46 protein-coding genes and 1 pseudogene (2 of these 47 only partly in view) are annotated in these 57,671 nt (G+C 61.8%); 24 read left to right on the plus strand and 23 right to left on the minus strand.

All coding sequences use genetic code 11. The annotated features are described in order from the left end of the window. Positions 1-269 carry the final stretch of a calcium:proton antiporter gene (locus tag ACTJLB_RS22770; protein WP_440784530.1) on the plus strand. Its footprint begins 814 nt before the window's first position, so 269 of the gene's 1,083 nt are visible here — the last part of the coding sequence; the start codon falls outside the window, past its left edge; its stop codon occupies positions 267-269. 46 nt (positions 270-315) lie between these two features. On the opposite strand, the gene ACTJLB_RS22775 is transcribed toward ACTJLB_RS22770, so the two are convergent. Further along, entirely contained in the window at positions 316-1,209 is an 894-nt protein-coding gene (locus tag ACTJLB_RS22775) for a LysR substrate-binding domain-containing protein (protein ID WP_204523490.1), read from the minus strand. A 528-nt stretch (positions 1,210-1,737) separates the two neighbouring features. On the opposite strand from ACTJLB_RS22775, the gene ACTJLB_RS22780 reads away from it, so the two are divergent. The 7 genes from ACTJLB_RS22780 to ACTJLB_RS22810 all read left to right on the plus strand — a co-directional run bounded on the left by ACTJLB_RS22780 (position 1,738) and on the right by ACTJLB_RS22810 (position 8,173). Continuing rightward, a complete protein-coding gene (locus tag ACTJLB_RS22780; protein ID WP_204523489.1) occupies positions 1,738-2,832 on the plus strand; it encodes an extracellular solute-binding protein in 1,095 nt (364 codons plus the stop codon). A 77-nt stretch (positions 2,833-2,909) separates the two neighbouring features. Beyond that, positions 2,910-3,833 (plus strand): ABC transporter permease, encoded by a 924-nt coding sequence (locus ACTJLB_RS22785; RefSeq protein ID WP_020070422.1) that lies wholly within the window; start codon positions 2,910-2,912, stop codon positions 3,831-3,833. Continuing rightward, a complete protein-coding gene (locus ACTJLB_RS22790) occupies positions 3,830-4,720 on the plus strand; it encodes an ABC transporter permease (RefSeq protein WP_020070421.1) in 891 nt (296 codons plus the stop codon). Before ACTJLB_RS22785 ends, ACTJLB_RS22790 begins: the two co-directional genes overlap by 4 nt. Positions 4,721-4,760: 40 nt before the next feature. Next, a complete protein-coding gene (locus ACTJLB_RS22795) occupies positions 4,761-5,837 on the plus strand; it encodes an ABC transporter ATP-binding protein (protein ID WP_440784531.1) in 1,077 nt (358 codons plus the stop codon). Between the two features lie 53 nt (positions 5,838-5,890). Then, complete coding sequence (locus ACTJLB_RS22800; RefSeq protein ID WP_020070419.1) at positions 5,891-6,727, plus strand: transporter substrate-binding domain-containing protein; 837 nt, start codon at positions 5,891-5,893, stop codon at positions 6,725-6,727. Between the two features lie 40 nt (positions 6,728-6,767). Continuing rightward, positions 6,768-7,514, plus strand: a complete 747-nt coding sequence (locus ACTJLB_RS22805) for an amino acid ABC transporter permease (RefSeq protein WP_020070418.1) — start codon at positions 6,768-6,770, stop codon at positions 7,512-7,514. Positions 7,515-7,516: 2 nt separating this feature from the next. After that, a complete protein-coding gene (locus ACTJLB_RS22810; protein WP_027779333.1) occupies positions 7,517-8,173 on the plus strand; it encodes an amino acid ABC transporter permease in 657 nt (218 codons plus the stop codon). Between the two features lie 94 nt (positions 8,174-8,267). On the opposite strand, the gene ACTJLB_RS22815 is transcribed toward ACTJLB_RS22810, so the two are convergent. From ACTJLB_RS22815 to ACTJLB_RS22825, 3 genes are read right to left on the minus strand one after another with little or no spacing between them, the layout of a single operon-like run. Further along, a complete protein-coding gene (locus ACTJLB_RS22815) occupies positions 8,268-9,563 on the minus strand; it encodes a cytochrome c (RefSeq protein ID WP_440784532.1) in 1,296 nt (431 codons plus the stop codon). 12 nt (positions 9,564-9,575) lie between these two features. Further along, positions 9,576-11,825 carry a molybdopterin cofactor-binding domain-containing protein gene (locus tag ACTJLB_RS22820; RefSeq protein WP_440784533.1) on the minus strand — a complete coding sequence of 750 codons (2,250 nt, stop codon included), beginning with the start codon at positions 11,823-11,825 and terminating at the stop codon, positions 9,576-9,578. A gap of 1 nt (position 11,826) precedes the next feature. Beyond that, positions 11,827-12,282, minus strand: a complete 456-nt coding sequence (locus ACTJLB_RS22825) for a (2Fe-2S)-binding protein (protein ID WP_020070414.1) — start codon at positions 12,280-12,282, stop codon at positions 11,827-11,829. 330 nt (positions 12,283-12,612) lie between these two features. Here ACTJLB_RS22825 and ACTJLB_RS22830 point away from each other — a divergent pair, with 330 nt between their 5' ends. Next, on the plus strand, positions 12,613-13,011 hold the full coding sequence (locus ACTJLB_RS22830) for a hypothetical protein (RefSeq protein ID WP_020070413.1): 399 nt from the start codon (positions 12,613-12,615) through the stop codon (positions 13,009-13,011). A 428-nt stretch (positions 13,012-13,439) separates the two neighbouring features. Next, a complete protein-coding gene (locus tag ACTJLB_RS22835) occupies positions 13,440-14,267 on the plus strand; it encodes an alpha/beta fold hydrolase (protein ID WP_440784534.1) in 828 nt (275 codons plus the stop codon). A gap of 20 nt (positions 14,268-14,287) precedes the next feature. Here the strand turns inward: ACTJLB_RS22835 and ACTJLB_RS22840 are convergent, their stop codons facing one another. Together ACTJLB_RS22840 and ACTJLB_RS22845 are read right to left on the minus strand one after the other, a co-directional pair. Further along, entirely contained in the window at positions 14,288-15,220 is a 933-nt protein-coding gene (locus ACTJLB_RS22840) for a peptidoglycan DD-metalloendopeptidase family protein (protein WP_440784535.1), read from the minus strand. 454 nt (positions 15,221-15,674) lie between these two features. Next, positions 15,675-16,091: a hypothetical protein gene (locus ACTJLB_RS22845; protein ID WP_020070410.1), complete on the minus strand. Its 417-nt coding sequence runs from the start codon at positions 16,089-16,091 to the stop codon at positions 15,675-15,677. Between the two features lie 157 nt (positions 16,092-16,248). Here ACTJLB_RS22845 and ACTJLB_RS22850 point away from each other — a divergent pair, with 157 nt between their 5' ends. Then, a complete protein-coding gene (locus ACTJLB_RS22850) occupies positions 16,249-16,692 on the plus strand; it encodes a hypothetical protein (RefSeq protein ID WP_227471270.1) in 444 nt (147 codons plus the stop codon). Positions 16,693-16,811: 119 nt separating this feature from the next. Here ACTJLB_RS22850 and ACTJLB_RS22855 read toward each other — a convergent pair whose 3' ends face one another. Beyond that, entirely contained in the window at positions 16,812-17,972 is a 1,161-nt protein-coding gene (locus ACTJLB_RS22855) for a porin (protein WP_440784536.1), read from the minus strand. Between the two features lie 474 nt (positions 17,973-18,446). Here ACTJLB_RS22855 and ACTJLB_RS22860 point away from each other — a divergent pair, with 474 nt between their 5' ends. After that, entirely contained in the window at positions 18,447-19,556 is a 1,110-nt protein-coding gene (locus ACTJLB_RS22860; RefSeq protein ID WP_440784537.1) for an OpgC domain-containing protein, read from the plus strand. A gap of 179 nt (positions 19,557-19,735) precedes the next feature. Beyond that, positions 19,736-20,608: an alpha/beta hydrolase gene (locus ACTJLB_RS22865; protein WP_440784538.1), complete on the plus strand. Its 873-nt coding sequence runs from the start codon at positions 19,736-19,738 to the stop codon at positions 20,606-20,608. 50 nt (positions 20,609-20,658) lie between these two features. Here ACTJLB_RS22865 and ACTJLB_RS22870 read toward each other — a convergent pair whose 3' ends face one another. Then, positions 20,659-21,759, minus strand: coding sequence for an AI-2E family transporter (locus ACTJLB_RS22870; protein ID WP_440784539.1), 1,101 nt, complete (start codon positions 21,757-21,759; stop codon positions 20,659-20,661). 360 nt (positions 21,760-22,119) lie between these two features. On the opposite strand from ACTJLB_RS22870, the gene ACTJLB_RS22875 reads away from it, so the two are divergent. Both ACTJLB_RS22875 and ACTJLB_RS22880 read left to right on the plus strand, forming a co-directional pair. Beyond that, positions 22,120-22,407 (plus strand): DUF3331 domain-containing protein, encoded by a 288-nt coding sequence (locus ACTJLB_RS22875; protein ID WP_027779345.1) that lies wholly within the window; start codon positions 22,120-22,122, stop codon positions 22,405-22,407. A 214-nt stretch (positions 22,408-22,621) separates the two neighbouring features. Then, the gene (locus ACTJLB_RS22880) at positions 22,622-25,207 is read left to right on the plus strand and encodes an adenosylcobalamin-dependent ribonucleoside-diphosphate reductase (protein ID WP_440784540.1); all 2,586 of its coding nucleotides are present in this window, start codon (positions 22,622-22,624) and stop codon (positions 25,205-25,207) included. Positions 25,208-25,299: 92 nt separating this feature from the next. On the opposite strand, the gene ACTJLB_RS22885 is transcribed toward ACTJLB_RS22880, so the two are convergent. Next, entirely contained in the window at positions 25,300-26,196 is an 897-nt protein-coding gene (locus tag ACTJLB_RS22885) for an alpha/beta fold hydrolase (protein WP_440784541.1), read from the minus strand. 376 nt (positions 26,197-26,572) lie between these two features. On the opposite strand from ACTJLB_RS22885, the gene ACTJLB_RS22890 reads away from it, so the two are divergent. Then, the gene (locus ACTJLB_RS22890; protein ID WP_440784542.1) at positions 26,573-27,970 is read left to right on the plus strand and encodes a PQQ-dependent sugar dehydrogenase; all 1,398 of its coding nucleotides are present in this window, start codon (positions 26,573-26,575) and stop codon (positions 27,968-27,970) included. Positions 27,971-27,988: 18 nt separating this feature from the next. On the opposite strand, the gene ACTJLB_RS22895 is transcribed toward ACTJLB_RS22890, so the two are convergent. From ACTJLB_RS22895 to ACTJLB_RS22905, 3 genes are all read right to left on the minus strand, one after another. Further along, positions 27,989-29,824 (minus strand): histidine kinase, encoded by a 1,836-nt coding sequence (locus tag ACTJLB_RS22895; RefSeq protein WP_440784543.1) that lies wholly within the window; start codon positions 29,822-29,824, stop codon positions 27,989-27,991. Then, complete coding sequence (locus ACTJLB_RS22900) at positions 29,824-30,933, minus strand: ABC transporter substrate-binding protein (RefSeq protein WP_440784544.1); 1,110 nt, start codon at positions 30,931-30,933, stop codon at positions 29,824-29,826. The genes ACTJLB_RS22895 and ACTJLB_RS22900 overlap by 1 nt, the downstream gene beginning before the upstream one ends. Before the next feature lie 133 nt (positions 30,934-31,066). Then, on the minus strand, positions 31,067-31,999 hold the full coding sequence (locus ACTJLB_RS22905) for a 2-hydroxyacid dehydrogenase (RefSeq protein WP_440784545.1): 933 nt from the start codon (positions 31,997-31,999) through the stop codon (positions 31,067-31,069). A gap of 182 nt (positions 32,000-32,181) precedes the next feature. On the opposite strand from ACTJLB_RS22905, the gene ACTJLB_RS22910 reads away from it, so the two are divergent. Continuing rightward, entirely contained in the window at positions 32,182-33,660 is a 1,479-nt protein-coding gene (locus ACTJLB_RS22910; RefSeq protein WP_440784546.1) for a diguanylate cyclase domain-containing protein, read from the plus strand. Positions 33,661-33,747: 87 nt separating this feature from the next. Further along, positions 33,748-34,090 (plus strand): annotated as a pseudogene (locus ACTJLB_RS22915) (zinc ribbon domain-containing protein YjdM). A 10-nt stretch (positions 34,091-34,100) separates the two neighbouring features. Here the strand turns inward: ACTJLB_RS22915 and ACTJLB_RS22920 are convergent. Then, entirely contained in the window at positions 34,101-35,090 is a 990-nt protein-coding gene (locus tag ACTJLB_RS22920) for an AraC family transcriptional regulator (protein ID WP_440784547.1), read from the minus strand. Positions 35,091-35,433: 343 nt separating this feature from the next. Here ACTJLB_RS22920 and ACTJLB_RS22925 point away from each other — a divergent pair, with 343 nt between their 5' ends. Both ACTJLB_RS22925 and ACTJLB_RS22930 read left to right on the plus strand, forming a co-directional pair. After that, complete coding sequence (locus ACTJLB_RS22925) at positions 35,434-36,486, plus strand: NAD(P)-dependent alcohol dehydrogenase (protein WP_440784548.1); 1,053 nt, start codon at positions 35,434-35,436, stop codon at positions 36,484-36,486. 776 nt (positions 36,487-37,262) lie between these two features. After that, complete coding sequence (locus ACTJLB_RS22930; RefSeq protein WP_087754457.1) at positions 37,263-38,219, plus strand: LysR family transcriptional regulator; 957 nt, start codon at positions 37,263-37,265, stop codon at positions 38,217-38,219. 44 nt (positions 38,220-38,263) lie between these two features. Here ACTJLB_RS22930 and ACTJLB_RS22935 read toward each other — a convergent pair whose 3' ends face one another. Then, on the minus strand, positions 38,264-39,400 hold the full coding sequence (locus ACTJLB_RS22935) for a nucleoside hydrolase (RefSeq protein WP_440784549.1): 1,137 nt from the start codon (positions 39,398-39,400) through the stop codon (positions 38,264-38,266). 151 nt (positions 39,401-39,551) lie between these two features. After that, positions 39,552-40,526: a hypothetical protein gene (locus tag ACTJLB_RS22940; RefSeq protein WP_440784550.1), complete on the minus strand. Its 975-nt coding sequence runs from the start codon at positions 40,524-40,526 to the stop codon at positions 39,552-39,554. A gap of 125 nt (positions 40,527-40,651) precedes the next feature. Here ACTJLB_RS22940 and ACTJLB_RS22945 point away from each other — a divergent pair, with 125 nt between their 5' ends. From ACTJLB_RS22945 to ACTJLB_RS22960, 4 genes are all read left to right on the plus strand, one after another. Beyond that, complete coding sequence (locus tag ACTJLB_RS22945) at positions 40,652-41,497, plus strand: M15 family metallopeptidase (RefSeq protein ID WP_027805001.1); 846 nt, start codon at positions 40,652-40,654, stop codon at positions 41,495-41,497. A gap of 273 nt (positions 41,498-41,770) precedes the next feature. Continuing rightward, positions 41,771-45,640 (plus strand): type VI secretion system membrane subunit TssM, encoded by a 3,870-nt coding sequence (tssM, locus tag ACTJLB_RS22950; RefSeq protein ID WP_440784551.1) that lies wholly within the window; start codon positions 41,771-41,773, stop codon positions 45,638-45,640. Beyond that, positions 45,637-46,629 (plus strand): type VI secretion system-associated protein TagF, encoded by a 993-nt coding sequence (tagF, locus tag ACTJLB_RS22955; protein ID WP_392395234.1) that lies wholly within the window; start codon positions 45,637-45,639, stop codon positions 46,627-46,629. Before tssM ends, tagF begins: the two co-directional genes overlap by 4 nt. A 4-nt stretch (positions 46,630-46,633) precedes the next feature. Further along, a complete protein-coding gene (locus ACTJLB_RS22960) occupies positions 46,634-47,599 on the plus strand; it encodes an OmpA family protein (protein WP_020070387.1) in 966 nt (321 codons plus the stop codon). A 95-nt stretch (positions 47,600-47,694) separates the two neighbouring features. Here the strand turns inward: ACTJLB_RS22960 and tssA are convergent, their stop codons facing one another. The 8 genes from tssA to tssB form a co-directional block, all read right to left on the minus strand. Further along, positions 47,695-48,813, minus strand: a complete 1,119-nt coding sequence (gene tssA, locus ACTJLB_RS22965; protein ID WP_088175981.1) for a type VI secretion system protein TssA — start codon at positions 48,811-48,813, stop codon at positions 47,695-47,697. Between the two features lie 36 nt (positions 48,814-48,849). Next, positions 48,850-51,525, minus strand: coding sequence for a type VI secretion system ATPase TssH (gene tssH / locus ACTJLB_RS22970; protein WP_440784552.1), 2,676 nt, complete (start codon positions 51,523-51,525; stop codon positions 48,850-48,852). Between the two features lie 33 nt (positions 51,526-51,558). After that, positions 51,559-52,653, minus strand: a complete 1,095-nt coding sequence (tssG, locus tag ACTJLB_RS22975; protein ID WP_440784553.1) for a type VI secretion system baseplate subunit TssG — start codon at positions 52,651-52,653, stop codon at positions 51,559-51,561. Further along, positions 52,617-54,455, minus strand: a complete 1,839-nt coding sequence (gene tssF / locus ACTJLB_RS22980; RefSeq protein WP_087754465.1) for a type VI secretion system baseplate subunit TssF — start codon at positions 54,453-54,455, stop codon at positions 52,617-52,619. The genes tssG and tssF overlap by 37 nt, the downstream gene beginning before the upstream one ends. 111 nt (positions 54,456-54,566) lie before the next feature. After that, on the minus strand, positions 54,567-55,046 hold the full coding sequence (tssE, locus tag ACTJLB_RS22985) for a type VI secretion system baseplate subunit TssE (protein WP_020070382.1): 480 nt from the start codon (positions 55,044-55,046) through the stop codon (positions 54,567-54,569). Between the two features lie 83 nt (positions 55,047-55,129). Beyond that, entirely contained in the window at positions 55,130-55,633 is a 504-nt protein-coding gene (locus ACTJLB_RS22990; protein WP_020070381.1) for an Hcp family type VI secretion system effector, read from the minus strand. Between the two features lie 72 nt (positions 55,634-55,705). Next, entirely contained in the window at positions 55,706-57,196 is a 1,491-nt protein-coding gene (tssC, locus tag ACTJLB_RS22995; RefSeq protein ID WP_020070380.1) for a type VI secretion system contractile sheath large subunit, read from the minus strand. 14 nt (positions 57,197-57,210) lie between these two features. Continuing rightward, positions 57,211-57,671: the 3' portion of a type VI secretion system contractile sheath small subunit gene (tssB, locus tag ACTJLB_RS23000; protein ID WP_440784554.1), read on the minus strand. It continues 88 nt past the right edge of the window; the window shows 461 of its 549 coding nt (coding positions 89-549); its start codon lies off the right edge, out of view; its stop codon occupies positions 57,211-57,213.

The raw sequence follows: 57,671 nt of genomic DNA on the forward strand, positions 1-57,671 counted from the left end.
CGCGCGCCGACCGCTTGCAGAACAGCCTGAATCTGGCGCTCGGCTCCGCGCTCGCGAGTATCGGCTTGACCATTCCAACCGTGGCTGCCGTGTTCCTGACGACGGGGCAACCTCTCGTGCTCGGCCTCGACGGCAAGGAGACCGTGCTGCTCGTGCTTACGCTGATTGTCGGCACGCTGACGCTGAGCACAGGACGCACGACGATCCTTCAGGGCGCGGTGCACCTGTCGCTCTTCGCCGCATATCTGTTCCTGTCGTTCGCGCCGTAGCTTTGCGCTCTGCCGCCCCGCCTTCAAACGCGCGGAACATCGACACCTATTCTTCCCAATGCGCGGCGATCCAGTCGCGAAAGAGATTCAGCTTCTGCTGATGCGCAACCGAATCGGGATACACAAAGTAGTAGCGCCAACCCGTTTTGAGGACCATATCGAAAGGCCGCACGAGACGCCTCGCGGCCACGTCCTCGTCGATTAGCGCGAGGTCGCTGATCGCCACGCCGAAGCCCTGCAACGCGGCGTTGGTTGCCATGTCCAGAGTGTCGAAGCTCGGTCCGTGCTCGGCGTCGATCTCGCGCGCGTCTGCCGTGTCTGCTTCGGCGATCTTGGCAAGCCACATTTTCCAGTCACGATGATCTCGCGTCGGATGCAACAGCGTATGCCGCGCGAGATCCCCGACGGCCGCGAGCGGCTTGTCCTTCAACAGATCGGGCGCGCACACGGGCGTGAGACGCTCCTCGAATAGCGGCACCGCCTGCACGTCCGCACCGGGCGACGAGCCATAAATGATCGCGGCATCGAACGGTTCGAGCTGGAAGTCGACGTCGTGCTGCCATGTCGTGGTGATCTGCACATGCAGGTCCGGATATTCGGCCTGGAAGCGCATGATTTTCGGCAGCATCCAGCGCATGACGCAAGTGGGCACCTTCAGCGCGAGGTCCGTGCGTTGGCGCGTCAAGCGCAGCGAAATCTCCTCGATTCGCGCGAAGCTTTCCTTCACCGCCGGCAGCAGCAACTCGCCCTCCGCGGTCAACGTCAGCCCTTTCGCGTGGCGCTTGAAGAGCGGAAACTTGTAGTAGTCCTCCAGCGCGATGATCTGCCGGCTCACCGCGCCTTGCGTGAGGCACAGATGATCGGCGGCGCGCGTGAAGCTGCGGTGACGCGCAACGGTTTCGAAAATCTGCAGCGCGTTGAGCGGCGGAAGGCGTCGCATGAAGTATCAGGTATCCGGATCAGAAAAAATCATTGCGGCGGTGTGAAGGACCGAGGTCGTCATTCGTCGCCTGCCCACAGGATACGCGATCGCGCGTCGCCGCACGAGTCGTGGCAACGCGTAGCGGCATGCGTTGCGCTCATGCGTCGGTCGAAAAATGCGCCGAATGTGCGCGGCGCGCACTGCAGCGGGGCACGAGGCCACCACGAGCGCACCAGAACCGAGCTTTGCTCATACCTACGGGCAAGCGCAGAGTGCGGAAAAGCATGGACGTTAACCCGAATACGCCGGTGGCTCAACCTTCGGGCGGATCGCGTGACGCGCTTTCCGCACTTCGCGATACGTGCCCGGCATGAGATTACGTCATGCCCTCCATGCGCATATTTCGTTTGTTGACGGATTTTGGCAAACCTAGAGTGCATCCACAGTCCGCAGCCGCCAACGCCAACGAACGGTGCCGTGCGGTGCGGCGGTAGCGGTCACAGCGATTATCACCAGGCAACAGGCGTTCAACACAGGGAGACCGCCATGCAAGAGATCAAACGGGGCAGAAGGCAGGCCATCAAGACGATTGGCGCAGCGCTCGCGGCGTCCACGTTGCCGATGCCGTTCGTCAGTCTGCGCGCGCAGCAGCAGAACTTCAGCGGCAAGACGTTGCGCCTCCTGACGTGGTCCGACGACACGGGCGCGGCCGCGCTGCGCAACATCGCCGCGACGTTCACCGCGAAGACCGGCGCGAAGGTGATCGCCGACCGCGCGGACGGCACCTCGGGCATGGTCGCGAAGGTCAAGGCCGCGGGCGAGCGCCCGACCTACGACGTCATCACGCTCGCGGGCGTGGGCGCAGCCGGTCTCGGCGACGCTGGCTTGCTGATGAAGCCCGATCTCGACAAGCTGCCCAACCTGAAAGAAGTGGCGCCGCAGTACCGCACTGGCGCGAACGGCTTTGGCATTGGCTACCTGCTGTGGTCCGACGGTCTGATCTACAACACGTCGACGGTGAAAACCGCGCCGTCGTCGTATGAAGCGCTGTGGGACCCCAAATACGCCGGCCGCCTGTTCCTGCCGCCGCCGGAATGGGCCGAAGCGGTCGATCTGGCGATCATCGCCGCGAAGATGAACGGCGGCTCGCAGCAGAACATCGAGCCCGGTTTCAAGAAGCTGATGCAACTGAAAGACCACGTCATGACGCTCGGTGAAAATCCGAATCAGGTGGCCGATCTCTTTCGCACCGGCTCGCTCGACATTGGCGGCATCTATTCGCCGGCGTTTTTCCCCGATCAGATTCGCAAGCCGGAATACAAGATGGGCGTGACGTACGGCATGAAAGAAGGCTTCGCCACGCAATTGATGTTCACGGTGATCCCGAAATCGCATCCCGGCGACATCGATCTCATCCACGCCTTCATCAATCATTCGCTCGATGCCGGCGTGCAAGGCCGCATGGCCGCCGACGTGCTCAACGGCCCGGTCAATTCGAAAGCGGTGATTCCCGCCGAGAGCCGCGCGTTCGTGCCAAGCGCGCAGCAGATCGCCGAGAAAGCCGTGCTGCATGACGACAAGGCGCTCGCCGCCGTGCAGCCCGCGTGGATCAAGCGCTACACCGAAATCTTTTCGGCATGACGACGATGCCAGCGCGCTTCTCGCGGCGTGCTTCAGCGGCCTCCTCCGATGCTACGGCTCACGAGGCGGCGCCTGGCATGGGCGCCGCGTCCCGCGCCGCACTCATCGCAGGACCCGACGCCACAGGACCCGACGCGCCTGCGGCCAGCGTCGCGCAGAAGGCGAGGCCATGGCTGCTGCTCGCGCCGATCCTGCTGTTTCTCGCGGTGCTCGGCGCGGCGGCGCTCGTCGTGTTGCGCATGAGCTTCGGCACGCAAGGCAACGAATGGCATGGCTTCACGCTGCAGAACTACGCTGATCTGCTGGACGGCTACTTCATGCGGTCGTTGTGGCTCACATTGAAGCTCGCGTTCCAGAGCATGATCTGCGCGGTGCTGCTGGCCATTCCGGTCGCGCTCGCGATGGCGCGCACGACGTCGCGTCTCGCGCGGCGGCTGTTGCTGGCCGGCGTGCTGCTGCCGCTGCTCGTCAATCTGCTGCTGCAAGGCTATGGCTGGCTGATCATCCTCGGGCCGGCCGGTTTGCTCAATCACGCGCTGCTCGGCAGCGGTCTCATGCATCGTCCGTTGATGTGGCTGTACCGTGAAAACGGCGTGCTGCTCGGCCTCATCCAGACGGCGTTTCCACTTGCGGTGCTGCCGCTTTCGAGTGCCATGCGCGCCGTCTCCAGTTCATTCGAGGAAGCCGCGGCGACGCTCGGCGCAACGCGCTGGCAAACGCTGCGGCATGTCCTGTTGCCGCTCGCCATGCCCGGTCTGGTGTCGGGCGCGCTACTCGTGTTCGCCTACAACGCCAGCGCGTTCGCCGTGCCGCTTTTGCTCGGCGGCCGCCGCGTGCCGATGCTCGCGGTACTGGTTCACGATCAGGTCGCGCCTTTGCTGAACTGGCCGGCCGCGTCGGCATCCGGTGTCGTATTGATGATCGCGACGCTCGCCGTGATGGCGCTTTCACAACGACTCGTGCGCCGCACCCAACGTCTCGCCGAGGAGCCCCACGCATGAGCACGCCCGTCCCGAGTGCGCGCTTGCATCGCGCGTCGCCGCCGCCCCGCTGGCCGCGTCTGTCCAACGCTCTGCCCGGTCAGCTCGGCAAGGCCACGGCCTTGCTCGCGGCGATCGTGCTGTTCGTCGCCGCGCTGCCCATTCTCACCATGATCACGATGTCGTTCAGCGCGGCCGACACGCTGGAATTCCCGCCGCACGCGTACGGTCTGCACTGGTATCGCGCCGCATGGCAAAGCTTCGTGTCGCCGGACGCAACCAGTTCGCTTTCGATGGGCGCCGCGTTGAGCACGAGCCTGATCGTCGCGCTGTCGACCATGCTGATCGCGACGCTCGTCTCCGTGCCCGCGGCTTACGCGCTGAGCCGCTATCGCTTTCGCGGCAAACCGGCGGTCGAGCAACTGGTCGCGCTGCCGCTCGTCTATCCGCTCGTGATGCTGGGCCTGTCGCTGTTGCTTGTCTTCAACGTGCTGCCGGTCGAACTCGGCGTCTTCCGCCTGATCGTCGCGCACGTGATTCTGGCTCTGCCCTTCACGGTGAAAAACTGCGCGGCGTCGGTCGCCTCGATTGGTCCCGAGTTCGAAGAAGCGGCCTGCGTGATGGGCGCGAGCCCGGCCCGCGCGCTCGTCGACGTGATCCTGCCGCTGATGCGGCCGGGCATTCTCGCCGGCATGCTGTTCGCGTTCATCGTGTCGTTCAACGAATTCACCGTGACGTTCTTCCTGTACACCATCGACACGATGACCTTGCCGGTGTGGCTCTACAGCCGCACGGTGTCGTCGCTCGATCCGACCGTGTTCTGCTTCGCGGTGTTTATCGTCGCGATCGATTTCGCGCTGATCTGGCTGCTCGAAAAGCTGATCGGCGACGAAGGGGTTGCGCTGTGACCGCTCGTGTTTTTCCGACGCCTTCTTGCTGGAGCATTCGATGACTCATCTGACCTTGCAGGCCGTGACCCGGCGCTTCGGCGCGGCCTATGCTGTCGACAGCGTCGATCTGAGCGTGCCGGACGGCAAGCTCGTGTGCTTTCTCGGCCCGTCGGGCTGCGGCAAAACCACCCTGCTGCGGATGATCGCCGGCCTCGAAACGCCGACCTCGGGCAGCATCGAATTCGCGGGCCGCGACATCACGCGCGTGCCTGCCAACCAGCGCGACTTCGGCATGGTGTTCCAGTCGCTTGCGCTCTTTCCGCACATGAGCGTCGCGCAAAACGTCGCCTATCCGCTGAAGCTGCGTAAGACGCCGAAGCCCGAACAGGCGCGCCGGATCGCCGAACTGCTCGAACTGATCCAGTTGCCGCATATGGCGAACCGGCCGGTCACCCAGCTTTCCGGCGGCCAGCGGCAACGGGTGGCGATTGCGCGTGCAATCGCGTCGCAGCCGAAACTGCTGCTTCTGGACGAACCGCTTTCCGCGCTCGACGCCAAACTGCGCGAAGCGATGCAAGTTGAAATCCGCCTGCTGCAACAGCGCCTCGGCATCACCACGATCATGGTCACGCACGACCAGCGCGAAGCAATGACCATGGCCGATGAAATCGTCGTAATGGAAAAAGGCCGCATCGCTCAGGTCGGCAAGCCGCTCGACATCTATCGCGATCCGGTCAGCGAGTTCGTGGCCGACTTTATCGGGCTCGGTAATATCCTGCCGGTCACTTACGACGGCGCGGGTGCGGTCAGTCTTCCAGGCGGCGTGCGCATTGCGGTGTCGCAGGCGGCTCGCGTTCCGGAGTCCACGAGCGACATCCGTTTGCTGATCCGTCCCGAGGACGTCTGCGTGAAATCCGCGACCGGCGCCGCCGCAGGGCAGAACCGGCTGGCCGGTACGGTCACGTTTATCCGCGACGTAGGCGCCTCGCTTGAGGCGACGATCGATTGCGCCGGCTTTACGCTGACTGCCGCAACTACGCCGCGCGAAACACCGGGCCTTGCGCTCGGCATGCCGGTGCTGGCCGAACTGCCGCCGCACGCGTGCAAGCTGATCGCCGCGCGCGCGGTGCAGTGATATCAATCGTATTCCAACACGACAGTTGCAACACACTCGACAGAGGACAGACCATGAATCAGCTCATTAAGCAACTCAAGCCCGTTCGCTCGACAGCGCGCCGCGCATTCGCCACGCTGGCCGCAGCGCTGGCGTTCACCGGCGCTGGCGCGCTCAGCGCGTTTTCGCCGGCCGCTCATGCCGATGCGCTCGACAGCATTGCCAAATCGGGCACCGTGCGCATTGGCGTGTTCATGGACTATCCGCCGTTCGGCTCGATCGGGCCGGACATGAAGCCGATGGGCTATGACATCGACGTCGCGAATCTGATCGGCCGCGCACTCAACGCGAAGGTCGAACTGGTGCAGGTGACGGGCGACAACCGCATGGCATACCTCGCGGACCGTAAAGCCGACATGCTGCTGTCGGTCGGCCAGACGCCCGAGCGCGAGAAGGTGATCGACTTCTCGCAGCCGTACGCGCCGTATTACCTGGCCGTATTCGGCCCGAAAGCATTGCCGGTGAAAAACGCCGCCGATCTGGCAGGCAAGTCCATTTCGGTCGCGCGCGGCACGCTGGAAGACCTGAGCGTGACGAAAATCGCGCCGCCCAGCGCGAACATCAAACGTTTCGACGATCCTAACGGAGCAATTTCGGCGTTTCTTTCTGGTCAGGTACAGTTGATGGTCGTCGGCAACGACGTCGGCGCCACGATTCTCGCGCGTCATCCCGCGAACGATCCCGAGCAGAAGTTCTCGCTTTTCAGCTCGCCGGATCACGTCGGTTTGAACAAGAACGAGCCGCGTCTGAAACAGAAAGTCGACGAAACCATAGCCAAGGCCCGCAAGGACGGCACCATGAACGCGATTTCGCAGAAATGGCTGCGCACGCCGTTGCCGGCCGATCTCTGATTTTCCTGTACGGAGTTTGACTCACGATGAGCGCCACGCCATGACCTATGCGTTCGATTTCAGCGGCTTCGGCCTCTATGCGGGGATGCTCGCGCGCGGTGTTGCCGTCACATTGGGACTCACGGCGATCTCGACCTTGCTCGGCGCCGTGGTCGGCATCGCGGGCGCGAGCGTCGCGGTGGCCGGACCAAAATGGGCGCGCTGGGTCGTGGCGAGCTATGTGGAACTGATCCGCAATACGCCGTTCATCGTGCAGTTGTTCTTCGTGTTCTTCGGCTTGCCCAGCCTCGGTATTCATATCGACGAAATACAGGCGGCGATTCTGGCGATGACCGTCAACCTGGGTGCCTACGCAATCGAAATCGTGCGCGCGGGCATCGACTCCATTTCGCGCGGCCAGGTTCAGGCCGCGCAAGCGCTCGGTCTGCATGGACGGCAAGTGTTTCGCTACATCGTGCTGCCGCAGGCGCTCGCCAATGTGTTTCCCGCGCTCCTGAGCCAGGTGCTGATCGTGATGCTCGGCTCGGCGGTGGTGTCGCAAATCTCCGTTCCCGATCTCACGTACGCAGCCAACTTCATTCAGTCGCGCAATTTCCGGTCGTTCGAGAGCTACCTGATCATCACGGCGACTTACCTGCTGCTGTCCATCGTGCTGCGGCAAATCCTCAACCGGTTCGGACGCGGCCTGTTTGCGGGCCGCACCGCGCGCGGCGCCGACAGTGCGCCTCGCAGCTGGCGCGCCCGCCTGATGTGGCGCGGCGCCCGCACCCTGCCCGCGGAGCGTTGATCATGGTCGAATTCACCCTGTGGGACATCGCTCGCAATCTGCTGCTCGCGGCGCGCTGGACAGTGCTGCTTTCGTTGATCGCGTTTGTCGGCGGCGGCATCGTTGGCCTGATCCTGCTCGCCATGCGTGTGTCGCCGCTCGCGTGGCTGCGCCGCATCGTCGTGTTGTATGTGGAGGTGTTTCAGGGCACGCCGCTTCTGATGCAACTCTTTCTCGCGTTTTTTGGTCTGCCGCTTCTCGGCGTGGACGTGTCGCCATGGGTCGCCGCCACGGTCACGCTCACGCTCTACACGAGCGCGTATCTGGTCGACATCTGGCGAGGCTGTGTGGAAGCCGTGCCGCGCGGTCAGTGGGCCGCCGGCGCGAGTCTCGGCATGACGTTCAGCCAGCAGTTGCGTTATATCGTCTGGCCGCAGGCGCTCAAAATCGCCGTTGCGCCGACGGTCGGCTTTCTCGTGCAGGTGGTCAAGAGCACTGCGCTGGCGTCGATTATCGGCTTCACTGAATTGACGAAGACCGGCACGATGATCACGAACGCAGCGTTCCGCCCGTTTCCGATCTACGGGATGGTCGCCATGATCTACTTCGCCATGTGCTTTCCGCTGACCTGGTACGCACGCGTGCTGGAGAAACGGCAAAAGGTCGGACAGCATCGCTAGACCGCGCGAGCCGGTTGCGTCGCAGAATGGAAAAAAGCGTCAACCGCCGCAAGACGGTTGACGCTTTTTCATGCGCTCACGCTTTACGCTACAGTTAGCGCGCCGCTTGAGTCGACTTGCGCAGCTTCGTCACGTCGGCGGCCGTGACTCCGGGCGCGCCGTTGTTCCAGCCGGCACGCACGAACGTGAGCACGTCGGCGATCTGCTGGTCGTTGAGCACCGGCGCGTACTTCGGCATCGGATACGGCGCGGGAATACCGCCGATCACGAGGTCCTCGGTGCCGTTGAGCGTCACGTTGATGAGCGACGACGCGTCCTTTTCCAGCACGTTCGGATTACCGGCCAACGGCGCAAGCATCGGCGCAAAACCGCGTCCGTCGACGCCGTGACAATGCATGCAATACGCGGTGTAGACGCGCGCGCCGGCATCGTTCGCGGGACGGTTGAGCGACACCTTCGTCGTTTGCGGATCGTACTTGTAGGGCGGCGCACCGTTGCCGCCCACCGCCGGCAGCGACTTCAGATACGTCGTCATCGCCGTGATATCGCCGTCGTTCAGGTTCTGCGTGCTGTTGTTGATCACGCTCGTCATCGAGCCGAATGCGGAAGCGTGACGATTCGCGCCGGTCTTCAGGAACGCCTGCAAGTCCTGATCGCTCCAGCGCCCGAGGCCGACGTTATGTTCGCCGGTGAGGTTCGTCGCGTACCAGTTGTCGAGCAGACCGCCAGTCAGAAACGCGCTGCCGGTTTCGTCGAGCGCCTTCTCCTGGAACGCAATGCCGCGCGGCGTGTGACATGAGCCGCAGTGCCCGAGTCCCTGGATCAGATACGCGCCGCGATTCCATGCGACGTCCTTGCCCGGCTTGTTCTGGTACACGCCCTTCTCGAGGAACACCATGTTCCAGAGCTTCAACGGCCAGCGCATGTTCATCGGCCATTTGATGTCGGACTCGCGATTGGCCTGCTGCACCGGCGCGACGCCGCTCATGAAAAACGCGTAGAGCGCTTTCATGTCTTCGTCGTTGACCTTTGCATACGACGGATACGGCATCGCCGGATACAGGTTGTGCCCGTCTTTCGCGACACCTTCGCGCATGGCACGGGCAAAGTCCTGTTCCGTATAACTGCCGATACCGGTTTGCGCGTCGGGCGTGATGTTGGTGGTGTAGATCTGGCCCATCGGCGTGTTCATCGGCAAGCCGCCCGCGAACGGCTTGCCTTTCGGCGCCGTGTGGCATGCGGCGCAATCGCCGGCCTTCGCCAGATACGCGCCGCGTTGCACGAGCGCCTGGTCGGCTGCGGATGCCGCCGCGCTTGCCGGCGATGTCTGGGTCAGAAAAGGCAACGCCACGCATAGCGCCGCACCGAAACCCTTCAGAGTGTTTTTCATGTCGGGCTCCCGTTAAGCGGTTTTCAACTGGCTGCCGACCGGCAATTGCCGCAGCCGCTTGCCGGTGGCCGCGAAAATCGCATTGGTCAGCGCCGGCGCGAGCGCGGCTGTTCCCGGCTCGCCGATGCCGCCCGGCGCCTCGCTGCTCTTCACGATATGCACGTCGATAGGCGGCGTCTCGTCGATACGCAGCATCCGGTAGTCCGTGAAGTTGTTCTGCTCCACGCGGCCGTCCTTGATCGTGATCTCGCTATAAAGCGCCGCCGTAATGCCGAAGATGATCCCGCCTTGCACCTGCGCTTCGACGGTGTTCGGATTGACGACCATTCCGCAATCGACCGCGCACACCACGCGCTTGACCGCCACCTCGCCCTGATCGACCGCGACATCGACGACGATTGCGAAGTAGCTGCCGAACGCATGCATGACCGACACGCCGCGCCCTTGGCCCTTCGGCACCGCGCTGCCCCAATTGGCTGCCTGCGCGGCAGTGTTGAGCACGTTCAGCGCACGCGGCGTCTTGCCGAGCAGATCGCGCCGATATTTGACCGGGTCCACCTTGGCCTCGGCCGCGAGTTCGTCGATAAAACTTTCGACCACGAACGTGCCGCGCGTCGGGCCCACGCCGCGCCAGAACGCAGTGGGAATGGCGTGCGGCTCCTGGCGCACGTAGTCGACGAGCTGGTTGGGCAAGTCGTACGGCAGATCGGACGCGACTTCGACCGCGTCGGGATCGAGCCCGTCTTTAAATGCAGGCGGTGCGAAGCGCGCCATGATCGACGAACCGACGATCCGGTGCTGCCACGCGAGCGGCTTGCCGTTCGCGTCGAGGCCTGCGGAAATCTTGTCGTAGTAGTACGGCCGGTACATGTCGTGCTGAATGTCTTCTTCGCGCGTCCACAACACTTTGACGGGCGTCGATACCTGCTTGCCGATCTTGACCGCCTGCGTAACCATATCGAACTCGAGCCGGCGACCGAAGCCGCCGCCGATCAGATGGTTGTGCACGACGATCTTGTCGGCGGGCAAGCCGGTCACGGCCATTGCCGCGTCGCGCACGCGCGTGGGCACCTGCGAGCCGAGCCAGATTTCGCAGCCATCGGCGCGCACATGCACCGTACAGTTGATCGGCTCCATCGTGGCATGCGCGAGAAACGGCTGCTGATAGACGGCATCGACTCGCGTCTTCGCGTTCGAAAAGGCGTGCACCACATCGCCGTCTTTGCGTGCGACCGCGCCGTTGCGTTGCGACGCATTGGCCAGATCGTCGACGATCTGCTTCATCGAAAGCTTTGCGTCCGCGCCCTCGTTCCATTTGATGTCGAGCGCCTGCAGCCCGCGTTTGGCTGCCCACGTGTGATCGCCGATCACGGCGACCGCGTTGTCGATCTTGACGACCTGACGCACGCCGGGGATCTTCTTCGCGTTGGTATCGTCGACGCTCGCAAGCTTGCCGCCGAACACGGGGCAATTTGCGATGGCCGCGTAGACCATGTCGGGTAGTCGCACGTCGAGGCCGAACGTTGCGGTGCCGTCCACTTTTTCCGGCGAATCGAGGCGCTTCACAGCCGTGCCGATGATCTTGAAGTCTTTCGGGTCCTTCAGCGGCACGTTCTGCGGCACCGGCAGTTTGGCCGCGGCATCGACAAGTTGGCCATAGCCGATGCTGCGATTGCTCGCCGCGTGAATGACCTGGCCGGATTTCGCATGACAGCTTGCGGCGTCTACTTGCCATTGCTGCGCGGCCGCGCCGATAAGCAGCATGCGCGCGGTCGCCCCTGCCTTGCGCATCGGCTCCCATGCATAGCGGATCGACGTCGATCCGCCGGTGAGCTGGCCGCCGAGCAGCGGGTCGGTGAAGAGCTTCTCGTCAGGCGGCGCGTGGTCGAGCGTGACGGTGTCGAGCGGCACTTCGAGTTCTTCGGCGATCAACATTGGAATCGACGTATAGACGCCCTGACCCATCTCGACCTTCGGAATCACCAGCGTAACCTTGCCTGCCGTGTCGATCTGGATGAACGCATTCGGTGCGAACACACCGTTCTGCGCCGCTTCGTTTGCGTCGCCGCCAATCACCGACTTGCCGGATTTCTGGTCCTGACCGACGGCCGGCATGCTGAAGCCGAGCAGCAGCCCGCCGCCCGCCGCCGCGCCCACGGTCACACTCAGCTTGAGGAACGTGCGGCGCGACACGCCGCGCTTTCCGTTTGCCTCGGGCGAGGACGTTGCGCCGTTCTGTGCATCGAGCAATCCTTGCGACATATCAGACTCCCTTCGCCGCATGCTTGATTGCAACGCGGATGCGGTTGTACGTGCCGCAGCGGCAGATGTTGCCGGCCATGGCTGCGTCGATGTCAGCATCGGTAGGATTGGGGTTGCTTGCAATCAGCGAGGCCGCCGACATGACCTGGCCCGACTGGCAGTAGCCGCATTGCACCACGTCCAGTTGGCGCCACGCCTGCTGCACCTTCTGGCCCGCGGGTGTGTTGCCGACTGCTTCAATCGTAGTGATCTTCTTGTCGCCGACCGCCGCCGCCGGCAATACGCACGAGCGCACCGCGACGCCGTCGAGATGAACGGTGCAGGCGCCGCATTGAGCGATACCGCAGCCGAACTTCGTGCCGGTCAAGCCGACGAGATCGCGAAGGACCCACAACAGAGGCATGTCGGGCGGCGCGTCCACGGTATGTGTCTCGCCGTTGATGTTGAATGTTGTCATGAGCGACTCCTTGTGGGGTTATCTTTTGCCAGGCTGTTTAGTCATGACCGGCGTTCAAAACGCAATGACTCGTCGCGTTTATTCGACAGCAATGACTAATGCGCAATGACTAATGCGCAATGCCAATATGCGCCGTTGCAAAGGCGTCGTCGCGTAACTGCAAGCCAGGCATCGCGCTAGTGACTGTGAGGGTTCGGCGAATTGTAGCCGTGCATTAAGAACTTCGCCTGGACCCCGCCACTGCTGTGCAATGGCACCGGAGCGGCCCCAGGCGCCGCATTTTTGTTAGCATGGGCGAGACCTGCACTGACCATCCGAAGGAGCCGCATCATGAACGACCAGCAATGCACCCAATTCCTCTCGGAGATCCGCAGACCTTTGCTGGCGCTGCATAAGGCGATACTCGATCATGAGCGCGCGTCGTACGAGAAAGAATTCGGCCCGGTTACGCCTGCGGCGTTTCTGCAAGTGCTGATCAACGGAACAGGCTTCCGCTGGCTCACGCCGCTCTCGACGATCATCGCGAACGTCGACGAAATTCTCGACGACAAGGAAGCCGACGCCACCGACCGGATCGCCGCTGCCGAAGCCGTTACCGGCCTCTTCTCCCCCGACCAGCCGAACAATATTTTCCTGCCGCGTTATCTGCCGCTGTTGCAGGCCGATCCGGCGATACTCCATTTGCATGGCCAGGTATCGCAACTCTTGCGCGGCGCGCAAGCGAAGTAGTCACCGACTGCCAGCGCCTCCCGGATTTCCTCACCGTTCGCAAGCCGTTGCATGCGAGTAGTCTGCTCCAATCCGGCGTGGTTGTTCCTAAGCGGCGGAGCGTCGCCAATCAGCGATTACCAGGCTTTGCTAACCATGACGGCGCAAAATCGCCCTGATTCAAGGGCATTCATGCGCGATTCGTAAAGATGATGCATGCGTGACTGGTGGACGGAGGTGCCGTGCAAGCGCGATGAAAGACCTATCGATCGAATTGCCTAGGTTTGCTGAACAATTTTACGGTGAGCTTTTGCGGGATGCGAGCGGTCAAGCGGAGGAGAGTCTGGAGGTGATCGCCGCGCCGGCCGTTTAAAACCACGCAAAACCGTGATGCATGCTGTCGCGAGCCCTGCTAACGTAAGCAGACTTCGTCACAACCGCTCACTGCCATGAACGACTGGCCACTGCCCCAAACCTATACGTTCCGCGATCAAAGCGTGCGCTTCAACCTGACAGGAACCGGCCCGCCACTCGTGCTGGTGCATGGCACACCGTTTTCATCTTATGTCTGGCATCGCATCGCGCCGCATCTCGCGCAAGATCGCACGGTCCATTATTACGATTTGCTGGGTTACGGGCAGTCCGCCATGTGCGACGGCCAGGACGTGTCTCTCGGTGTCCAGAATGAGTTGCTCGCCGAATTGCTCGCGCACTGGCAATTGAAGAGCCCGGATGTGATCGCGCATGACTTCGGCGGAGCCACGTCGTTGCGTGCGCATCTGATCAACGGTTGTGACTACCGCAGCCTCATGCTGATCGATCCGGTCGCGCTCGCGCCGTGGGGTTCGCCGTTCGTCCAGCACGTGCGCCGCCACGGCGACGCCTTCGCAGGGCTGCCGCCCTACATTCACGAGGCCGTGGTCAACGCGTATGTGCGCGGCGCGATCGCGCGCGACATCACAGATCACGAGCTTGCGCCGTACGTAACACCATGGCTCGGCGCAACAGGGCAAGCTGCGTTCTACCGGCAGATCGCGCAAATGGATCAGCGTTACACAGACGAAGTCGAACCCCGCTATGCGCAACTGCGCTGCCCGACGCAGATTCTGTGGGGCGAAGAGGATCGGTGGATTGAGCTGGAGCGCGGCCGCCGTCTGGCCGCGCTGATTCCGCAGGCGCGCTTTCAGGCCGTGCCGCGCGCAGGCCATCTGGTGCAGGAAGATGCGCCGGAAGCAATCGTCGCGGCGGCGCTCGGGTGGCTCGGGCAGCTCGACTGAAGCCGCCCGACGAGATGCGCCTAGCCGCGTCCTTGCGGCAGATACGGCATTGGATCAATGGGCTTGCCGTCGCGGCGCAATTCGAAGCCGACCGAGACGCGTGAGTTGTTCTGATCGCCCATCTCGGCGATCTGCTGCCCTTGACGAACGATGTCTCCCGTCTTGACCAGCAGCTTGCGGTTATGCGAGTAGGCGGTGAGGAAGTCTTTGTTGTGCTGGACGATGATGAGACTGCCGTAGCTGTTCAGCCCCGTACCGGCGTACATGACCTTGCCGTCGGCCGCAGCACGAACCGGATCGCCTGCCTTGCCGCCGATCTCTATGCCGCGCGTTTCGCCCGGCTGAAACCCTTCGACCACCCGGCCGCCCGCCGGCCACGCGAGCGCGACACCGTTCGCGTGACGCATGGTCTGTTGCGCGACTTCGCGCGCTTCGGCGGCGCTCGGGCCCGCCGAAGCTTGCGCGGCTGACGACGTTCCGGCTGCGGCTCCATCGGCCGCGGAAGTCTGCGCGACAGACGCGCTCGACGTAGCAGCGGCGGCTTTAGCGGCAGCCGCTGCCGCGTTGACCGCCTGCACCGTTTCCGGCGATGCAACACGCAACACCTGGCCCCGCTTCAACCGCGACGATGCCTTGAGGCCATTCCAAGCCTGTAACTGCCCGACACTGCAATGATGACGCTGCGCGATGCGCGCCAGCGTGTCTCCGCGCTTGACCCGATACACCAGCGGCGGCGCTCTCCTGAGTGGTGAGGCTTCATTGGCGGCCGGCGCCGGCGTATTCGCCGATGCAGACGCTCCCGCCGTGCCTGCAAGGCTTGTGGCGCCTGTTGCCGATGCTCCGTCGCCCTGCGCACCCTGCTGCCCGACGTTCGCGCAACCGGTCATCGCAAGCGCCAGCCACGCGCCGGCAATGCCGACCATTATTGCTCTGTCGAAACGCTTTCCGATCATGTTCGAATCCTGACGTATCTTGTTGGCAGGTCGCAGGCGCCTTGCCGCATGCGATGCGCGCGATTGAACAACGCGCAGCCTGTCGTGTTGCGGCCCGGCGAGCGCGCGTTGCGCGCCCCGCACCCTTGCTGTTCTTGCCTTGCATTCGACCGGCCCGCTCGTCGATTCGTCGCTCGCGCGGCGGCGGATTCGGGCGCTCAAAGCAGCCACTCCCTTCGCGGACGGCCCAGACCGGACTAAATTCCCAGCAGAATTGTAAAGTGGCTTCAACAGAAATCCCGGCGCGTCACACAGTCTGATACAAACGTTACGCACGGCCTTGCATGCGTCGTTGCGCGCGCAACGGGCGGGCAACGCGATCGACGCCATCTGCTTAACGGCACGCCGCCGTCATAACTTGAATGGCCGGTTAGAAAAGGCGATGGGCCACGCACGGCGGTCGAGCCGGCAAGCGTCAGCTGTAGTACTGCCCCGCATAGCGCACGTAGCCGACGGGATGGTGAGTGAAATGCAGGACTGGCAGGACGGGGTCGGAATTGTCGTCGGTCGGATAGGCGCTTGCCTCGGGAATGTATTCGCCTTGCACCTCGATCGGTTGACCGGCTTGTAGTCCGGGAATCTCTTCGGACAGTCCCTCGTTGTCGCCGAAGCGAACCGCCACGAACACTTCTGTGCCCACCAGGTTTTGCGTGCCGCCTTCGAACTTCAACACTTTGTCGATCTTGATGACCATATGCTGATGATTCGCGCCGTGGTGGTTGTCCGGACTCGCGAATACTTTGCTGATTGTGCCTTGCACGCAGGCGAGCGGCGCGCCCAGCGAATGAACATAGCGATGGTGAGGAAGAATTTGCGTCGCACGATTGCTCATGAAATCTCCATCGAAGAAGTCAGGTCAATGTCCCACGGTTGACTAAGCCGGGGCGGGGCCCGTATCCGCCCTCGCGCTTTAGGATTTCTCCGAAGCGTGATTAGGAAACGGACGATAGGTTGAAGAGCATAAAAAAAATATTCTTAGGCCTCTTTTGATGCTGACTGCCGCGCACCGAAAAAGCTCCCCAGTTACTCAACTGAAATACCTTCCCTTCAGAATATTTTGCTTCATCAACCCTCACCCGGACGATGAAGAAGTCGAGGCTCAAGTGGATTCTCTTACATCAGCCAACCGCTTCATGAGCGGTTTCTTCTTTGGCGCCGTGATCGCTACCGCCATCATGGTGCTGTTCTGCGTCGGGGCTGAATTTTCCCCGCTCATGGCCAGACTGCATGCATTCGAACAGGTCATTGCGACGGCGGTCATCTCGCTCCTTATCGCCGACACCAGGCCGGTTCTATACAAGACGGTATGGAGCAAGCGCCGCAGCAGCTTTATTCTCGACGAAGATCTGAGTGCGACTCTCCGCGGCCGAACCTTCGGCATTCCCGCAGGCGTGATGGCCGGCATTCTGGTGCAAAACGTCCTGATGAACTGAGCATCGAATGAAGCAGCCGGTGCGAATGACCGGCAAAAAACGGCGCGCCCGGTGAACTGCTCACCGGGCGCGTTTTTCTTTTTGTATCGTCGCTATCGGCGGCGGCGTACAGGCCGGATCTAGAATTTATGCCGTATCGCGGCGCGCACCACGACCTGTTTCGATGTCGACGACGGCGCTTGTGCGCCGGTTATAAACGCATCATCGAGTATCGAGTAAGTGGAGTCGCCAGTCACGTGCTGGTACTCGCCTTGAATGTAGACATCGGTGCGCTTGGACAGGTTGTAATCGGCCATCAAACCAAACGAATGGATTTTCGGTTTGACGCCGCCGCTCGACGCGTCGTAGTTTTCCATCGTATAGACGTACTGCGCCCCGACGAAAAGCACCGGTGAAAACTGGTATTTTCCGTTCAACTCGAAGTTCTGATATTTCAACGAGTTCAGCAATACGCCGGGCGGCACCAGCGGCGTAACGCCGAGATAACCATTACCGGTCGGATTCAGATAATTCGAGTTGCTGTACACAAAGCCCGCCGTAGCCGGACCAAAGTTATACGTAATGCCGCCACCGAATACGCGCATACGGGTTGCGACAAAGCTGGCGTCATTGGCGGTAATTGCACCATTCACGCCATTGCCGGGATTATTGGCCTGTAAATAGGCGGCGCTCACGAGCAGCCCTCCATAGGCGTACTGTCCGCCGACGCTATAAGCGCGGTTATTGCCGAAGTTGGTATCGTTACTGAAGCTGTATGTGCCGCCGAATTGAAAACCGCTAAGCGACGGGCTCGTATATTTGACGGTGTTGTTGAGGCGAAACGAGTTATCCGTGTTGTCGTTATCGTAGGGGTGCGAGAAGAGCGAACCGGCCCAATTGCCATTGGCCGTGGTCTGCGCCAGATAATCGACTACCGAATCGTATTGGCGCCCGAACGTCAACGTGCCAAAGCGGTCCGCGCTCAGGCCGACGAAAGCCTGCCGCCCGAACATACGGCCACCCTGATTGAATCGCCCGGAACTCAGGTCGAAACCATTCTCGAGCTGAAAAATCGCCTTGAGACCGCCGCCAAGTTCCTCCGCGCCCTTTAGCCCCCATCGGCTGCCTTGCGCATAGCCGCTCGCCAACTCGTAGGCATGGCCACGGCCGGCGTTGTTCGTGTAGTTGATGCCTTCGTCGAGCACGCCGTACAGCGTGACGCTCGTCTGCGCCGAAGCTGGTGCGCTGAAAGCGGCGGACACAGCGGTGGAAACAGCGAGCGCGAACACTTGCTTGTTCATGACGATCCCCCTGCACTCGAGTAATGGGCCTAACTCGATCCGACGCCTTCTTCTTGACCCTACGACAACGCGCTTCTAGATGCCTGACGCGCTTACGGGAAATCCTCACACGCCGTAAGCCGTCCGTCCATTGGGTGTCGCTTGGATATGTCAAAACGTTGCGAAATCTCCACTGTCTTTAACCGCCTATTCCGCCGACAACCCATGTGGGCGGGCTTCCCATTTGCGTGACTCCGAGCAGACTTGTCACAGAAAGAAATATAATCGCTGACTTTCGCGGCACCGAAGCGGAACTCCGCCGCTCTGCCCGGGTCATTTTTACTGCATCGTGCAACCGTGCCTTCGTGCCGGTCGACAGCGGCAACGCGATTGCGCGGCCGCCGCAGCACTCATCCACTATTCCAAAGCCATGTGAGACGCCCGACGCGCTGAAAGAGCGCGCCGTCGCACGCGGCTGCTTTTGGCATAAAAACAATGAAACCGTCGCAATCCCGTTTAGTCGAGCTCGACTTTTTTCGCGGACTCGTTCTGCTGATCATCGTGGTGGACCACATCGGCGGAAGCATTCTGTCGCGTGTCACGCTGCACGCGTACGCGCTGTGCGACGCCGCGGAAGTCTTCGTCTTCCTCGGCGGCTTTGCTACCGCGACGGCCTACGCGGCGCTTGCCGAGCGGCGTAGCGAAACCATCGCGCGCAACCGCTTCCTGCGGCGCTCGCTGGAAATCTATCGGGCGTTTCTCGTGACCGCGGGCCTGATGCTGCTCGTGAGCGCGGTCCTGAACGCATTCAGCATCGAGGCGCCGAACCTCGCGATCACCGACCTCGACGACCTGATGGACACGCCCGTCGCCGCCATGCGTGACATCCTGTTGTTCCGCCGCCAGCCTTACCTTGCGTCGGTGTTGCCCATGTACGCTTTCTTCGCGCTCCTCGTGCCGATGATCCTGCCGCTTGCGCGCAGCAAGCCTTGGCTTCTGCTTGCCGGCAGCGTAGCGCTGTGGGCCGGCGCGCCGGCCATCAATGCGTATCTGCCGGCCGCGCCCGACATGCATTGGGACTTCAACCCGTTCGCCTGGCAGTTGCTGTTCGTGCTCGGCGCGCTCGCGCGCTGTCAGCCCGTCTATCAGCGAGTGAGCGAGCATCGCTTCGGCTGGCTCGTCACTTTCGCGGCGTGCTCGGTAGTGGCGCTCGCCGCTTACTACAAGCTCTTTATTGAACGCGAGCCGCTCGATGCGAGCTTCAAGCAGAATCTGTCCTACTTGCGAGCGGTCAACTTCCTCGCCATCGCATGGCTTGTCGCCAACCTGATCGAGCTTGGCTGGGCAAAAAAACTCGCTGAGTCGCTGCCGTTGATCGGTGTCATTGGACGCAAGGGCCTGCTTTGCTTCGTCGCCGGCGCAGTAATCTCGCTCGTGGTGGACTCGGTGCTGTATGCGGCAACCGACGGCTATCTGAACTATCCGCTCGGTCTGCTCGCCGACGCGTGCGCGGTCACGGCCTTGTTCGCCGTCGCGTGCGGGACCGAGCCGCTCAAGCGCCTCGTGACGCGTCTTTTCACCACGCGACTCCGCACGTCGCCGTAAAGCGCCGAAGGCAATGCGCATGGCGGCACCTCGACACGCCGCCTTGCAGAGCTTTTACCCCGCTGCGTGCCCGGTATCGAGAACAGAGGATCGCCGTAAAGCTCTTTGGACAAAGATCCACCGGATGCTGATAGCATGACGGCCGCGCGTCATCTGGCGCGGCTGCTTCCTACCCTGACATGCGTCCATTCCTACACTCCGTGCTGGCTGTTCTTTGCGCCGCTTGCGGCGCTTCGTCTTTTGCAAGCACGGTAACGAATCGAAGCTTCCATTCGTCCGCGCTCGGTCGCGACTGGTCCTACACGCTTTATCTGCCGACCGGCTATCGTCCGGACGCCGCGCGCATTCCGGTCATCTATCTCCTGCACGGCAACAACGGCGACGCGAATGACTGGATAACCCAAGGCCATCTGCAAAGCACGGTCGACGCGCTGATCGAACACCACGATATCCCGCCGGTCGCGGTCGTGATGCCGCAAGGCGGCACCGACTGGTACGTCGATCGCAAGGAAAAGATGGAGACCGCTTTCTTCGACGATCTCCTGCCCGAGATCGAAACGCACTACGCCGTGTCGACCCAGCGCGCCGGGCGGATGATCGGCGGCGTCTCGATGGGCGGCTTCGGCGCGTTGCGCTACGTGATGACGCAGCCGGAACGGTTTTGCGGCGCGCTGCTGCTAAGCCCTGCCATCTATGCAAACGAGCCGCCGCGCGGTTCGGCCGCGCGACGTGTCGGCGTGTTCGGGGAGCGGCAATTCGATCCGCGCATCTGGCACGAACTGAACTACCCGGCGCAGTGGGAGCGCTATATGAGCCGGCCTTATCGCGTGCCCGTCTTTATCGCCGCCGGCGACGACGATCTCGCCATTCAGGCCGACGCGTCTTTGCTTTACACGCACCTTCGGTTGGCCGGCAATCCGGCAGCGCTGCGCATTATCGACGGCGGCCACACGTGGGACGTATGGAGCGCCCTTCTACCGGGCGCATTGAAATACACACTCGGCTGCGCGAGATCGCCGGTGCAGGAGCATCCGTCGAATCAGCGGCCCTGAGGCGGGCGCCGCGCAGAGCGGGACCGGGCATTGCATTGATGTGCATGCAACTACTGCACGAGATCGGTCCACAGCACCATCAGCACGGTCATCAACGCGGGGCCGATAAAGAGGCCGAGCAGGCCGAACGTCTCGGCGCCGCCGAGAATGCCAAAGAGCACGAGCAGAAACGGCAGGCGCGTCGAATTGCCGATCAGCACGGGCCGCACGAAATGCTCGGCGACGAACACCACGATCGCACCGAACACCAGCAGACCGATTGCGCCCGCCACCGATCCTTGCGAGAACAGCCACAACGCGGCGAGGCTGAAAGTGATCGGCGCGCAGAACGGCAACATCGCAGCAATCGCGGTGATGAGCGCAAGCAGCGCCACATGCGGCAAGCCGGTCACGAAATAGGCGACGCCGAGCAACGCGCCTTCGCCGAGTCCGACTACCACGAGTCCGGACACGGTGCCGCGTACCGCCGTGGCCATGCGCTGAACGAGCTGCGCGCCGTCTTCACCGAAACCGCGCCGCAGGCCCCGGCTCAATGCGCCCGACAGACGCGGCCCTGCCTGGAAGATCACGAACAACGTCACCAGCATGAATGCGAAGACGGTGACCGCATGCACGGCGCGCGCGCCGAAGTGCCGCCCGAGCGTGACGACCGTGGTGCTGTGCAAGCCCTTCATCGCTGCGGAATCGCGCAACGGCGGCGCGAGATAGGCCTGCCACCAGGCCGCGACCTGCTGGGCACCGAACGGCAAACGGTGAAGGAAATCCGGCATTGCAATGCCGTTCTCCTGCGCGGTCTTGAACCACTCGCTGAGGTCACGCGCTTCGCGCAAGGCCTGCGCAATGCCGATGCCGACCGGCAGCACCACGAGCAACGCTATCGCAAGGGTTAGCACGGCCGCGATCAAGGTGGTGCGGCCGGTGAGCCAGCGGTTGCCTTCGACCTTGCGCAGCAGCGGCCACAATGCAATCGCCAGCACGCCTGCCCAGGCGACCACCGGGATGAAGTCGCGCACGACCCACAACGCCAGCAGCACGAGCCCAATGTAAAGCACCAGCGAAGCCGCCCTCTGCTTCTTGACGCGCCCAGGCGTTGCCGGCAACTCCGTGGAATGCGTCGAGTCTGGCGGGGTGACGGGTGGACGTGAATTCATGTGAGCTCTTCTATTAATGCCAATGTTGAAACCGGGATGCGCGCGAGCCGACTCGCCAAAGCCAAACACGTTAGACTTGCGGGACGCGCTCGAACCATCGCAATGACATCTTAAAGGAAGCGCGCGCACGCCTCTGACCGCGGTTCTGGTGTCTCAGCGATTACAACACTGCGTTGCAAAAAACGCTCCTATCCCATTTCGTGATAGCAAGCTCGCCGCCAGGCCCCGCCGATTCAAGCCCCTTCGAAAGTCAAGTCTGATTGTTGCTAATTAGGGAACAGTGTTTCAACGGGGACACAATGGCTCTGCGGCGCGCGCAGGTCTACATTCGGCACACCCACAAATACGGAGCCGACGATGATGACCCTTGAGTCCATCCCCCTTGACGGTACCAACGGCGTACGCATCGAAATTCTCGAGCGCTCCGACACGACGCTGGTGATCCGCTGGGTCGAGCCGGGGCGATGTCATTACGGCGAGCAGCGCTGGCGGCGCAGATCCGCGCACACTTCGGGAACGTGCGCAGTGACGCGTCGCAAGATTCGACGCGGCGACGCGGTATTCAAGCCGGCCGAGCGCCCAGCGCCGGCGAATGCTTCCGCCATGATCTGCGCCGAAATTGTCGGCGCGCTACCTGCCGAAGCCTGATTTTTCTGCTGTATCCCTGTCTGCATGCCGGCGCGGCCACGCGGTTCCCAGACCGCGCCGCGCACAACCCTCCCCCGATTGCGGCCCTTCGCCACGTGCGTTAAGGTGGACCTGCTTGCGTCACGTCACCCGCCTGCTCAGCGCGCGGCGGTAACGTGACGTGCATATTCACCTATCGCGCCGTGCGCGCCACGGCGCTGCTCGAGGGCATACCATGGCAGAAGACACGCCGCATCCGTCGACCCGGCAGGACACCGGCGCGGCGAGCGCGCCTCCCACTCCTCTAGTCGCTCCGCAGCAATTTGCCACCGACGTCCTGCTCGAAAAGTACGCGAAAGGCGACGAACAATCCACCGACGACGTCTTCAGGCGCGTCGCCCGCGGCGTCGCCGAGGCCGAACCGCCGGAACTGCGCGAATCGGTAGAAGCGCTTTTCGTCGATAACCTGCGACATGGCGCGCTCGGCGCCGGCCGCATCATGAGCGCGGCGGGCACCGGCATCGCGGCCACGCTGATCAACTGCTTCGTGCAACCGGTCGGCGACGCGATTCAAGGCGTGGACGAACAAGGGCTGCCCGGCATCTACGTCGCGCTGCTGCAAGCCGCGGAGACGATGCGGCGCGGCGGCGGCGTCGGCTACAACTTTTCGGCGATCCGGCCAAAGGGCGCGCGCGTTCACACCACGAGTTCGTCGGCGTCCGGTCCGTGCAGTTATATGGATGTGTTCGACGCGTCCTGCCGCACGGTCGAAAGCGCGGGCTCGCGGCGCGGCGCCCAGATGGCCGTGCTCGACTGCGATCATCCGGACCTGCTCGAATTCATCGAGGCGAAGCACTCGAAGGGACGCTGGAACAACTTCAACGTTTCCGTCGGCGTGACCGACGAATTCATGCGGGCGGTCGAAGAAGATCAGCCCTGGCAGCTCGTGCATCGCGCCGAGCCATCGCCGGCGCTGCGCGCGGCAGGCGACGTCAGGCAGCGGAACGACGGTATGTGGGTCTACAGCGAGCGGCCCGCGCGCGAGATCTGGGACCGCATCATGCGCTCCACTTACGACGTCGCAGAACCGGGCATCGTCTTCATTTCGCGGATGAACGACGACAACAACCTGCGCGCCGTCGAAACGATTCGCGCGACCAACCCTTGCGGCGAACAACCGCTGCCGGCTTATGGCTGCTGCAACCTCGGCCCGTTAAATCTCACGCGTTTCGTGATCGATCCGTTCGCGCAAATGAAAGGCGGCAAGCCGTCATTCGACTGGGACGGTCTCGCGAGGCGCACGCGCACGCAGGTGCGTTTTCTCGACGACGTGCTCGACGTCACGCTGTGGCCGCTGCCGCAGCAATACGAAGAATCGCGCGCGAAACGCCGCATCGGCGTGGGCTTCACCGGACTCGGCGATACGCTCGTAATGCTCGGCTTGCGCTACGACTCGCAGGAAGGCCGCGACTTCGCCGTGAGTATTGCGCGGCTGATGCGCGACGAGGCGTATCGCGCTTCGGTGGAACTCGCGAAGGAGCGCGGCGCGTTTGCGCTCTTCGATGCCGCGCGCTACCTCGAAGCGGGCACGTTCGCATCGCGCTTGCCCGACGACATCAAGGAGGCGATTCGCCGCCACGGTATTCGCAATAGCCATCTTCTGTCGATCGCGCCGACCGGCACCGTAAGCCTCGCATTCGCGGACAACGCGTCCAACGGCATCGAGCCTGCATTCTCGTGGACCTATACGCGCATGAAGGTGATGGCGGACGGCGGCCGCGAATCGTTCGATGTCGAAGACTACGCGTACCGGCTTTACTGCGAGCTGGGCGGCGACGTGAGCCGGCTGCCCGACTATTTTGTCAGCGCACTCGAAATGTCCGCGCGCGATCATCTGGACATGATGGCGGCCGTGCAGCCTTACGTGGACACGTCGATCTCGAAGACGGTCAACGTGCCCGCCGACTATCCGTTCGGAGCCTTCGAGAGCCTCTATTTCGATGCATGGAAAAACGGCCTCAAGGGTCTCGCCACGTATCGGCCGAACGAAACCCTCGGCGCGGTGCTCAGCGTGAGTCCGCCCCAAGCCGACGACACGCTGGCCGAAACCGATCTCGATCCGCTGCGTATCGCAATCGATCATCGGCCGAAAGGCGAGCTGCCGGCGATCATCGAGAAGGTCGAGTATCTGACGCAAGCCGGCAAGAAATCGCTATACGTCGCGGTGTCGTTTATCGAGGTGACGGGGCGTCTCGGCGGAGAAGACGTGACGATCGAGCGGCCCATCGAGTTCTTTATCCCGACCGGTCAGCGCGACGAGTCGCAGCAATGGATCACGGCCACCATGCGTTCGCTGTCGCTCGCCGCGCGCGGCGGGTTCGTCGCACGCAATCTGCAGGACATGCGCAAGGTGTCGTGGGATCGGGGGCAAGTGCGTCTTGGCGAAGTGCAGCGTCTGGACGGTCACCGCACGCCGCGCTGGCACGACTCGGAAGTCGCCGCCCTCGCCTTTGCAATCCAGCAGATCCTGCACCGGCGTGGGTTCCTCGATGCCGAGGGCAATCAGGTTCCATCGCGCCTGCTCGCGCGTTTGCCGCGCGGACAGATGAAAGCGGAAACCGCGTTGCCCGCGGACTTCGGCATCCGCCCGCATCCGGGCGAAGCCGAAACCAGCACGTTGCAATCGACGCCGCCTGGCGTGCTACCAGGACTGCATACGATGCTGGGACGCAAATGCGGGTCGTGCGGCGCGAACGCCGTGATTCGCAAGGACGGATGCGACTTCTGCACGGCGTGCGGCGAAGTGGGGGCTTGCGGGTGACGGGCGCGATCGTTCGTCGCTCGGCGTAACGGGAACGACGACGGGTTGCTCACCCGCCTGTCCAGGTCATCGGACAGTGCGGCACGCCGCTCTTATAGCCACTCGCGTACTTTGAGGATCGCGTCGGCGAAAGCCGAGGGCTGCTCCTGCGGCAGGTTATGTCCCGCATCGATCACGCGGTGTTCGTGCACGGCGATGAACATGCGGCTGTGATCTGACGTCCCACCGGGTTTCAGCGGGTCTCTCGTGCCGTCGAGCGTCACTGCGGGCACCGCGATGGCGGGCTTTTGCGCGAGGCGCTGTTCGAGAGAGTCCAACGCTGGGTCGCCGGCTGCGAGGCCGAAGCTGTGGCGGTAACAGTGGATTACGACATCGACGAAGTGAGGATTGTCGAAGGACGCCGCCGTACGGTCGAACACCGCCTGGTCGAACCGCCAGCCCGGCGACCACTCTTCCCAGAGCATCCGGCACAAGTCGCGGCGGTGTTCGGCCAGGCATGCGCGCCCGCGCTCGGTCTGAAACAGATGCTGATACCAGCAGACGTGCTCGAGCGAAGGCGCGGATGGACGTCGTTGGGCGCTGACATCGATGATGTCGTAGCCCGCATACGAGACAAGGCCGCCTATCCGCTCTGGCCACAACGCCGCGACGACGCACGAAGCGTTGCCGCCCCAGTCGAAGCCGGCGAGGATCGGGCGCTCAAGGCCGAGAGCGTCCGCAAGCTGGACGATATCGCGACCGCGCGCGGCTTGTTGCCCGCTTCGCATGATCGCGTCGGCAGCAAAGCAGGTAGGACCGAACCCGCGCGTATAGGGAACAATGATTCTCGCTCCAGCGTTGGCGAGGATCGGCGCCACGTCATCGAAGGCATGAACGTCGTAGGGAAAACCGTGCGACAGGATGACGGGCCAACCGTCGCCGGGACCATAGTCGAGGAAAGCGATCCGCAGACTCCCGGTCGCGACCGTCTTCACCGGCTGCTCATTCATGCAGGTCATCTCCGATGGGTTAGGATTCCTGGTTTACGAACGCTGGCCGACCTCGACGCGCTAAATTGCCGAAAAGAGTCGCTCGCAGCAGCAGCGGCGGCGTAATCCGACAAACCCGACCACGACGCCATCAAATAAAGCACATCGATTAGCCGTTGCGCCGGGCGTCGCGGCGCATCCGGCACAAGTGCCGGTCCCGCAGCGTGGAGTCGCGCTTCAGCGTCCCGCTCGGCCGGCTCGCGTGGCAAACGCTGACAGTGTTTTGTCCGCCGCCCACCGTTGCACAGACCACTATTTAACATCTGCGGCGTCGAAAGCAAACGACTCACGCGGTGGGTGGCGCTGCCTCGCGGTCCGATCCGTGCGGGAGGTCAAAATGTCGCGCTATAGCAAAATCTGGTTGAGCCAAAGCGGCGCAATCGCCGCGCTGGTACTGTTGCTGACTCTACTGTTTCCGCCCGGTGCGGCGGAGGCAGTTTCCCCGAACGCCGCTGTCTCCAATGCTGCGGTTGTTACGCAGTCGGTTACGTGCCAACCCACTTCCATCACGAGGCCGCAACCGACCCTCCCAAAGGGTTTCACCGAGCAGATTTTATACAGCGGCTGTCTTAACCAGCCGACAGCGATAAGTTTCAACAAGAATAAAACGAGGATTTTCGTTGCCGAAAAAGGCGGCAGGGTGTGGGATTGCGACTTGTCTTCTCCCACCTGTTTGCTGTTTGCCGACCTGAGCGGCAAAGTCTGCAATGATTCCGACCGGGGACTGCTCGGGCTTGCAGTAGATCCCCAGAACGACGGCAAGGTCTACGTGCTTTACACCACGCCGCCTGCTACTGGGACGTGCAGCGGAAATGTCCTTACCCATGGCCAGCTTTCCCTTTTGACTGGGACGGACGAAACGAAGATCCTGCCCGCCGCCGGGTCAGGCAACCAGACCTGGTGCTTCTTCTACACGTCCCACAGTATCGGTGGCCTGGTTTTCGGAACGGATAACAAAACGCTCTACGTTAGCGCTGGCGACGGCGCAAGCTTCAATCAGGTCGACTACGGTCAGTTGGATAACGCTTGCGGCGATGGAACGAATCTGCCACAGGGGGCGTTCCGCAGTCAGGGTGTCTCGCCCTACAGCGATGGCGTTATTTTGCGGATAGCGAATCCAGGCACGACCACCCAAAGCATTGCCACGGTTGCAAACGGCCTGCGCAATCCTTTCCGCTTTGCGCGCGCGCCCGGCACGGATGAACTGTATATCGGCAATGTCGGCTGGAACGCCTGGGAGTCCATCGATCATGTGAGCGTCGCGGGCCAGAACTTTGGATGGCCGTGCTACGAAGGATGGAACCCTAGTAATAACGCCGCTGCGGCTCCGCAACCCGACTATCAGAGCACTGCCTACTGCGGGAGCGTTGGGGGTGTCACTGCGCCGTTCTTTGCTTACGCTCACCTGGGTTACGTCACGCTCGACGATCGAAAAGGGAGGGCCTGCGGCGGCAAACCGTCCGGCGGAGGGCCGGACCAGAACGGCAGCGTGCTCTCAGCCATTGGGTTCACTGACGACACGAGCACGACCTACCCCATTCAGTTCAAGAACGCGCTGTACTTCGGTGATCTTTTGCGCAAATGCATCTGGACAATGCGGCCTCCCGACAACACGCCACAGAACTTTGCGAAGGGTCTGCAAGGAGGACCGGTGGATTTGAAAGCAGGTCAAGACGGAGACCTCTTCTACGTCGACCTGGTTACCAGTACGGTAAGGCGCATCACGCACAAGTAGCCGCGAGATCACACCAACTCACGACACGAACGTTGCCCGCACATCGTCCGATAGAGGAATGCGCACCGCGACGACAGTACCCGAACCGGCGCTGCTCGCAATCGAGAGCGCTCCGCCGATCAGGCGGGCGCGCTCGACCATGCCGAGCAATCCGTAAGAGCCGCGGTGCCCGGCCGACACGGCATTCAGATCGAAACCGCAACCATCGTCGCGAATCTCCAGGTCGATCGACGCGTCGTCCGAACGCAGCGTCAATACCACGCGCGACGCGCGCGAGTGGCGCGCCACATTGGTGAGCGACTCCTGCGCAATGCGGAAAATGGCGGTCGCGCACGAATCCTCGAGTGCGGGTTCGTCGCCATACGTCACGAACGAGCAGCGAATGTGATGGCGTCCGTGGAAGTCCTCGGCGAGCCACTCGAGCGCGGACACAATGCCGAAATTCAACGCTGCAGGCCGCAAATGATTGGCCACATTGCGCACCATCCACATGGTTTTCTCAACGAGTTCGCGCATTGCTTCGGTCTTGCGCAGCGCGTCCGGATTGCCCGCCAGTTTCATCTGCAGCAATGAAATGTCGATCTTCAGCGCGGTCAGAAGCTGGCCGAGTTCGTCGTGAATTTCGAGTGCGATACGCTTTCTTTCTTCTTCACGAATCACTTCGAGGTGCCAGGACAATTGCCGAAGCTCCTCGCGCGAAGCCCGCAGTTCCTGCTCGGTGCGTTTGCGCTCAGCGACTTCCACCTGAAGCCTGTCGCGGTGGCGGCGCAGATTATCCAGCGCATGCTTGCGAGCCGTGACATCGGCGAGCAAACCGTCAAGCCGGACGATATCGCCATGCGAGTGCGCGACGCCGCGCGCGCTCAGTTGTACCCAGATAGCCGTGCCGTCAGGTCGCGTGAGCTGCAAATCGAGCTCGGCTATTTCGCCGTCCCGCTTCAGGCGCGCAAAGAGGTCCTCCACCAGCTCGGACGAAAACGGCCGCTTGCCCGGCTCGCCGGTTCCCGCAGCGACCAGCGCGTTTGCGCTGCTGTAGCCGAGCAGACGCGCCATCGCCGGATTGGCTTCCTCCAGCCAGCCGTTGCGGTGCAGGCGGAAAATGCCTTCGAGCGCGTTTTCAACAATGCTCCGGTACTTCTGTTCACTGTCGTAAAGGCGCGCCGTCGATTCGCGCAGGCGATCCGCCATTGCATTGACGCGCGCAGCGAGGCGGCCGAGTTCGTCGTCGGACTCCACTGCGCAGCGCGCATCGAGATTGCCGCCTGCTATGCGGTCCACCATTTCTTCGAGCCGGTTGACGGGGCCGCGCACCATGCCATTCAGCAGGACCAGCGTGGCCGCATAGAGCGTGGCGACCATGGCGGCTATCGTCGCGAGAATTGCGTTGCGCGCATCGCGCATTGCCTGCATTGCCGGTGCTCTCGACAGTTGAACGCGCACCTCGCCGAGCTTCTCGCGCGGCGCATTGCCGGGCGGCTGGTATTCGATCGGCCGCACCCGCACCACGTCGCTGGACGGGTCGGCACGGCGTGCACCCTTCGCCTCGGCCACGACGCCATAGCCTACCGCGGTGACCGTGAACTGCACGACCTCCGGATTCGGCGAAAGCGCGGCAAGCTGGGCGCTGATCGCGCCGCGGTCCACGTTCCATAGCGGCAACGCGAGCGAACGGCTGAACAGATCGGAAATGCGCGCAGCACGTTCTTCGAGTTCGGAAAATTTCTGCGCGCGCTGGCGCTCGATCAGCAGACAAGCCGACGTGCCCGCGACCACCGCGACCAGTATCGCGAGCGCGAGCATGAGCTTCGCGTGCAGATTCAACGAGCGTAGACCCGGAAGCGAAAATGGACGCATCACCCGCTCCCGGCGAATGGACCGACAAGCCGCGCGAGACTGAAATCGTAGGGGCCGGGTTCGGGATGCCGAACCTTCGAAAACATCGTGAAATCGAGTTCGTCGCCATGATCGAAGATCGCCTGGCTAAAGCGCTCGACGTTGCCCTGATGAACCACGCTCAGAAAGTCCAGCGTCTGGCGGGCGCCTCCCGATGCCGCAAAATCTTTGCCGTGATGGTAGTCGTATAGCAGCACCATCGCCCACGCGCCGATGAAGTAGTCGCCGCCCACCATCGCGGCCAGTCCGCCCTCGGCGACGCTGCGCAGCGCGCCTGGCAGCGCGCCCATGCCGCCGACGAGCACGCGCGCGCCCCGCGACCGGACCGCGCTCAACGCGCCTAGCGCCATTGAATCATTAGCAGCCCAAACAAGATTGGTGTCCCGATAGCGCGCAAGCAGCACGCGCGTCTTTTCCTCACTATCCGCGTAGCTCCAGTCGCTGAACACCAGTTGATACATTCGCGAGCCGCCGGCACGGGACAGGAACGCGTCGACACCCGAGGCGCGCTCCTGCGAAACCGGCGTGTTGGGATCTCCGGTGATGCCGATCACCCTGGCCGGTTCGCCGGCCAGCCTGCCGCACAAGTAGCTCATCAGGCGATAGCCGCCGCTCGCCGCGTTGGCTGTCACCGTTCCGATCCAGTTCTGTATGGCTTGCCGTTCGTCGCCGATTTCACGACGTTGCCGAGCGGTCACGTCGTTATGAATGACGACAACTTTCGAAGACGAGCGAGCGAGCAACTGAAGCATCTGCTGGGCGGCCATTTTTTCATTGACGATCACCACGTAATCGGGAGGATCGGCGCGGCGCGCGACTTCCTCGGCCTGACGCAACATAAGCAGATGATCCCGCTCGGCGTACACAACGTCGAGACGCATGTCGAAAGACCGCGCCGCAATGCCCATGAATTCCGACACCAGTTGCCAGTGCTGTCCGGTGCCATGCTCAACGGCCTCACCCGGGTTGAGGAACACCACACGAGGTCTGCCCGCCGATGCGCGAGCCAGACTGACCGGGCCGAGCAGAGCGCCTAGCGAGCATGCAGCGAGCGCATCTCTGCGTTTCATATCACCAATAGGCCGACCATGACGCGGGATACTCATTATGAATCTACCGCGACGCCATTGCACCTCTGGCAAATGCGTAGGCGGCGGCGTTCACAGAGGTCGCAATGGACAGACCAAAGACAGCGGCGTCTGGTCAGATCGGGGTCAACACAGGCTCGCCGGCGAAATGCCGGGCAGCGTTTCGCAGAAAATTGTTCACGGCTGCCGCTATCGCGTCGGGCGAGCGTCCGCCGACGTGCGGGGTCAACACCACGTTGCGCAGCTTCAGCAAGGCAGCAGGCGGCTGCGGTTCGCCCTCGTAGACGTCGAGTGCCGCGCCTGCGATCGTCCCTGCTACGAGCGCCTGCGCGAGCGCCGCCGTATCGAGCACGCTGCCGCGAGAAACGTTGACGACGAAACCATCCGGGCCCAGCGCCTCAAAAACCCTGGCGCCGATCAGATGATGCGTACCCGCACCGCCGGGCGTCGCGATCACGAGGAAGTCGCACCATCGCGCGAGTGCTTCGACGCCGTCGAAATACGATAACGATGTGCCTTCGCGCGGCTTGCGGTTGTGATAGCCGATCTCCATGTCGAAGCCCGCGCCGCGCCGCGCGATCTTCTCGCCGATGTTGCCGAGCCCCACGATGCCGAGACGCTTGCCCGAGACGTCCGGACGCATCGGCAATGCATCGCGCCATACGCCTTCACGCGTCGCCTCGTCGAGTCGCGGCACATCGCGCACGATCGACAGGAGCAACGCGAACGCGTGGTCGGCGACGCAGTGATCGTTGGTGCCCGCTCCGTTCACGAGCACGATGCCGCGCGAGCACGCATGGTCGACGGCAACGTTTTCATAGCCCGCGCCGAGTGCGCTGACGAATTCCAGCTTCGGCATGCGATCGATCTCAGCCGCGCTGATCCCGCGTGTGCCGTTCGTCAGCACCGCGCGGATCGTTGCGCCGTGAGTGGCGATGACAGCGGCATGTTGCGCCGGATCGGGCGCGTAGACGCTATCGAATTCCGCCTCGATAGAAGCGCGGCTCGCGTCGTCGAGATGAATGAGAATCAGCAGAGAAGGCTTCATGTCCGTCCTTTTTCCGGTGGCGTGTGTGCAGGTTGGCAAACGAAACGTGTCGAATCGAGTGTAGCAAGACCAATTATTGCGTGCTGACGCGAAGCCCTGCTCCAAGCCGATGAAAGCCGTTTGTTTTTTAGGCGGCTTCAAAGGGGCCGTAAAATAGCCGGACTTTTCGCTAAGAGAACCTCATGCTGGATACTCTGCCAGGCGTCCCCAAGCCCGCCAACGACGATTCGAAGATGTTCGACCTCGCGCCCGTCTCGCTATGGGTCGAAGACTTCAGCGGCGTGCGCGATCTGTTCGACGCATGGCGCGCCGAAGGCGTGACCGACCTGCGCGAGCACTTCGCGAATGCGCCCGAACGGGTTGCGGAATGTGCCCGTAGCATTCGCGTCATCAAAGTGAATCAGAAGACGCTGACGCAATTCGAAGCCGCCGATTTCGCCACGCTCAACGACAATCTCGCCACGGTGTTCCGCGACGATATGCTGAAGACGCACCTGGAAGAACTGTGTCAGCTGTGGGCCGGGCAAGCCCACTTCACGAGCCAGACCGTGAACTACACGCTTGGTGGTCGGCGCCTCGACGTACTGCTGAAGGGCTCGGTGCTGCCGGGTCACGAGGAGCGCTGGGACCGCGTGCTGGTGTCGGTGGAAGACATCACCGAACTGGAGGCGGCGCGGCGGCGCGTGACGCTCGCCGAGGAATATGCGCGCGGCCTGTTCGAGCATTCGCCGGTATCGCTATGGGTCGAAGATTTCAGCGCGGTCAAGCAGCTGCTCGATCAGGCGCGGGCGGCCGGCATTAGCGATTTCCGCGTATTTACCGATGTGCATCCGGAGTTCGTCGAGCGCTGCATGCAGGAGATTCACGTGCTCGACGTGAACTGGCACACGCTCGAAATGTTTGCCGCGCCGGACAAAAAAACGCTGCTCGCGCGCCTGCCGGAAGTGTTCCGCGACGACATGGGGCCGCATTTCCGCGAGCAATTACTCGACCTGTGGGAAGGCAAACTGTTCCAGCAGCGCGAGGTGCTCAACTACTCGCTCGACGGCAGCGAGGTGCACGTGCATCTGCAATTCTCGGTGCTGCCCGGTCACGAAAAGAACTGGGACCTCGTGCTCGTCGCGCTGACCGATATCACCGCACGCAAGAAGGCCGAAGCGTACCTCGAATTTCTCGGCAAGCATGACGTGCTCACCAAGCTGCGCAATCGTTCGTTCTATGTGGACGAACTGAACCGGCTCGAGCGCAAAGGTCCGTGGCCCGTCACCATCATCATGGCCGATCTGAACGGCTTGAAACGCGTGAACGACCAGCTCGGCCACGCTGCCGGCGATGCGCTGCTGCGCCGCGCAGGCGAAGTGCTGGCGAAAGCGATGGAGTCGCCGTTCCAGGCCGCCCGTATCGGCGGGGACGAGTTCGCGATCCTGATGCCAAACACCGACGAGCGCGGCGGCGCGGCGATGATCGACGCGATTCGCCAACTCGTCGAAATGAACAATCAGTTTTATCCGGGCTCGCCGCTGAGCTTTTCAATGGGCGCCGCGACGTGCCAACGCGGGGACCGCCTTGAAGCCGGCGTTCAGCGCGCGGATCTGTTGATGTACGAAGAAAAACGCTCGCACTACGAACTGCGGCCCAGTGTGGACGCCAGCGGCGTCTGAAAGCGGGATAGCGCGACGCAGGCGTCGGCTATACTCGCCCCCTTAACCGATCCCGATCCTCGGCGCACGCGCCCTCCGAAAAGAACCATGTCGACAATTCCCGCCTGCCCCCCAATGCGCAATGGACAACACTTACCCGGACGGCGAGAACTATGTCTGCCCCGACTGCGCGCACGAGTGGCCAATCGCCGCCGTCACATCCGCTGACCAGTCAGACGAACGCGTGGTCAAGGACGCCAACGGCAATGTGCTCGCCGACGGCGATGCGGTAGTGCTCATCAAGGATCTCAAAGTAAAGGGCTCGTCGATCACACTGAAAATGGGCACGAAAGTAAAGAGCATTCGGCTCGCCGGCGGCGATCACGAGGTGGACTGCAAAATGGACGCCGGCAACTTCATGTTGAAGGCGGCGTATCTGAAGAAGGTGTGAGGCAGCGCGCTTACACGGCCGTGACATAACGTGCGACTGGCTGCACGATTCGCGGCGGCGGTGAGTCGTAGATTGCCCGCATGCGCTTCACTTCGTCGACGGGACTCAGGCCAAACAGGCGCTTGAATTCCCGGCTGAATTGCGAGGCGCTTTCATAACCTACGCGCGCCGCTGCGGCGCCCGCATTCAAACCGTCTTGCACCATCAACAGGCGCGCGTGATGCAAACGCGTGGTCTTCACGTATTGCATCGGCGAAGTCGCTGTCACTGCCTTGAATTGCGCGTGAAAAACAGCGAGGCTCATGCCGGCTTCCGCAGCAAGGGTATCGACGTCGAGCGCGCCGTGATAATCGGCGTGGATGCGACGCAGCGCCTTTGCAACGCGGCCAAAATGATTCTGGTGCGTGAGCGCCGCGCGAATCGCGTCGCCCTGCTCGCCGGTCAACACCCGATAGCAGATTTCGCGCACGATGCTGGGCGCGAGAATGCGCGCGTCGAGCGGCGACGCCAGCGCATCCAGCAGACGCTGCACCGCGCTGCTCAAAGCGGGATCGAGCGGCGTCGAGTAAATGCCGAGCGGTTCGTTCTTCGCGGCGCCTTGCGTTTCGTTGAGCGCCATCAGCAACTCGGCCACCATGGTCAGATCGACCCGGATAGAGATGCCGAGGAACGGCTGATCAAAGCTCGCCTCGGTCTCGCATTCGAACGGCAGCGGCACGGACAGCACGAGGTACTGCTGCGCATCGTACTGGAACACCTGGTCCCCGAGATAGCCGCGCTTGCGCCCCTGACACACAATAACAATGCTCGGCTCGTACATGACCGGCATGCGCGGCAGCGGGCTGTTGGCACGCATCAGGTTCACACCTTCAAGGCTCGAACGCGTCATGCCGGGCTTCGGCGCGAGCATGTCGAATACTTCGATCAGGCGCTGCTGCGCGGCGTCGGCCACTGGAAGGTCGGCTGCGGGTGACGACAGTTCGGACGAGTGCTGCGACATGACGATATAGTGACGTGCAAGAGAATAATGCTTGAAATTTAGCACCAAACTGCCTGGTGCGCTCCTCTCCAGGAGTTTTAGGCAAATCTTCAAGACATTCAGGTATTCACTGAGTGGCCGCGCGCTCCTACTATGGGAACCCTGCCGGATCATCCTTTCCGCGCTACGCCACCAGTCTGGTCGGCAGTTCAAGTTCACGAACTCGCCACCCATGCGGGCGTTCCGATCCGCGCGGTGGTCCGACGCTCTGATCGAAACATTGGCAAGACCTGGCCGCATCGGCGACATGTATCGCCAATCGCGGACGGCTTGCAACATCCACCCTCTTTTGCTGGAGCTACCCATGAGCACGACATATGCCTATGCCGCGACCGACGCCAGCGCGCCGCTCGCCCCGTTTGAAATCCAGCGCCGCGAACTGCGCGCGCACGACGTGCAGATGGAAGTGCTGTATTGCGGCGTGTGTCACTCCGACCTGCACCAGGCCCGCAACGAATGGAAGAACACCGTGTATCCCGTGGTGCCCGGTCACGAGATCGTCGGCCGCGTCACCGCCGTGGGACCGGACGTCACGAAGTACAAGACAGGCGATCTCGTAGGCGTGGGATGCCTCGTCGACTCGTGCCGCACATGCGCAAGTTGCGCCGAAGGGCTCGAGCAGTATTGCGAGAACGGTTTTGTCGGTACCTATAACGGCGTGGACCGCGTCGACGGAGAGATTACGTACGGCGGTTATTCGACTCAACTCGTCGTCGACGAAGAATTCACGTTGCGCGTGCCGCAAAATCTCGACCCCGCCGGCGTTGCGCCATTGCTGTGCGCGGGCATCACGACCTATTCGCCGCTGCGCACATGGGGCGCCGGCCCCGGCAAGAAGGTCGGCGTGGTCGGCCTCGGCGGTCTGGGTCACATGGGCGTGAAGCTGGCGCGTGCGATGGGCGCGCATGTCGTGCTGTTCACCACGTCGCCGTCGAAGATCGAGGACGCGAAGCGGCTAGGCGCACACGAGGTGGTGATCTCGAAGAACGCGCAAGAAATGGAAGCGCATGCGAACAGCTTCGACCTGATTGTGAATACGGTGGCTGCGCCGCACGAGCTGAACCCGTTCCTTAACCTGCTCAAGCGCGATGGAACGATGACGCTGGTAGGCGCGCCGGAGCACGACCATCCGTCGCCGCAAGTGTTCAACCTGATTCTCAAGCGCCGCCGCCTGGCTGGCTCACTGATCGGCGGAATTGCCGAGACGCAGGAGATGTTGGACTTCTGCGGTGACCACGGAATCACTTCGGATGTCGAAGTCATTCCGATGCAGAAGATCAATGAGGCGTATGAGCGGATGTTGAAGAGCGACGTCAAGTATCGATTTGTGATCGATCTCGATTCTTTGCGGAAGTGATTGAGAGGGTTGCTGCCTGCGGCGCGGTATTTTTTTCGCGCCTGCGGGCGGTGGCTTTGTTTTTTGCTTTTTGTGGTTTGGAGTTCTGTTTCTGGGTGGGACCTTTGGCCTTTCCTTGATTTCACGGCGGTCTATTAGCGTTGCCCCTGTGCGGGGCGGCACTTACTTTCTTTGCCGCCGCAAAGAAAGTAAGCAAAGAAAGCGGGCTCAAACCGCTAGCTCATAAGTGGGCGCCGTGGTCTGCAACCGGTAGTGGTGCATCTGGAATCTGTGCTCCCGCACATTCCACGCTCGTGACAAAGCAGTCATTCTTCCGGCAGCGCTTCGCGCGCCGTGGCGGTCGTTCATAAAACCGTCGGTACTTTTTGTTGCGGGCAGTCATGTCGCGCCCAAGTTTTCGATCGGAAGTACTACCGATACGCGTCAAAGCGCGCACGGTGTTCCGTGCACCTTTCCGACGAGCGCACCGCGCGAGGCGGGATGTATGACTGCCTTGTCACGAGTGCGGAATGTGCGAGGGCACGGATTCCAGATGCACCACTGCCCCCTCTGAGCCAGGGGACCCACTTATGAGCTGGCGGTGTGAGCCGCTTTCTTTGCTTACTTTCTTTGCGGCCGCAAAGAAAGTAAGTGCCGCCCCGCACAGGGGCAGCGCTAGTAGACCGCCGTGAAATCAGGGAGAGGCCAAAGCGTCCAAAGAACCCCAGCGTAATCAATCAAACACCCAAACAGCCCGCCGCAAAGGCAAAAAGCTAACCCCAAACGAGAGGCACCGAATGATAGACAGAATAACCGCCATGCGCACATTCATCCGGATCGTGGACACGAACAGCTTCACCCGCGCAGCGGAATCGCTGAACATTCCGCGCGCGACGGCGACTACCATCGTCCAGAATCTGGAAGCCCTGCTCGGCACGCAGTTGCTCGCCCGCACCACGCGGCGGCTCAGCGTCACTCCGGAAGGCGCCGCCTATTACGAACGCTGTGCGCAAATCCTCGCCGATATCGACGAAATGGAAGCCAGCATCCGGCACGCCACCGATAACCTCACCGGCCGTCTGCGCATTGAAATGCCCGGCTCGGTGGCAAGCGCAATCGTGCTGCCTGCGCTCGACGACTTCCATACGCGCTATCCCAACCTCGACCTTGCCGTTGGCGTCAGCAACCGTACGGTGGATCTGGTGTCCGAAGCAATCGACTGCAGCATCCAGCTCGGTGAACTGCCGGACTCGAATCTCGTCGCGCGGCATCTCGGCACGCTCGAGCATGTCACCTGCGCAAGCCCTGACTATCTCGCGCGATACGGCACGCCTACCGACCTCGACGACCTGCGCGGGCACGTCGCGGTCAATTGCATGTCGCCGCATAACGGCCGCGAAGTCGCATTCGATTTCGAAGTGGACGGCGAAGCGCAAAGCGTCAAGGTAAATGGTTTCGTGAAGGTCAGCGACGAGCAGGCGTATCTCACCTGCGGACTGCAAGGCCACGGGCTCATTCAACCTGCGCGGATCGCCGCGCAACCGTACCTCGACTCTGGACTATTGCGCGAAGTACTTCCGCAATGGAAGCCTGTGCCCATGCCTGTTTCGGTCGCCTATCTGAAGAATCGCCGTGTGTCGCCCCGCGTGCGCGCATTCGTGGACTGGCTCGCGGAGTTGTTCGAAAACGCGGAGCACGTCGATCAGGACCTCTCGCGCGTGCGTCAATTGCTGCGTGGCTTGCATCCCGCGTGAAGCGGATTCATGCAGCCTCGCAGCAGTACACGCGTGACAGTAGATCAGCCTGGCAGCGGCACCGGCCGGGTCAGCAGGTCCACATAGAAATTGAAGAAGTTCTGGTTGTCGAAGCGTTTGACGATCGTCATCTTCTGCAAGCCAGCCGGCGGTGAGCTCGCATAGCCGGTAGCTTTGCCGTCATTTGCACCGAAACTCGTATCCACGTCCACCCACTCGTCCACGGTCTGGGTCGCAAACGAAGGATGCATCAGGTACCCGAGTGTCAGTGTGTCCCATATGTTCGTGGTGTAGTTCGGGTTCGTCTCGAAGCCGTTCTTGCCGTCGAAACCGTAGCCATTCAATGTCTTGAACAATTGAGTAACGATGGTCTGCTTCGTTGGATCGTGTGCAATACGGTCGTAAAGCGCCTTATCCATTTTCACGGTGTCTGTCACGTCGAGCGGCACGACGACCTGCTTCACCGGCAGACGCAGCACCTCTTTCGCTGCTTGCGGATCGAACCACCAGTTGAATTCCGCCGTTGGTGTCGTATTGCCCGGCACGTCGATCGCGCCTCCCATATAGATGATCTGCTTGATCAACGGCACGATCTCGGGATGCTGACGCGCGGCGAGTGCGATATTGGTCAATGGTCCGATTGCAAGAATCGTCACCTCGCCGGGATTCTGCTTCACTGAATCGACGATGAAATCCACCGCGCTTTTGCTCTGCACCTTGGTGTGCGTCGCGAAGCCGTCGGGCGGTGCCACGAGGTCGCTATCGGACTTCGGCTCGGGCGTGCCCCAAGCGCCGAGATAGCCGTCGCCGCCGGGGAATTGCGCCATTTCTGCCTGGATCGTGGCGAAGTCATGCGACAGTGCATAGTTTGCGCCCGCATAGACGCCGATCTGCTTTTCAACGCCGAGCCGCTCGACGGATTTCAATGCATCCGCCACGCCCTGCTTCAACCATTGATTACCCGACACTACGGTAATGCCGAGTACTTTCAGCGATCCCTGCGCCTGTAATTGCGCCGCCATGACGCCGAGCTGGCCGTCGTCGCTCAGCGTGTTGTAGTCGCTGTCGATAATGACCTTGGGGGGACTGGAGGGATTCAGTTCGCTGCCGCCGCATGCCGCAATGACCAGAGCAGTCACGACGCTTGCTACATAGCTCAATGCCACGAAAAACCGCTTCATTGATGTCTCCTGTTCTATCGCATCGGTGTGCGACTAGGGAGAGTCATCATAGACTTAAAGACGCCGAAATCAAACCGTAGTATCGACGAGGCTCGCGGATAACGCGAACCTCGCCAAGGCCTCTCGAACAGAAAACTCGTATGGCAAAGAGTCAGGGCTGACGCGCTTGCTGCGCAGAGCCTGGGCATGCGGGGTCTTTGCCCCAATGACCGTCGCACACGCGCCAGCGGCACAACTGGTCTTCGAAAAAGCCACGCTGCCCGCACTCTTTTACGCGCTCGGCAAGCTTTGCATTGCCCGGCGCCGCCGAGGTGGGCACCTTGGCGGCCGGATTACTTCCGCCCGCCTTGCTGTCCGCCGGTTTGGTCCGTGCAACGAGCGCGGCCAATAGATCGGCGTCCGAATCATCTTTCGACGTCGCGCCCGGCTTCGCTTTCTTCGTCTGCGTGGCGGCGGTCGTCGTGCTCGAACGATGGTTGCCCGCGCTTGCCGTTACGGTTTCCTTCTTGCCGTGCGCCGCGGCCTCGTGCTTGCTCCTGCTCGCAACGGCCGTTGAACTCTTGTCGTGCTTCGCCGCCGACGCAACCGCTGGCGCCGTTGCGGACGCGCCTGAGACCGGCGCGACCGCAGCAACCGAGGTTGAAGCGCCACTCGGCACCGCGCCGTCAGCAAGCGCCCGCGACAAGCGGTTGTCCGCGAGACCCGCGGACGCCGATGCAGAAGAAGCCGCGGCTTTGCTGTCGCTGTCATCGGCGATGATCGTCGCCGCTTGCGACGATGCCGGCGCGGACGCTTGCGCATTCGCGGCGACCTGAACGGTTGCGCTCGCGACGGAGGCCGGTACGGCGGCCCTGGCGACGTTGGCTCCACTCGCGGGCAAGGCGCCGGCGACCGGCTCCGCAGGCGCACGTTGTTGCATGTGCCACGCGCCCCATCCCCCCGCCGCGATTACAAGCAGGGCGACCAGCGCAAGAGGCGTTCTTGACCGGCGTGGTTTATCGCTAGGCGGCGCGACGCGGCCTTCCAGATTCGCAAGAATTCGCGAACCATTGCCATCTGCGCCTTTAGCCTTATCGGATAACAGGCTAGGCGGGGCTTTGGAATTTGAATTTTCCGGCGCACTCATTCACTGTCTCATTGAATCCTGGATTATTTCGCCGTGATAATACTGCTCCGGCTCCTCTCCGAGCAGGCCTGATTCTAAGAGCAAGCATTACAAAATACAATTGTTTCCAATTTCCGGGGTCGCCATTGATTGCCGTAGTACTTCTTGCCTATTTCGCCATCGCGGTTGTGATCGCCGCAATGCTGCTTTTGCCGGCAGTCCGGGCTTCTCTATTAGACGCTGCACTGACCATTCATGGACGCGTTATGCGCGGGGCATCGCGTAGCGCATCCGTCGCGCGCGGCCAATTAGCACGCTCGGCAAGAATTTCGCAATCCACTGCGGTGGATATGAAGAAATTACTGGCGCGTCGGCGCTTGCTGATTTTTACCACCACAGGTATTCTTGCGACGCCGCCATTGGTGGCATTGGCATTACGCGGCCGGCAGTTATTCCAATTCGACGAAACAGCACGGGTACCCGACGAGAAAATTGCCGCCTTACTAAACGGCGAACAGCTCGTACCCCCGCCGCCGCTGCCGCCGGAGGTGTTTGCCACGCGTGAAGTCGAGCAGATCCGGCCCGCGCTTAAAGATGCGAGCCGCGACTGGAATCTGCTCGATGCCGATTTCAGAACGCGTTTATTGCTCGTCTACAAAATCATGCACGAGCAGCACGGGTACGAAATGGCTTTGCTTGAAGGTTATCGCAGTCCGGAGCGGCAAAACCGGCTCGCGCAAATGGGGAGCAACGTCACCAATGCCGCTGCGTTTCAAAGCTATCACCAATACGGTCTTGCGGCGGACAATGCGTTTCTACGCGACGGCAAGCTCGTCATTTCAGAAAAAGATCCCTGGGCGATGCGAGGCTATCAGTTATATGGGCAAACAGCCGAACAGGTCGGCCTGACATGGGGTGGCCGCTGGAAAATGATGGATCTCGGGCACGTTGAATATCACAAACCCGGCTTCGTCCTCGGACGGGGTCATTAAGACGTAACGGGTACAAGAGGCTGGAAAATGGGGCGTTCAATCATTATTTATGGCAAAAAGCGGCAGTGCAAACCGCAATCGCCTATACAACGGTGCATTCATCAGGCCGCTATTTGCAAGCACCGCACTCACGCATTTAACAATTCACCCATTTTCATGTTTGTCCCGAACCCGCTTTCGTTTTCTTTCGCTTCGGTTTCAAACGCTGCACTCGCGTGATGCCCTTTGCCACAGCACGCGCCACAACACCAATCATCAAGACCTGAACGGCTTATGCGACGCATTCTCAACGTGTTGACCCATCCACGCACGCTCTCGATCATCGGCCTGCTCGCGCTCGCTGCTGTGTTGTTCGTCGGCGCCGATACATTGCAGATCGATCTGATGTGGCCGGCCATCGCACTCGGCGTGGTCATCGCGCTATGGCTGCTCGTGTGGGCGGTGCGCCGCCTGCGCGCGCGGCGCGCGAACCGCAAGCTCGGCGAGATGCTGGAACAGCAGGCCGAGAAACAGAGCACCGAGGCCGGTCCTGCGCCAACGCCCGCCCGCCAGGCAGAACTCGACGTGCTGCGCACGCGCCTCGTCGATGCAGTGAAGACCATCAAGACCTCAAAGATTGGTCAGGTCTCGGGCGGCTCCGCACTGTACGAGTTGCCGTGGTACATCGTGATCGGCAACCCCGCCGCCGGCAAGAGCAGCGCCGTGTTGAACTCAGGCTTGCAGTTTCCCTTCGCCGACAAGAACAACGCGGTAATTCACGGCATTGGCGGCACGCGCAACTGCGACTGGTTCTTCACGACCGAAGGCATTCTGCTGGATACGGCCGGCCGTTACTCAGTGCATGAAGAAGACCGCACCGAATGGCTCGGCTTTCTTGGCCTGCTCAAACGCTTTCGGCCGAAAGCACCGATCAACGGGATCATCGTTACGGCGAGCATTGCGGAGCTCACCAGCAGCAAGCCGGAATTTGCAATCAATCTCGCGAAGAACCTGCGCCAGCGCGTGCAGGAATTGACCGAGAAGCTCGAAGTTTTCGCGCCTGTCTACGTGATGTTCACGAAGGCAGACCTGATTACGGGCTTCACCGAATTCTTCAGCGGCAGCGACCGTCATGAATACGACCGCGTGTGGGGCGCCACCCTGCCCTACGAACCGGACGAGAAGCGCGACGTGGTGGGGCTTTTCGACGAGCACTTCGAAGAACTGTACGACGGCCTGAAAGAAATCAGCGTCGCGCAAATGTCAATCAATCGCGGCAATAAGCTCTCGCCCGGCCAACTGAGCTTTCCACTGGAATTCTCGACGATCAAGCCGGCATTGCGTGCTTTCCTTGCCACGCTCTTTGAAACGAACCCGTTCCAGTACAAGCCGATCTTCCGCGGCTTTTATTTCACGAGTGCATTGCAGGAAGGCGAAACCAATAGCTCCGCAGCCACGCGCATCGCCAACCGCTTCGGCCTGAGCGCCGACAGCCTGCCGAAGCCGCATAGCGCATTCTCGAAGAACGGCTTCTTTCTGCGCGATCTTTTTTCAAAAGTGATTTTCGCAGACCGGCAGACGGTCAAGCAGTTTGCAAGCCCAGCGAAAACGCGCATGCGCTATGCAACGTTCTTCGGCTTCGTCGCCGCGCTGGCGCTCGCACTCGGCGGCTGGACCTGGTCGACCATCGGCAATCAGCAACTCGCCGAGAACGTGAAAGCCGACCTCGACAACGTGGTGCGCCTGCAGCAGAACCGCAACGATCTGCAGTCGCGCCTGCAGGCCATGGACGTTCTCGAAGACCGTATCGACCAGTTGGAACAGTTCCGACGCGACAAGCCGCTCGCCGTTTCATTCGGTCTGTACCAGGGCGATCGTCTCGAAGAACGCCTGCTTACCGAGTACTACAACGGCGTGCGCCAGATCCTGCTCGATCCGGTTTCGCAGAACCTCGCGTCGTTCCTGAAGGAAGTCAACGCGCATCCCGATCAGCTTGCGCCGCTCAACCGCACGCCCGATGCGGCTGCCATTCCCGTCTCGGCTCACACGGCCATGGCGGCGAACAGCCAAGGCGGGCTTTATAGCGACGCGTCGCCAACCAACGTCGAAGACGCGTACAACGCGCTCAAGACGTATCTGATGCTAAGTGACAAACGTCACGTGGAAACGGCTCATCTGACCGACCAGGTTGCGCGTTTCTGGCGCGGCTGGCTCGAAACGAATCGCGGCAACATGCCGCGTGACGAGATGATCCGCAGCGCGGAGCGCATGATCACGTTCTACCTGTCACGCGTATCCGACGACGACTGGCCGATGATCGACCAGAACCTCGGCCTCGTTGACCAGACGCGAGAAAACCTGCGCCGCGTGGTGCGCGGCATGCCGGCGCGTCAGCGTGTCTACGAAGAGATCAAGGCGCGCGCGTCGACCCGTTTCGCGCCAATGACCATTGCGCGCATCGTCGGCGAAAACAATACGGCGCTCGTGGCGGGCAGCTACGCGATCCCCGGCACGTTCACGCGTGAAGCGTGGTTCCAGTACGTGCAGCCTGCAATCCGCGACGCCGCGACGAAAGAACTGCAAGCGAAAGACTGGGTGCTCAACACCTCTGCTCACGACGACCTCACGCTCGAAGGCAGCCCTGAGCAGATTCAGAAAGCACTCGTCACGATGTACAAGACCGAGTACGCAATGCACTGGCAGAAGTTCATGCAAGGTATTGCGGTGCAGAGCTTCGGCAGTTTCGGACAAGCGGTGGACGCAATGAACCGTCTCGGCGATCCGCAGGATTCGCCCATTCGCAAAGTACTCGAAACTGCTTACGACCAGACCTCGTGGGATAACCCGTCGCTTTTCAATGCGAACCTGAAACGCGCGCAAAGCGGTGTGACGAGCTGGTTCAAGCAATGGTTCGCGCGCGCGCCGACCGGTCAATTGAACGCGAACATCGACATCAACGGTAATCCAGTTGAATTGCCGATGGGCCCGATCGGCCAGGAGTTCTCCGCGCTCGGCCGCATTGTCGTGACGGGCGACAACGGCTCGATGCTGAAGGGCTACATGGACACGCTGTCGAAGGTCCGTACGCGCTTTAACGTCATCAAGAATCAGGGCGATCCAGGGCCGGGCGCGCGCCAACTCATGCAGCAGACGCTCGACGGCAGCGGCTCCGAGTTGGCCGATTCGCTCAAGTATGTCGACGAGCAGATGTTGACGGGTCTCACCGACTCACAACGCAAGGCGTTGCGGCCGCTGCTGGTGCGTCCGCTGATGGCCGCGTATGCCGTGGTGATTCAGCCCGCGAGCGTCGAAGTGAACAAGGTGTGGAATGCGCAGGTGTATCAGACGTTCCAGAATTCGCTGGCGAACAAGTATCCGTTTGCCGGCGATGCGAAGGTCGAAGCCGGCGCGGGTGAGATTGCGCAGGTATTCGGACCCGACGGTTCGATTGCGAAGTTCGTCGGCACCACGCTCGGGCCGCTCGCGGTGCGCCGCGGCGACACGCTCACCGCCCGCACATGGGGCGACATGGGCCTCGCGCTCACGCCCGACTTCACCAACGGCTTCGCGCGTTGGGTCGCGCCGCTCGCCGGCGGCGCAGCGGGTGCGTCGGCGGGCCAAAGCTCGGCCGAGCCGCAGACGGTGTTCCAGATTCTGCCGCAGCCGAGCAGCGGCACGACGGAGTACACGCTCGCGATCGACGCTCAGCAGATGCGCTACCGCAACACGCCGCCGCAGTGGACCAACTTCGTGTGGCCGAATCCGTCGGGCTCGCCAGGCGCTACGCTGAACGCGACGACCTTCGACGGCCGCACGCTGCAGCTCGTCAACGAGCCGGGCCGCTACGGTCTTGAGAAGCTGATCAACTCTGCGCAACGAAAGCGCCGCCCGGATGGGACCTTCGACCTGTCGTGGACCCAGGGCAATGTGACGGTGGCGGTTAGCATGCGGATCATCAGCACGTCGCAAGCATCGGGCAGCAGCGGCGACGCGCCGCAACAGCAGAGCCTGCGCGGTTTGCGCCTGCCGTCGTCGGTAGCGGACGTGAGTGCGGCGGCCAACTCGGTCACCGCAACGGCCACGAATACGGCGGCGCCCGCGTCGCCAGCAGCGCGGCCGGCCACGGCCGCCACTGCGGTTTCGAACACAGGGAGTGCGCAATGACGCAGACCGTGCAGGCGCAGATCGCGTACTTCGGCAAGATTCCGTCGCGTGGGGACTTCGTAAAAAGCGCGCACAACCCGCAGTTGCTCGCCACGCTCGACCGCTGGATCGCCGAGGCAATGGAATTGCTCACTGACGATCCGCGCTGGAAGATCGTCTATGAAAATGCGAAGCCCATGCACTTCGCGTTCCTCGGTTCGCGCAGCAAGCTCGCCATTGCGGGCCATATGGTGGCGAGTCACGATCAGTCGTCGCGCCGCTTTCCGTTTCTTGCGGCAACGGCACTCGAAGTCGAAAAGCCGCTCACGTTCCTCTCACACAGCCCGCTCGCTTTCGCGCGTTTGTGGTCGCGCGTGTCGGCGCAGATGAAGCCTTTGCTTGGCGGAAGCGAGCCGGCCGGCGCATTGCAGGCGCTGGGCGAAACGCAGGTGCCGATCGAGATTGGCGGCGGTCCGGGCAATCCGCATGACGGCACCTTCAACGACTTTGTCGAGCACCAGACGCTCGCCGGGCTCGAACAGATGTTGCTGGCAAGCGGTCATCCTGTGCGCTTGCGCGGCGCGATGCTCGCGCTCGGTTCTCTGCTGCGTCCCGTGATGCAAAGCGGCTCGTCGCATCTGGAACGCGGACTCACGCTGCCGCTGCCTAACGATCCGTTCTATCGCAGTCTCGTTGCGGCATTCTGGCTCGAACTGATCGCGCCGTTCGTCGCGCAGGCGGATTTCGAACTGGCGATCTTCATCGGCACGATCGCAGAGCGCGAGCGGCTCATTGTCGGCTTTAACGGCGCGTCGGCGAAAACGCTGCATAGCGTGGTCGATCCGCAAGCCTATGCAGCACATAACATCGACATCGACGATCCCGAGTGGATCGACGAACACGCACAAAACGATCATGGCATCAGCAAGCTTGTCAGCTACCTCGACCAACCGCAACTGTCCTTGCGCGTCAGCATCGACACGTTCCGCGAAGCCTTCACGGGAGCGTAATGCAATGCTGAACTCACGCACCAGGATCGCCGTGCTACTCGCGGGCTTGATGTTCAACGCTTCGGCGCACGCCGACAACGACGGCCCTGCCCGCGTCACACCGGTCGACAACAGCGGCATTTCGATTCGCACCACGACACTGCCCGCGCCTTCGGCCAGCCCCTCAGCTACGGCGGGCAACGTGGGGCCCGCGGTGAACACTGCCGGCCTCGCGAGCGGCACGACCGGTGCGGGCACCGGTGCCGTCACGGCATCGCCGCCGCCCGCTAACGCGGCGCCGGGCCAGGTCGTGGTGGGCGGCAAGGTACCGGACGAAGCGACCAAGGCGGCCGTGCTCGCACGTTTGCGCGAGACGTATGGGGCAGCCAGCGTGGTCGATCAGATCGAAGTCGCGGACGTCGCGACGCCGCCTAACTGGTCCGCCAACGTGCAAAAGCTGATCGGGCCGCAACTGAAGCAGATCAGCAAGGGCCAATTGAAAATCGACGGCACGCAGATCGACGTAAAGGGAGAAGTACGCAACGAGTCGCAGCGTCAGCAACTTGCGAGCGATATGGCAAACGCGCTGAATCCGACCTATACGATCAAGAACGGTCTGCGCGTCAGTGCATCCGAGCAGGGCCTGCTGGACCAGACGCTCGCGAATCGTACGATCGAATTCGAGACCGGCAGCGCGACGCTCACGCCGCAAGGCCGCGCCATTCTCGATCAGATGGCTGCTGCGATGCTGAAGATGACCACGAAGACGGTGGCGATTATCGGTCACACCGACAACTCGGGTAACCGAACCTCGAATATCGCTTTGAGCCAGGCACGCGCCGATGCCGTGAAGGGCTACCTCGTCGCGAAGGGCATTCCGCCGCAACAGATGAGCACGACCGGCGTCGGGCCCGATCAGCCGATTGCATCGAACGATAGCGCCGATGGGCGCGCACGCAATCGCCGAATCGAGTTCCGCGCGGGTTCCTGAGCGGACCAACGCGTCAGCACGTGAACTGCTCGCGTAAAAAAACCTGGCTCGGTCAAGCGACTCGAAGCCAGGTTTTTTAGTTTTAGCGCGGACCTCTAGCCGTTTTCTTCCGGCTTTACGCCGAGCAACTCGCGAATATGCGCGAGCGATCCGTCGTCTTTCACCACGGTCGAAAGCCACTGATGCAACGGCATGTCCGCGGCCTCGGCGGCCTTGTCGGCGAAGTAAGCCGCGGGATTATGCGGCTCCGTAGTGCGAAAGAACCGGGCCACCGCGCGCAACTGCGCGACGGCTTGCGCGCGGCTCTGGATTCCTGCGATTGCGTGGGTCGGCGGCGTCGTCAACACGGGCTCCTCGCGTTGCGGTGAAGTTTTGAAGGTGGGTTCGGCCCGTTCCAGTTCGTGATGCGTCGGCGCACTCGATCTGTCGACAGACGTCGGTTGCGCATCTGCATTCACGCCCAGTTCGCGCGCAAAACGTTCGGCCAGACGATAAACGCTTTCATATGCGTCTTTCGCCTGACGGAAGCTCGGTGCCGAGTCAGCGGCGCGACGGTCCAGTTCCTGTTCGAGTGCGAGCATTGCCGCTTCGAACGCCTTGAGTTCGGCCAGCAGCGTTGAGTAAAAGGCGGGCGGCGTCGCGCGTTTCGATGCGTCGATCTGCTCGATCGACGGCTTGCCGCGCGCAATGTCGTCGGCATGATCGGGATCGCGCTTCACAGCTTGCGCAACGTGTGTCGCCACGTCCCAATCGATCGTGCTGTACAGGTTGCCTTGCGACGACGTAAGCGGCATGGCACGCAGCAGATCGCCAGTGCGACCGACAAGCCATGCAACGTTGCCGAGTCGATATTCGGTGTCGTCGCCTTCCGGCAGCGGATGGACTGTGTCCCAAAACTTCTCGCACAACCCCGCCAGCAGCGTATAACCCTGCGTGAGTCCGCTCACGCCTTCTTCTATGGCAAGCGCTTCCGTGAGCCACACGGCGAGTCGCAAGTCTTTGGTCTGCGTCTGCAGCAAAGCGCTCGATCGCTCGATAACGAACGGCCAGTCGGCTTCCTTGATCTCGGTGATCCATTCGCCTTGATCGAGCGATGGATCTTCGAAACGCCGGGCGTGCTGGATCGCATCGAAGTCGGCGGAGAACAGCAGATCTTCGCCACAGGGCGCGGCTTCGCTGATTGGAGCGAGCAGCGTGTTCAGATTGGTCGGCATGGCACAGAGCTATCAGAATGCATTTGTGAAATTTGCTTAGGCGACGGCGTATTCGAACTCGCCAGCCTCGCTTGCGCGCACCGAAATACGTTGAATCGCCACGCCGTTGGCTATGCGCTCCAACACGTGTTGTGCGACTTCGGGCAACAGCGTGCCGTTCAGAATATGGTCGACGTTGCGCGCACCGGAATCCACTTCGGTGCAACGCGCGAGGACCGCATCGACGAGAGACTCGTCCCACTCGAACACCGCCTTGTGATTCGATTCTATGCGGCGGCGAATCCGCTCCAGCTTCAACGCGATGATCTCGGCAAGCACGTCGTCGGAAATCGGATAATAGGGCACTACTTTCATGCGCCCGAGAAAAGCCGGTTTAAATGCTTTGTACAGTTGCGGACGCAAGGTCTCCGCAAGCGCATCGGCGTCAGGCAACTCCTCGGCGGTTTTGTTCAGGCACGCCTGCATGACCGCTTGCGAACCGACATTCGACGTGAGAATGATCAGCGTATTACGGAAATCTATTTCGCGGCCTTCAGCGTCATCCATCGTGCCCTTGTCGAACACCTGAAAGAACATTTCGAGCACATCGGGATGGGCCTTTTCGACCTCATCGAGCAATACGACCGAATACGGGTTGCGGCGCACCGCTTCTGTCAGCACACCGCCTTCGCCATAGCCGACGTAGCCCGGCGGCGATCCTTTGAGGCCAGACACGCTATGCGCTTCCTGGTACTCGCTCATGTTGATCGTCACCATCTTGCGTTCGCCGCCGTAGAGCACATCGGCGAGTGCGAGCGCCGTCTCGGTCTTGCCGACGCCCGACGGTCCGACGAACATGAACACACCACGCGGCTTGTTCGGATCTTCGAGATTCGCGCTTGCCGTGCGCACTCGTTGCGCGATGGCTTCGAGTGCATGATCCTGTCCGATCACCCGCGCGCCAAGTAATGGCTGCAGGTTGAGCACAGTCTGGATTTCGTCCTTGACCATGCGGCCGAGCGGAATGCCTGTCCACGACGCGACGATTTCCGCTACGACGTGGCCGTCCACCTGCAACGGCACCATGGGCTGACCGCCCTGCAACGCATGCAATTCGGCGACGCGAACCGCGAGCGTTTCGCGCGCCTGTTGCGCCTTCGCCGCTTGCTCCGCGTCCGCGCTACTCACCCGCGCGGCGTCGATCTCCGCCCGCAAGCCGACGATCTCGCTCACCAATGCGCGCTCCTTGTCGTAGCGCGCTTCGTCTTCGGCGAGATCCTTCAGGTCTTCTTCGCGCAGTTCGCGCAACTGCGCGAGCCGTTCGTCGTGAAGCGCCCCGCTCGCCACTTCGCGCTCCAGCGCCGCAATTTCGGCGTCGATACGCTCGAGGCGCTTCTTCGTGTCGTCGATGGCGGCCGGTGTCGAACTGTGCGCGAGCGCGACTTTCGCGCATGCGGTGTCAAGCACGCTGATCGCCTTATCCGGCAGTTGCCGGCCGCTAATGTACCGATGCGAGAGGCGCACTGCCTCAGTAATGGCATCGTCGAGCACCCGCACGTTGAAGTGCTTTTCCATCAACGACGCCATGCCGCGCAACATCGCTGCCGCCAACGTTTCGCTCGGCTCTTCGATCTTCACGACCTGGAAACGGCGTGCCAGTGCTGCGTCTTTCTCGAAGTACTTCTTGTACTCACTCCAGGTGGTCGCAGCGATTGTGCGTAATTCGCCGCGCGCCAATGCCGGCTTCAGCAGATTCGCCGCATCGTTCTGGCCGGCCTGCCCGCCCGCGCCGATGATCGTATGCGCCTCGTCGATGAACAGGATGATCGGATGCGGGCTCTTCTTGACCTCGTCAATCACGTTCTTCAGGCGATTCTCGAATTCGCCCTTCACGCTGGCGCCTGCTTGCAGGAGGCCCATGTCCAGTACATGCAGCGCCACGCCTTTCAGCGGTGCAGGCACGTCGTCTGCCGCAATGCGAAGCGCGAGCCCTTCGACCACCGCAGTTTTACCGACACCCGCCTCGCCTGTCATGATCGGATTGTTCTGTCGACGCCGCATCAGTATGTCGATGGTCTGGCGAATTTCGCCTTCGCGGCCGATCACCGGATCGATCTTGCCTTCACGCGCTCGCTGCGTGAGGTTGCTGGTGTAGGTATCGAGTGCCGGCGTCTTCGACGGTGCGCCCACCGCCGCCTCCGTTCTCGCTGCATCGCTCGCGCTTTCGTCCGGATTCTGCGCCGCATCGCTGCGCTCGACTTCGCGAGAGCCTGCAGTCAACTCGTCGAACTTATGCTTCAGATCCGTCACACGCACATCGCCCAGCAATGGCGACATCCGCTCGGCGAATTGTGCGAGATCGGGTGCGCTCAGCAACGCGAGCAGCAAATGCCCTGAACGGATGCGCCCAATCTGCGAGTCGAGCGACGCAATCAGCCATGCCTGTTCGAGCAGATCGATCAGCTGTTTCGAGAACACCGGCGTACGCGTATTGCCTGTTTTCAGGCGCTGCAACTCACGCTCGATATCCGCACGCAACGCATGTGGATCGATCCTGCTTGCGCGCAGCACCAGCGCAACATCGCTTGCCGGTTCATCGAGCAGCGCAAGCAGCAGATGTTCGAGGTCCACCTCGTAATGACCGCGGGCAAGACAGTTGTTCGCCGCCAGCAACGCTGCTTGCCGGCAAGTCGGATTCAGTTTCGCGATCAGGGTATTGAGGGACGTGCTCATGTCGTGCGATCCGGTCAGGTTCTATCGTTATGGTCAGTGAATCACGTGCAGTTCGTAACGCGCATCCATGCGGTCGCGCTCGGCGTCGCGTGTACAGAGAAACGCGTCCCAACCGAGGCGTGCGCCCTTACTGAGAAGCGTCGGGCCCACTGCCTCGCGGCGCAGCACTAGCGCCACTTCGTATTCGAGCGTGATGCCCGCCAGCAGCGTAAGCATGCGTTCCAGCGCAACGGCGCGGTCCGCACCGGGCAGAAACGCCTCGTAGTCGGCTTTGTCGAGCGGTCCGATCACGAGCCGCGCGCGCATGTCGCGCTGCCAGACGCGCTCCCCCGCGAGCGCAGTCGCGCCGAGTGTTGCGTTGACGCTGCCGAGCAGCGTCAATTGATCGCGCGGCACGTCATACCATTTGCCGACGAACTGCTCGACACGCACCGGCACCTTGAAATATTCGGACAACGTGCGTTGCAAATACGCTGCCGACACTGGCCTGTGCCGCGCGGGCAGCGTATAGCCGGCAATCGCTTCGTCGAATAGCGCGCCCTCGCCAGTTTGCAGACTGGTGCGGGTGTCGTTGTCCGCAACGCCCGCGAGCGCAAGCAGCAACGGCAAGTAGCGTTCGTCGCGATCCAGTTCGTAATGAAACGGCAAGCGGTACTTCTTCCACGCCGCGTAAAAAAGCGCGGTGGCGCGATTGGAAAACACATCGAAGAATTCGCGCGCGGCGCGGTCGCGCTTGATCTGTTCACGGGCGATGATCTGCTCGGTGTAGTGCAGCGGCAACGCGCCCTGCCCGCCGAGCAAGCCGAAAAATGCCGGCGTGATGTCCACTTTTTCGAGCGAGCCGTCTTCGAGCGCTGCCGTACGCTGAGCCTTTTCCTTTAGCGCAGTGCCTTCGTCGTCGTACGATTGCGCACCGTGAATCTCGCTCGGCGGGAACGACATGGAGAGCGAATTGCGAAACGCAATGCGCTGCGCGACGATATCGCCGGAACGTCCGGTGTCAGACGGCGATTGTTGTGCGAACCACTTTTCGAACAGCCGCACCGCCTGAAAAAATTCAAAGCGATGTGGTTCGTCGAGAAGCTGCTCGACTACGCCAGGATCGATTCGCCGCTGCGCGGTTTGCATCGCAAGATCTCCTCGCCAGTGCGCTTCGACACGACGACCAGTTGCACAAAGCTGTTCAGATGCACATACAGCCCAAAGAATGTGTCGATCACGCGCACGAAAGACGCGAGACTCGTGCCGACAAAATGCTCTTCGTCGATGGTCAAGCGAATCTCAATGCCGCGCACGAACGTCGCGAACGGTTTGCCGGGCAGCCATTGCACGGCCGCGCGCTGCTCGATCCCGACAAGACCGTCGATATGCCGCGCCGACACCGCCGTACGCCGCAAATCGTAGAGCACCAGCATTTCCTTCAGCGCGGAAAGCCCGCTATTCGCGAGCGACACATGGTTCAGCGCGAGATGCGAAATGAGCCGCCAATGCGCGGCCCGGCCGCGTTCGAAACGCACACTCGGCGTGGGCCGGCGCAACATCGTAATGCTGCCCGTCAGCGACCCGCCTTCGAGAAAGAGATCGCCGCCTTCGAGACCCACGGCGAGGCCCGCTGGCAAGTCGCGGTTCGTACAGGTCAGATCGAGACTCAAGGTGTCGGTTTGCGGCGCCGCCGGTTCAAAGTCGATGTCGACAATCGAGATTTCGGTCTCGTAGCCTGGGCTCTTTTGCGCGACCCAGTCGTTGCGGCGCGCGAACCAGTAGTGTCCGGCGCGTGCGGCCTCGCCGTGATGCAGCGAATAGAAGGGCCTGAATTCGGTGACCGATTCCTGATGCGCCTGTTGCCTGACGAGCTTGACCGAATCGATCGAATAAACCTCGTAGGCAAATGCGCGGCGCGCTTCAGCAATCACCGGGTACGAGACCGCCTGATGGGTCACGCGAATCGGTTCGCCGTGCTGTTCGAACAGATTCACCACCGGCGTGCAGAAGAGACGGAAATGATGCGCCGACAAAGCGTCGAGAAGCCTGGCGACATGCGAATCGCTGCGCACTTCTTTCAGCACGACGTGCAGTGTCAGGCGTTGGCAGCGCCCTGTCGCGCGCGTCATTGCGGTCAGATCGAAGTCGGCGAAATTGAATTTTTCCGGGAATGCAAAGTACTCGGTGAGGAGCCGATAAGCCGGATGGGACTTGGCCGGATAGTCGATTAGCGCGTCTTGCTCGTCAAAGCCTGCCTGCACGAGCGGCGATGCACGCAGTTGCGTCCATACGCCGCGCCGGTCGGCTTCGACATATGTGGCCATTGCATTGACGAACAGGCAGTCGGCGAGCGCCGCAATGAACGACTGCTCGCCGTGCAGATGCGCGCGCAACGTACCGACCTTCAACGCGGACAGATCGAGTTGCGCAGCGGTGGATTCGAAGGTGATCGAGACGATTGCGGTCGCATTGCCGGGTAGCACGGTCGCGCTGGGCGCCATTGCGACTGACGTGTACTTCGCCTCGGAGATACGGACCGGTGCGAGCGTGACGTCGTATGCGGTCCGGAAACGGCATTGCACGCCGCGAATGGGCCGCGACTTCAGCTCAGTACCGCGTTCGATCGTGACCGGTTCCGTCAGATGACTCAATGCGGCAGAGTTGCCCAATTGCGCAATCGAACACGACGGAAATGGCCGCAGATAATGCGGATACAGCACTTCCAGCAGCGCTTCGGTGAACTCGGGGTAGTCGTCGTCGAGCTTCTTGTTGATGCGTGCGCCGAGCAGCGCGAACGACTCGATCATTCGCTCGACATGCGGGTCCTCGCAGTGCTCGCCCGACATGGCAAGACGCGCGGCGATCTTCGGGTAGCGCTCCGCGAAGTCGCGCGAATAGCGCCGCAAAAATGACAACTCGCGCTCGTAATACGGCAGCAATTCTTCCATCGATCTAATCCCCGGACCCGAACCTTCTCCGCTTCGTTACCGCCGCCGATGCGCGTGGCGGCGGCGGGGAAGCGGCATTGAAGCCAAGCGGTATCAAGCTAAAAACAGCGTCTACAATTTTGCGCGTGCGCGCGTCACCGAGTATTGCAATGTGGACGGCTGCAACATCGCGTCGAAACTCACCGGTTCTTCTGCCGGATGAACGACCAGCAGCGCCTGAATTGCGAAATTCAGCGCGTTGGTCGATTGTTCGTTCAGTTCGAGCGTGACCGATACCTGCTGCAAGCGCGGCTCATGCCGCGCAATTGCCTGTTGAATCGATTTGCAGATGAACGTGCGGTCATAGTGACTCGCGAGACTCAGTCCTGCGAAGTCGTTCAGGCCATACGTGAGCACGGAGCGCTGACATTCGGGCAAAGCCGCGAGCTCATGCTCGGTCAGCGCGATGCGCGTGTTCAGTATCGCTTCAACATCTCGCGCGACAGTGCCCTTTAACTCCTCCAACGACAATTGCCGCATCGCCGGTGAAGCTGGCAAATGCGGTTCGTCGTCGAACAGCTTGTCGAGAAAGCTGGGTTCGAAGCGTTTCATCGGCGTCCGAAGAAGCGGTTAGATGCAGTGCGCACGCCATGCGCTGCAGCCCTTCCGGGCCGCGCGCCGCGTGCGCCCATGCATCAGACCGCGTACGTCTTGTCGTTCTTCGTCAGGCTCCACGCGCCCTGCGCGTTGCCGCCCTGGTTGCCGCCGATCTTCTGCTGCGTGTACTTCCACTGCACGGCTGCGTACTTCAGCGAGAACTGTTCGGTAGGCAGACCTTCGCCAACGACGCTCGGCGTCACGCTCGAAATGATCACGTACTTCAGCTTCACTTCGAGGTACTTGATGCGATTACCTTCGCCGTCCGAACGCATGAAGTCGATGGTGACTTCGTCGAACGTCGTGCCGCCCGAAGCGTGCTGATAGATCAGCGGGCTGACTACGTCGATGTCTTTCGTGAACTGCATGTCCGCGTGTTCGCAACGCTCAGACGTGTGGCCGCCCGCGGTCGAAGCCGTGGCCGAGCGCGGTTGCGTGATCGAGTGGCTCCACGAATCGATTTCGATCCAGCCAGCGTGATCTTTATCGGCAGACTCGCCTTTGATCGCCGGATTGCCGAATTTTAAATAGATGTCCTTCATAACTCATCGACTCCCCAAAGAGGTGGTTTTAACAGCCAACCCGGGCGGCCGGCCCGGGTTTTCTGACTTCGTTTATGAATTGGCCGGTTTCGGCAGATCGGCGACGAGCCGCAAGGAGATCGACAGTTCGTCGAGCTGGAAATGCGGGCGCAGGAAAGCAACCGAGCGATATGCGCCGGGCTTGCCCGGAATCTCCGAGACCTGGATGGATGCTTCGCGCAACGGGAACTGCGCCTTCTGTTCCTGGGTTGCGTTGTCATCCAGCAGCACGTACTGCGAGATCCAGCGATTGAGAAAGACCTCGACGTTCTGCGCCGATGCAAAGCTGCCAATCTTGTCGCGCATCATTGCCTTCAGGTAATGCGCGACGCGCGATACCGAGAAGATGTACTGCAATTGCGCGGACAGAACGGCATTCGCATTTGCGCTGTCGGTGCTGTACTTCTTGGGCTTTTGCACCGATTGCGCGGCGAAGAACGCAGCGTAGTCGGAGTTCTTGCAATGCACGAGCGGAATGAAACCCAGGTCGCTCAACTCTTTTTCCCGGCGATCCGTAATGGCGATTTCGGTCGGGCATTTGAGCGCGACTTCACCGTCGTCGGTCTTGAAGGTGTGAGTCGGCAGATCTTCCACCAGACCGCCGCCTTCCACGCCGCGAATGGCTGCACACCAGCCGAAATCGTCGAATGCAGCCGTGAGGCGCGCAGCGAATGCCCACGCAGCGTTGCACCACAAGTACTTGCTGTGATCGGTGCCGTCGACGTCTTCGACAAAGTTGAAGCCTTCTGCCGTGGCGCCGTCTTTCGGATTGAACGGCAGGCGGCCGAGAAAGCGCGGCAGCGTGAGGCCCACATATCGCGAATCTTCGGAGTCGCGGAACGACTTCCACTTCGCGTATTCGACGGTGTCGAACACCTTGCCGAGGTCGCGCGGCTTGCCCAGATCGGCAAACGTTTCGAGGCCCAGCAATTCGGGCGACGCCGAAGCGATGAACGGCGCATGCGCGGCCGCCGCGACATGCGACATCTGCTCGATGAAATAGACGTCTTCGGGCTGACGCGTGACCTCGAAATCGCCGATGATCGCGCCGAACGGCGAGCCGCCGAATGTGCCGAACTCTTCTTCGTAGATCTTCTTGAAGAGCGCGCTTTGATCGAATTCGATCGCGGTCTTGAAGTCACGCACGAGATCGCGCTTGGGCGCATGCAGCGCCTTGATCTTGACCGTCGAGCCGGTGTTGCTCTCCTTGCACAGATAGTCCAGACCGCGCCAGGTGCTTTCCATGCGCTGGAATTCGGGTGCGTGCATCACCGCGCTCAACTGCGCGGAAATGAGGCGGTCGAGTTCCGCAACGCGTGCGTCGATCGTTGCCGACAGGTTGTCGGAGACGACCACGGTGCCGTCGAGCACCTGATGCACGAGTTCGCCGATCAGGTCTTTCGCACGCGCATGTTCGGAATCGGACTTCGCCACGCGGCTTTTCTCGACGATCTCGTCGAGCAGCGTGGATTCCGGACCGCTTTGCGCAGTAGCGAGTTGGGCCGCTGCTGTTTGCTGGTTCATCTCACACCCCGTACTTAATCGCCTTGCTTGTCGTGGTCCGGCGCGCCGCCGTTCTGGTCCGCCGCATTGCCCTGATCTTTCGCCAGAGTTTGCAACTGCTGCGTGTTGTTTAGCACTTCGGAAAGCAGATCTTCGAGCTTGTCGTTGCCGGCGAGCTTGTTGCGCAGATCCGCGAGCTTCGAACGTGCTTCGAGCAGACGCCGCAACGGCTCGATTTGCGCGACGACTTCGTCCGGATTGAAATCGGCCATCGACTTGAAACGCAGATCTACGGCAAATTTGCCGCCGGCTTCGCTCAGGCGGTTTTCCACCTGGAACGCAGCGCGCGGCTCGATCGCCTTCATCACGTCGTCGAAATTGTCGCGGTCGATATTGACGAACTTGCGATCGCGAAGCTTCGGCTGATCGACTTCGGATTGCCCCGCCAGATCGGCCACCACGCCGACGACGAACGGCAGCTCTTTCACCTCGATCG

The sequence above is a fragment of the Paraburkholderia sp. 22098 genome (assembly GCF_052045935.1).
Lineage (GTDB): Bacteria > Pseudomonadota > Gammaproteobacteria > Burkholderiales > Burkholderiaceae > Paraburkholderia > Paraburkholderia caledonica.

Coding starts and splice junctions, on each gene's coding strand:
- ACTJLB_RS22805 (WP_020070418.1), top strand. CDS start 6,768: ATGACCTATGCGTTCGATTTCAGCGGCTTCGGCCTCTATGCGGGGATG.
- ACTJLB_RS22925 (WP_440784548.1), top strand. CDS start 35,434: ATGAGCACGACATATGCCTATGCCGCGACCGACGCCAGCGCGCCGCTC.
- ACTJLB_RS22885 (WP_440784541.1), bottom strand. CDS start 26,196: ATGAATGAGCAGCCGGTGAAGACGGTCGCGACCGGGAGTCTGCGGATC.
- tssH (WP_440784552.1), bottom strand. CDS start 51,525: ATGAGCACGTCCCTCAATACCCTGATCGCGAAACTGAATCCGACTTGC.
- tagF (WP_392395234.1), top strand. CDS start 45,637: ATGACGCAGACCGTGCAGGCGCAGATCGCGTACTTCGGCAAGATTCCG.
- ACTJLB_RS22835 (WP_440784534.1), top strand. CDS start 13,440: ATGAACGACTGGCCACTGCCCCAAACCTATACGTTCCGCGATCAAAGC.
- ACTJLB_RS22800 (WP_020070419.1), top strand. CDS start 5,891: ATGAATCAGCTCATTAAGCAACTCAAGCCCGTTCGCTCGACAGCGCGC.
- ACTJLB_RS22940 (WP_440784550.1), bottom strand. CDS start 40,526: ATGAGTGCGCCGGAAAATTCAAATTCCAAAGCCCCGCCTAGCCTGTTA.
- ACTJLB_RS22905 (WP_440784545.1), bottom strand. CDS start 31,999: ATGAAGCCTTCTCTGCTGATTCTCATTCATCTCGACGACGCGAGCCGC.
- ACTJLB_RS22865 (WP_440784538.1), top strand. CDS start 19,736: ATGCGTCCATTCCTACACTCCGTGCTGGCTGTTCTTTGCGCCGCTTGC.
- tssG (WP_440784553.1), bottom strand. CDS start 52,653: ATGCAAACCGCGCAGCGGCGAATCGATCCTGGCGTAGTCGAGCAGCTT.
- ACTJLB_RS22855 (WP_440784536.1), bottom strand. CDS start 17,972: ATGAACAAGCAAGTGTTCGCGCTCGCTGTTTCCACCGCTGTGTCCGCC.
- ACTJLB_RS22790 (WP_020070421.1), top strand. CDS start 3,830: ATGAGCACGCCCGTCCCGAGTGCGCGCTTGCATCGCGCGTCGCCGCCG.
- ACTJLB_RS22890 (WP_440784542.1), top strand. CDS start 26,573: ATGTCGCGCTATAGCAAAATCTGGTTGAGCCAAAGCGGCGCAATCGCC.
- ACTJLB_RS22830 (WP_020070413.1), top strand. CDS start 12,613: ATGAACGACCAGCAATGCACCCAATTCCTCTCGGAGATCCGCAGACCT.
- ACTJLB_RS22880 (WP_440784540.1), top strand. CDS start 22,622: ATGGCAGAAGACACGCCGCATCCGTCGACCCGGCAGGACACCGGCGCG.
- ACTJLB_RS22785 (WP_020070422.1), top strand. CDS start 2,910: ATGGGCGCCGCGTCCCGCGCCGCACTCATCGCAGGACCCGACGCCACA.
- ACTJLB_RS22875 (WP_027779345.1), top strand. CDS start 22,120: ATGACCCTTGAGTCCATCCCCCTTGACGGTACCAACGGCGTACGCATC.
- ACTJLB_RS22780 (WP_204523489.1), top strand. CDS start 1,738: ATGCAAGAGATCAAACGGGGCAGAAGGCAGGCCATCAAGACGATTGGC.
- ACTJLB_RS22795 (WP_440784531.1), top strand. CDS start 4,761: ATGACTCATCTGACCTTGCAGGCCGTGACCCGGCGCTTCGGCGCGGCC.
- ACTJLB_RS22930 (WP_087754457.1), top strand. CDS start 37,263: ATGATAGACAGAATAACCGCCATGCGCACATTCATCCGGATCGTGGAC.
- ACTJLB_RS22845 (WP_020070410.1), bottom strand. CDS start 16,091: ATGAGCAATCGTGCGACGCAAATTCTTCCTCACCATCGCTATGTTCAT.
- ACTJLB_RS22920 (WP_440784547.1), bottom strand. CDS start 35,090: ATGTCGCAGCACTCGTCCGAACTGTCGTCACCCGCAGCCGACCTTCCA.
- ACTJLB_RS22960 (WP_020070387.1), top strand. CDS start 46,634: ATGCTGAACTCACGCACCAGGATCGCCGTGCTACTCGCGGGCTTGATG.
- ACTJLB_RS22860 (WP_440784537.1), top strand. CDS start 18,447: ATGAAACCGTCGCAATCCCGTTTAGTCGAGCTCGACTTTTTTCGCGGA.
- ACTJLB_RS22840 (WP_440784535.1), bottom strand. CDS start 15,220: ATGATCGGAAAGCGTTTCGACAGAGCAATAATGGTCGGCATTGCCGGC.
- ACTJLB_RS22910 (WP_440784546.1), top strand. CDS start 32,182: ATGCTGGATACTCTGCCAGGCGTCCCCAAGCCCGCCAACGACGATTCG.
- ACTJLB_RS22870 (WP_440784539.1), bottom strand. CDS start 21,759: ATGAATTCACGTCCACCCGTCACCCCGCCAGACTCGACGCATTCCACG.
- tssE (WP_020070382.1), bottom strand. CDS start 55,046: ATGAAACGCTTCGAACCCAGCTTTCTCGACAAGCTGTTCGACGACGAA.
- tssA (WP_088175981.1), bottom strand. CDS start 48,813: ATGCCGACCAATCTGAACACGCTGCTCGCTCCAATCAGCGAAGCCGCG.
- tssF (WP_087754465.1), bottom strand. CDS start 54,455: ATGGAAGAATTGCTGCCGTATTACGAGCGCGAGTTGTCATTTTTGCGG.
- tssC (WP_020070380.1), bottom strand. CDS start 57,196: ATGAACCAGCAAACAGCAGCGGCCCAACTCGCTACTGCGCAAAGCGGT.
- ACTJLB_RS22895 (WP_440784543.1), bottom strand. CDS start 29,824: ATGCGTCCATTTTCGCTTCCGGGTCTACGCTCGTTGAATCTGCACGCG.
- tssM (WP_440784551.1), top strand. CDS start 41,771: ATGCGACGCATTCTCAACGTGTTGACCCATCCACGCACGCTCTCGATC.
- ACTJLB_RS22775 (WP_204523490.1), bottom strand. CDS start 1,209: ATGCGACGCCTTCCGCCGCTCAACGCGCTGCAGATTTTCGAAACCGTT.
- ACTJLB_RS22825 (WP_020070414.1), bottom strand. CDS start 12,282: ATGACAACATTCAACATCAACGGCGAGACACATACCGTGGACGCGCCG.
- ACTJLB_RS22820 (WP_440784533.1), bottom strand. CDS start 11,825: ATGTCGCAAGGATTGCTCGATGCACAGAACGGCGCAACGTCCTCGCCC.
- ACTJLB_RS22900 (WP_440784544.1), bottom strand. CDS start 30,933: ATGAAACGCAGAGATGCGCTCGCTGCATGCTCGCTAGGCGCTCTGCTC.
- ACTJLB_RS22990 (WP_020070381.1), bottom strand. CDS start 55,633: ATGAAGGACATCTATTTAAAATTCGGCAATCCGGCGATCAAAGGCGAG.
- ACTJLB_RS22935 (WP_440784549.1), bottom strand. CDS start 39,400: ATGAAGCGGTTTTTCGTGGCATTGAGCTATGTAGCAAGCGTCGTGACT.
- ACTJLB_RS22815 (WP_440784532.1), bottom strand. CDS start 9,563: ATGAAAAACACTCTGAAGGGTTTCGGTGCGGCGCTATGCGTGGCGTTG.
- ACTJLB_RS22850 (WP_227471270.1), top strand. CDS start 16,249: ATGCTGACTGCCGCGCACCGAAAAAGCTCCCCAGTTACTCAACTGAAA.
- ACTJLB_RS22810 (WP_027779333.1), top strand. CDS start 7,517: ATGGTCGAATTCACCCTGTGGGACATCGCTCGCAATCTGCTGCTCGCG.